The sequence below is a fragment of the Calothrix sp. CCY 0018 genome (genome assembly GCF_963920925.1).
GTDB lineage: Bacteria > Cyanobacteriota > Cyanobacteriia > Cyanobacteriales > Nostocaceae > Rivularia.
Window position 1 is genome coordinate 1 of the sequence record NZ_CAWUDI010000067.1, and the last position, 41,571, is coordinate 41,571.

Below are 41,571 nucleotides of genomic sequence, written 5' to 3' on the forward strand. Positions count from 1 at the left end.
ATAATCTAAATTCTTAGGCTAGAAGCCCAGTGTCTTTAGACCTGGGTCGTTGACACCGAGGAATTCGATAAAATACACGCTCAGTATTCCCTCGATTGTGCGATGGCTAACTAAGGGGATGGGGATACAAGGAAGGTAGAAATACAATTCCCAACTTTTAACTTATAATAAAAAATTTTTAATCCAAAATCCAAAATCTCACAACTCCTAACTCCTAACTCTTTACTCTCTACTCCATTTAATTGTGTATAAAGTAGGTGTGAATAATCATCATACTTGAGACAGAATTTGTATGACATCTTACCAAGCTGATTCAGAAGGAGACGAAGTTATGAGCGATTTAATGACAGAAACAGAAAGCATCAACCATGTTGAGGTGATTGAAAACGTTATCGATACGCTGGATGAAAACGATAGCGCAATGGTTAATCATCCTTCTGAGGGTGCATATTTATGGAAGTTTAAGTACGGTAGCGTGGAAGTGTTTGTCCAATTGACGGGGACAAGCGATGAAGATACAATCACAATTTGGTCTTCTGTTTTGAAATTACCTGCAAAAGATGAAGCTACGATGATGCGGCAGCTTTTGCAAATGAACTGTTCGGGTACGTTAGAAGCGCGATTTGGTATAGTTGAGAACCAGGTGGTAGTTATATCTACGCGCATTTTAGAAGACTTATCTCCTGCCGAAGCCTCTCGTTTAATTACCATTGTGGCGACTATAGCTGACGACAACGACGAAGATTTACAAGCCAAGTTTGGCAAGTAACAGTTAACAGTTATCAGTTAGCAGTAACCAGTTATCAAAATTGAGGTAGCTGGTTGCTTTTGTAAATATAGCAGCTTCACTCTTATTGGAATACAGACTTAACCTCACCCCTTCCCCTCTCCTTAGTAAGGAGAGGGGTGCCCTTTAGGGCGGGGTGAGGTTTATCGAAGTGTATTGCACTCAACCGAAATCGCTACAATACTACGGATGGGCTTCCTTGCCACCAACTACTATCAACTAACAACTAATAACTATCAACTATCAACATTTTGAAAACTTGGCGATTGATTCCGCTTATAGAAGCGAATGGTAAATTACAAATGGCGATCGATGAATGGTTGTTGAAACAGCATTTGTCGGGACATCCGCCAATTTTACGTTTTTATACTTGGTTGCCTTCCGCAATTTCTCTTGGTTATCATCAACACAAGTATCCAGAAGATTGGCAAAATTTAATTTGGAAGGGTGAGGAAATAGACTTGGTACGTCGTCCGACTGGGGGACGTGCTGTGTTACATAATGGTGATTTAACTTACGCTGTGGTGACATCTGGACTTTCTGGGAGTCGGATTGAAGCGTATAAAAAGATATGCGAATTTTTGATTCAAGGTTGGCGTAATTTAGGTATTGAGTTGAATTATGGTACTGCTGGCAGGGGTTATATTAACAATCCCAACTGTTTTGGTACTGCAACTGGTGCCGATTTGGTAACGGTTGATGGTAGTAAGTTGATTGGTAGCGCTCAGTTGAGACGTGGTAACGTGATTTTGCAACACGGCTCGATGCGGTTGAAACCAGATGCGGAGTTGTTTAAACAGGTTTTTGGTGAAGAATTGTTTGATGGGGTTGCGATTGCGGAAGATTTGACAATTGAAAGAATAATTGCATTTTTAATTGATGCTGCTAAAGATTGTTTTGGGGTGGAGTTTGAGGAAAAAGCCTTGAGTGAGGATGAGTGGGAAGAGATTTTAGCGATGTAGTTAAATTCCCAACCAATCTTTAATTTCTGCAATCAACCATCTTCTTTCAGCATCGGCTAATTTGGGAGAAAAACCACCAAAATCAAATTTGATTGCACCAGCTTCCATAGAAACCATTTTTAACTTTTGATCGTTGACTTTGTAAGAAGTTTTACCAACAGTAATATTATCAATGGCTGAAGTCTTTCCCGTTTTTTGTCGATAAGTGAAACCTAATAACTTCCATTGCATTACAAATTCAACCCGATTAAAATCAACCGAGAAATGTCCAAAGGCAGGAAGAAAAAACATGGTAAAAGGCATTAAACCAAATATCCAAAAAATGATTACTGTTGGATTGAATAAAATCGCGAAGCTGGTAGGAATAAACCAAAAAATACAAAACAATATTAAAAAGATGCTTTCAACTGTAATTCCTCTTCTGGGTACTTCAATTTCTAAGTGATTGTAAGATTTATCTAATTTAATTCGGCTACCGTATGGTTTAGAAATTTCACCAGAAGAATTAACGGCAAGACGATTATTTAAAGCTTCTAAAGCTTGAGGTGCAGAACTAAATCTTTGCTCAATATCTGGTTCGGTTAATTTTTCAATCCAGCGCATAAAATTATTACTAAGATTAACTCGATCTTGAAACTGAATTCGCATTTGTTTTTGCGGTAAATCTGCGGGTATTATCCCCGTTGCAAGATGAATTAATGTTGCTCCTAAAGCATACAAATCGGAAGCAGGAACGGTTCTACCACCGAATTGTTCTAAGGGTGCATAACCGTAAGTTCCAACTACTGTAAACGTAGCTCCTTTTGCTGCTGCGTTATCCTGTACTGCTCCAAAATCAATTAAATAAACTTGTTTATCCCCACCTAACATTAAGTTACTCGGTTTAATATCGCGGTGAATAACTTGGGGATTGAGTGTATGTAAATAACAAAGGATTTCTAATACTTCGGCGGCAATTTTTCGTAATTCTTCTTCGGTAAATCTCTGTTTTTTCTCAATTAATTGTTTGAGCGATTCGCCGGGAATGTATTCTTGAACTAAAGCAAACCAGTTATTTTTATCCTCAACAGAAAAATAATCGCGGTATTTAGGAATTTTGGGATGAGAAAGCTGTTTAAGAATATCGGCTTCTCGTTCAAATAATTTTAAATCTTGCCATTGAAATTGTTCGCCAAATGATAAAAATTTGAGAATTACTGTTTCTGCTGGCTGAATTGATATATCTTCCGCTAACCAAGTCTGACGACCTGCATTTTGTGCTAGTTTTTGTTTTAAGATATACCTATTTTGCAATATTGTTTTTTCCTCTAGCATAGTAAATTAATTCAAATATATTTAGGTTATTCTTATAAATAGCTCAAAACAATTAATTAGTCTTGAGTAATTTCCCTATGTGGTTAAATATTTTTAAATAGAATAAATATGTCATCTAAAAATAAAAGATTTATTTCGCAAAGTACGCTGATTCCGATATTATTCCTTAGTTTCGCAAGCTTTTTCCTCACATCTTGGATTATACTTCCCGCACCAACTTTATTTTTATTACAATTTGGAGTAGTCGCACCAGAAATTTCTCCTTGGTTATTCCTTCTAAATATAATTACTTTATTTCTATCTTTAATCTTTATTCGTCAACTGCAAATTCAACAGACAGTTTGTATTTTAAGTTTGCTCGGATTGATGGTTTGTAGTTTGCAATTAGCAAGCATTACACCAACTGAAATCCAGTTTAATAAGTCTATGGCTCAAGTATTAGGAAGCAATTATCAACAAAAAGTTCCAGTTGAAGTCAAAGCCAAAATGCGGAAGCAGCCTTTTATTCTAACCGATATCTTTCGAGGAATTAACTTAGATAAAACTCGTCATATAACTAATATTAATTTTGCGACTCCCGCAGGAGTAGCTTTAAAAATGGAAGTTTATCAACCGGAAAAAGTTGGTAAATATCCAGCAATTGTATTTATTTATGGTGGGGCTTGGCAAAATGGTAATCCATCCGTAAAACCTGAGTTTAACAGATACATGGCGGCTCGTGGATATACTGTATTTGCGATCGATTACCGTCATGCGCCAGAATACAAGTTTCCCGCTCAATTCGATGATGTAAATACTGCTTTAAAATTTATTCGCGATCGCGCTGATGAATACGAAGCCGATGTTGACAAAATGGTATTATTAGGGCGCTCTGCTGGCGCTCATTTAGCGATGCTGGCAGCTTACCAACCGGATGCACCAAAAATCCGCGCTGTAGTTAATTACTACGGCCCGGTAAACTTAACTCAAGGATATAATGAACCCCCCTATCCCGATCCAATTAATGCTCGTGCTGTTTTAAAAGCATTTTTAGGAGGTTCCCCTCAGCAGTTACCGACGCTGTATGAAACTGCTTCACCAATTAATTATGTGGTGCCCAATTTACCCCCAACTTTGCTAATTTACGGCAGTCGAGATCATGTTGTAGAAGCCAGATTTGGCAGACAAATGTATAATAAATTGCGAGATAAAAATACGGCTGTTTATTTAGAAATTCCTTGGGCTGAACATTCTTTTGATAGTATTTTTAACGGTGTTAGCAATCAATTAGCTTTGTATTATACCGAGAGATTTATTGCTTGGGCAGTTAACAGTTAGCAATCTTACGATACTTTTATTTTGACTTCTTAAAATAAAAAAGGAAAATCCACTTATAAATACATTTCTCAAACTCATAGGAAAATTGCATTATAATTTACATTTTTTAGCTGTAATTAGTTAAGTCTTCATTCTCGCCTTTAAATTGATTTCAGGGCTGCATATACAAAGTACGCTAAAACTTACATCTTGCACCATTAGCAACAATCGCCTTGGAATAAATTCCCAGGCTAATACACCAAGTCGTCTAAAGACGATTAGACAAGTCTTTTAGTGCGTTTTAAGGCACTTTGTATATTAGCCGCATCAATTGATTTCTCTGCGAGAAAGCCTCCGGCTTACGAGGCGGAAATTTGGGCTTAACGATAATGGTGCAACAAGTAACTTAAAACGCACTAAAAATTTTCCCCAGTCTGATTTATCAGACTTTGTATATAAGCCTTGGAATAAATTCCAAGGCGGTTTACGAGGCTTACTGAGATTACTATTTAAAAGCTTACAAAATAAGAAATAAATCCCTCACTACAAACTAAGCCTCTTTCAAATACCCTTTCTTCGGGTGCATATTCCGCTAAAATCATTGTCATCATTGCTAAATGCCAAGAATGTTCGCCGCTGTTTTCTCGACGGGAACCATCTATTAATAATGTTTGACGTAATACATTTTTTAATTGATCAATTTCGATGATGAATTGTAATTGTTGATGGAGTCGATTTACTTGCATTTTTTGTAATAAATACTGTATATATCGGTTACAAAATATTACTATGCCACGTTGCCCCTCACAACACACCCTACTTATATAAGATTTACGCAAAGCCCTGCTTTTTAAGGGGGGTTGGGGGGATCTTAGAGTTGGGAATGCTTACTTTGTGGTTGCGGTTGCGTAAGTCTTGTTATATATAAAATCTAAAACAAAAACATCCGTTGTAAAAATCTAAAATAAATTATGGCTGATATGTTAGTTAAACTCTATACCTTGCCATCCGCAGAAGTAGAGATTGCCGCGCAAGAAAAGCAGGGTATAGTTATTAGACGTGCGATCGCGCCGGAAAAAAGCAGTATTCTGGCTTGGGTTGAGGAGCAATTTAATACACGCTGGATGAGTGAATGTGACGTTTCTTTTAAAAATTCACCTCCTAGCTGTTGGATTGCTGTAGAAAACCAGCAAATTCTCGGCTTTGCTTGTTATGAATGCACTTGTAAGAATTTTTTTGGCCCTATAGGTATCGGTGAAACTGCAAGAGGAAAAAAAGTTGGTAAAGCATTGTTATTAGCTTGCTTGCACGATATGCGGGTGCAAGGATATGGTTATGCAGTTATCGGTGGTGCAAGCGACGGTGTAGCGGATTTTTATCGCAAAACTGTGGGTGCAACAATTATCGAAGATTCGTCACCAGGAATTTATCAAGGGATGTTACGAGGATAATTGGTAATTGGTAATTGATTCTAACTCCCTACTCCCTACCTACTCCCTGTTCCCTATTAACATAAATGGAATCAATATTAACTAAAATTAGGAATTGGATTAATACAGTTTGGGAATTTTTAGAAACTGAAAATTTTATTCGTCCGCTTTTAGTTATTCTTGTAATTGTTGTAATTAGTTCGTTAAGTTTATCTCTTGTAGAACCGAATCTGTCTTTATTTGATAGTTTGTGGTGGGCTGTTGTCACCTTAACAACAGTTGGTTATGGTGACGTTACTCCAAAAACTATTCCCGGACGTTTTATTGCTTTTCTTGATATGCTTGTCGGGATTGGAGTTTTGACTCTTCTTACCGCTACAGTTGCCAGTATTTTAGTAGAAAAGAAAATAAGTAAGGATTTAGGAATGCATTCTTATAGTTTTGAAAATCACATTATTTTATGTGAATGGAATTATCGGGCTGAGATAATTCTTAAAGAGTTGCGTTTGGAATCGGAAACAGAAAAAACTCCTATAGTTTTAATTTCCGATATCGATAGAAAACCAGTTAAAGATAAATATTTATTCTTTGTCAAAGGTGACGTTTGTGATGAAACTTTGCATCAAGCGAATTTACTAAAAGCCAAAACCGTAATTATTTTAGGTGATGATAGTTTAGATTATAAACAACGCGATGCAAAGGTTATATTATCGACTTTGACGGTAGAAAGTATTAATAAAAATGCTTATACCATTGCCGAACTTATAAATGAAAAAAATATCGAAACTTGCAAGCGAGCTTATGCTGATGAAATAGTTGTCAGTAGTAAATTATCTAGCAATTTGATTTCAAGTGCTGCTATCAATCACGGTATTAGTAAAGTTATTTCCGATATTGTAACTTATGAATATGGCTCTCAAATATTTAAGATTCCTGTTCCAGAATCTGAAGTTGGACATCTTTTTATAGATATTTTTATAAAAATGAAAAAGGATTCTCAAAGTACTGTTATTGCTATACAGCAAGGTAATGAGGGAGAAACTATTTCTAACCCGTTACCTGATTATCAACTTGAGAAAGATGACTATTTAATTTTTATTGGTAGTCATGGTAAGTCTTACTCTTCTAAAGAGATATTCAAAACTCCTAACTCTTAACTCTTTTGACTTAAAATTGGCTTGGTATAACTATCAACGAAAAATAAGGTACAGTTTCCGCTTCAACTTCATCGATAGATAATATCTGCTGATTTTCTAAAGTTGCATTTTCAATATACTTTGCTCTTTCTACCAACCCCAATTCTTGCAAAACCTGCTTTACTTTACTAAAATTCTTCCCCAATTTGATAATTACCGCAGCATCGGCAACTCTCAATTTCTCTTTTAAAACTTCTTTTGAAAGTATCCCCGAAAGCACCATGAAAACATCATTACGGTAAGTTAACGGTATTCCCATCATCGCTGCACTAGCCATTACCGAAGATATTCCCGGAATTATTTCTGTGGTAAATTTAGGTGATAGTCTGTTAAAAATATACATGAAACTCCCGTAAAAAAACGGGTCGCCTTCGCAGAGTACGGCAACATCTCGTCCATTACTTAACTGTTCGGCTAATTGCTCGGCGGCTTTGTCATAAAAGGGTTGAGCGGATTTTTCTAGTTTAAAAGGTAATATTATGGGAATCTCTATTTGATTATCTTGCAAAAATTCAGCAACAATCGAACGAGCAAAACTGTTACCTTGTTCCGAAGCAGGATAAGCGATTACAGGTACAGACTGTAAAATCCGTAACGCCTTCAAAGTAATTAACTCCGGGTTTCCCGTACCTACTCCTACACCATAAAGACAACTCAAGTTACTGCTCCTCCTGACATAGAGCATTCACCGCAGCCGATGCGATCGCGCTTCCTCCTCTTCTCCCATGCAAAGTGACAAATGGCACTCCTCGACTATTCGCAGCCAAAGCCGCTTTCGATTCTGCTGCACCCACAAAACCGACGGGAAAACCTAAAATAACCGCAGGTTTGGGAAATCCAGCATCAAATAATTCTAAAAGATGAAATAAACCTGTAGGAGCATTACCGATTGCCACAATTGCCCCTTCGATCTCAGATTCCCATAACTCTATTGCAGCCGCAGAGCGAGTATTACCCATTTTCCACGCTAATTCCGGTACCTCTGGATAATTCAGCGTACAAATTACGGGATTATTCGCTCTTAAACGCCGTTGAATGATACCTTTTGCTACCATTTCGGCATCGCATAAAATTGATTCGCCTGCTGCAAGCGCTCTTTTGGCAACAGTTATAGCTTGTGGCGATGCTTCTAAATCGGTAACAATATCAGTCATGCCGCAACTATGAATTATACGCACTGCCAAGGGTATCAAATCGGCGGGTAAGTTTTCTAGATTCGCTTCTTCACGAATGATAGAAAAAGAACGATTGTAGATTTCTTTAGGATTGCGGATGTAGTCCATTGAGGAATAGTGAGGAGTTAGGAGTTAGGAGTTAGGAATTAAGTTTTAATTTCAAAGCTTAGAATACCACGAACACAAGTCGTAATAGGTATTCCCAACCTTAAGATCCCCCCAACCCCCCGATTAATTGGGGGGCTTTGCGTAAGTCATAATATTTCTATAAGTAGGTAAACGTAATTAGATATAAGACAAAACCTCACCCTTAATAAGGAGAGGGAAGCCGTAGGCAGGGTGAGGTTTTATATTTAATTTTACCTAGTTACTTATTCCCCGTTCCTTATTACCAATTACCAATTCCCCACCCAAAATATAATAATGTAATCAAAACAAACAAACGAACGTTGATGCACAAATGGTTATCTGTGGTGGGTATTGGTGAGGATGGTTTACCTGGATTGAGTCAGGTAGCTTGTTCTGTTGTGGAAAAAGCAGAAATTTTGGTAGGAGGTAAGCGGCATTTATCGATGCTTCCAGAAGATGATAATAGGGAAAAGTTGATTTGGAGTTCTCCCATTGCCACTTCTGTAGAAGATATTATCCAGCGTCGCGGAAAATCTGTTTGCATTTTAGCAAGTGGCGATCCGATGTGTTTTGGGATTGGCGTTACTCTCACCCGTCGCATACCCATTTGTGAAATAACTATTATTCCCGCACCTTCATCATTCAGTTTGGCTTGTTCCCGTTTGGGATGGGCTTTACAAGAAGTGGAAACCTTAACTTTAGCAGCTCGTCCGATATCGCTTTTGCATCCGGTAATTTATCCTGGTGCGCGGTTACTTATTCTTAGCGAAGGTAAAAATACCCCGGCTATTGTGGCGCAAACCCTTGTAGATAGAGGTTTCGGCAATAGTAAAATTACAGTTTTGGAATACATGGGAGGAGAGCGCGAGCGTATAGTTGAAGGTATTGCCGCTGAATGGGAAACCACCAAAATCGCCAGCTTAAATACAATTGCAGTCGAATGTATCGCCGATGCAGATATATTGCAGCTTCCCAGAATCGCCGGTTTACCAGACATAGCTTATCACCACGACGGACAACTTACCAAACGCGAAGTTAGAGCAATAACATTAGCCGCACTCGCACCCATCCCCGGACAAATGTTGTGGGATATCGGCGCTGGTTGCGGTTCCATCAGCATAGAATGGATGCGAACTCACCCCCGATGTTGGGCGATCGCCATCGAACAAAATGACTCCAGGCTTAATTACATTGCCGACAACGCAGCAAGTTTAGGCACTACAAATCTGCGTATAATCCACGGAGAAGCACCCACTGCATTACAAGGCTTAGAACCTCCCGACGCTATTTTCATCGGCGGTGGTATTACCTCAGAAGGAATATTTGATACCTGCTGGCAAGCACTTCGCACTGGAGGACGTTTTGTAGCGAATGCAGTAACTGTAGAAAGCGAGCAGAAACTACTCGAATGGCACAGTCAAGTTGGTGGAAATTTAACAAGGATAGCCATCCAAAGAGCGCAACCCATAGGTAAATTTTTGGGATGGAAAGCGATGGTACCCGTGACGCAGTGGGTTGTGGTGAAAGAGTGACGGGGAGATGGGGTAGAGGGGGTAGAGGGGGTAGAGGGGGGAGAGGGGGGAGATAATTTCTAAACTCCCAATGCCCCATGCCCAATGCCCCATGCCCAATTACCAATTACCAATTACCAATCCTCACAAATATTACAATTAAATTAACTGCCGCTAATTAATGTTATGGTACTCCAGTTCAACCAGCAACTGACTCTCGAAGAGTTCTTAAATCTTCCTCCCGGAGAAGGAGATATTACCTACGAACTCGTTGACGGAAAAGCAATTCCTAAAATGTCACCAAAAAAATTTCATTCCAAACTTACCCGCGCTCTTCTTAATTTAATCGAAAAATGCTGTGAAGATAAAGGTGAAGTATGTCCGGAATTGGCGATCGCGTTAACTCGTCACGGGCGTAATTGGGTACCTACACCAGATTTACTATATATTTCTAACGAACGTTTACCGGATGACTGGGATGAAGAGGGGGCTTGTTCGGTTCCACCAGATTTAGCAATTGAAATTATCTCACCAGGGCAAACTTTTGGACAAATGGCTCTGAAAGCGCAAGATTATTTGAATGCTGGAGTATTGCGGGTTTGGGTGGTGGATAGCAAAGCCAGAAGCATCACGGTTTTTTATCCAGATGCAGCACCCCATACTTATGTAGGAGATGAAATTATTACAGATTCGTTGTTTGAAGGTTTGCAATTTAGTGTTGAAGCGGTGTTTAAACTTGCGAAAATTCCCGCAAAAAATGGTTAGCGATCGCAACCTCTAAAATAAACGGCAATATAAAAATAAGTATCCGGCGGCTAGAAGTCGCGACTACACAAACGAAACCCGCCTACGCGGGTTAAGAATTTATTAGTCCACGGAGGTGGACTTTACCTGTGTAGCCGCGACTTCCAGTCGCCAGGTAAATTCAACAAGCTTGTTCCAAACGGTTTACAACTTCAGACGCATTAGGAATCAAAGCGCGATAAGCCTCTAATGCTGCTTGTTTGGTTTCTTCCGCTACGATGGGGAAAGTTGACAAAATGTATCCAAATTCACCTTCCGTTAAACCGTAGAGATGAGCGATAATTCCATCAAGTTCGGCTCGCAGTTGAGCGCGTTGTGTTTCCTCGGTAACGCCGTTTTTGTGGGAACCCAAACCCACATCCCGCGCTAATTCATCAAATTCCGGTGTTGTGCAGATCAGTTTTGCAGCACGTTGTACGATTTCGGTGAAGTATTTGTCGTTTTTGGTTAAGCGGGGGATTGGTAGTTGGTAGATGTAGAACATATTGCAATGCGCCGTAACTTTCTGGCGAATTACAAAATCGCAAACAAAACTGTTGAGTAAACAAACAGTAAATAACCAAACGCAATTTTGCTATTTCCGTCGCTTCCTCCATGATGTCTACACCATAAAGATTGTCGGTAACAATCCGCTTTTTAATATAGTAGGATAGCGATTTATGCTTTTGCTCTATCTCCTGCAACCATTTTTTATTTCTGGCATCACCCTGTAATTTTATTGTTCCGATCGCAGCACTGTAAACAGAAATTAAAGTCTTTAAAGCAGCGACCAGAAAAGCCCCCGAACCGCAAGCTGGGTCAAGGATTGAGAGATTCGGAATAATCTCCTCTACTAATAAACGACAGACATTTCCATCTAAGTTAATTAGTAAATCGTTGATATCTTCAAATACTCTATTATCATTAGATACTTGACCCCTCTCCAAACCTCTCCCCGAAGCGGAGAGAGGCTTTAAAACCCCACTTCCCTTGTAGGGAAGGGGGGAAGGGGGGTTAGGTTTGAGTGTAAATTCGTGATGTCTATCTGATAAAGCCGTATTTACTCTGTCTACAATTAATTTATGAATAGTTCTGTCACAGAGATATTCGGTGATCTGCGGACGTGTATAGTAGGCTCCGAAAGCCTTTTGGTTAATGTACTTCTCGAAAATATATCCTAAAACGTCGGGGTTAATTTCATCATCTTTACCCCCTGGAGTATCATCCAAATTCCAAGAATAACGTGCAAATAAATCTAGAACCTTCTTAAAAGCCTCATCAGCAATCGAAATATCATAATCTTGCTCGATGCGGTGTTTGAGGAACAATCCCCCGTTGAGATATTTAATTTTTCCAACCAAAGACTCTATCGATTTATCTCTATCAATTTCCGGTTTAGCAAAACTTTCAAAAAACAAGGCTTGAAGAAACTCTTGATAAAAAAGATTCTCTCCTCGTTGCTGACTATTTTCTAATTTATTATGTAGATAATTAGTATCTTTATTATCAATAAAACCCTTGCGCTGAAGGAAATAAACGAACATCAAGCGGTTAAGAATTACCGAAGTGTACCACCGCTTATCCGTTTGATTATCAATCCCTTTAACGTATCCCAAAAATTCCTGATGTTGCTCTTGAAATTCCTTGTAAAACTTCTTCGTAACTTTTTCAACATCGAAAGCAGCTTGCAACCGATGCGCTATTTCCACCACCGATAAATTATCATCTTCTAATTCTGTGATATCGATCGCAATAGAACCCAGTTTGCTTAAAAACAAGTCTCCCGGTTGTCCCTTAACATACAAATGCTCGCGAGTATAACTTTTATTTTCTTCGCGTTTTACCCAATACCAAAGGCTGCGAGTACGTTTTTCATCAACAAAAATCAGTAAATTCTCGGCAACTAAACCGCTAATTTCCTTGTGAATTGCAGCACGAACTTTGCCGGAAGGAATCTCTCCGTTTGCTGCTTTGACTTCAAATACAGCAACCCCAGAACATTCTGCGATAGACGTTATGTATAACGTCTCTACATTTTCATTTTGCAGCACAAATGGTTTTTGTGTAGGTTGATCCCAACCCAACTGTTGTATAAATAAATCCTCGAATTCAAAATTATAGAGTAAATCCCGCGTCCGCTGGAAATTGAGTGACATAATATACTACCCTGTCGGAAAAAAATAGAATTTTGTATAGGAATTAACGAGCATAAAAAATCTGCCCAAAGACTAAAATCTTGGAGCCATAACCCTTGATAAACAAAAGCTTTAACAATAGATATGCAATAATACTGTTACTGTAATAACTCTTGCGACAACAGAAACGGTTCAGTGCTTTTATTTACGCTTATATACGCTTGTATTGAACTATATACTGATACTGATAGTAAACTTCCGGTTAAATTTTGGTAGTATAAAAATGTTTTTTTGGTTAAATGTGAGTGCAGAGTACGAATAAATGCTCAAATGCTTGACTAGCAAGACTTGAGGTCAGTTTGGGTAATTACTTAGGTAAATCGCGCTATGCTGAAAAATAGCTTACGTGCTGTTTGAATAAAAGATTAAATTATTACAATTTATTTGGTTTAATTTAGGGATAATTACTAAATCGCGATCGCTATAAGGTTTTTACGCGACTTCCTTTTTTCGGCTAATTAAGAAAGGTAAGAGGCGATCGCCATTCTCGAAACCCTCAAGCATTATCTTCCTGTTTTGCTGCTGTTAAAAGTTCGGATAAAGTTTGAGCAGCTTCATGTGCTTCATAAGGGGACCAAACAACTGCTTGTGTAGATGCTAACTGCTCCAAAAGCAACTTTTCTGATTCTTGCTCTAATTCAGCTAATAAACGGGATGCTATCTCATTTTGCTTGTCTTGTGGCAGTTTTTCAATTTCTGCGATCGCTTTGCGAAGTAATTCGGTCATCTGAAAAGATAATGTGTATTACACGGGTGCTTTTATTGTACTGGTTTCTGGCAGCGTCTTAATGCTCCCGTGTTGCCCTCAAGATGTGATGCATAAAGGCATATCGCGTATTTAGCCGCAAATTAACCTAGAATATTAGTAGGAATATTTGGTATTACTAATTGGTAGGAATATGAACGTTGAAAAATTATCTGTTTCTTTGCCAGTCTACTTGGTGCAATTTATCGAGAATTACAAGCTTGACAAAAAATGCAAATCTCGTTCTCAAGTAATTGAAGAAGCATTGGAATTGCTACGAAACCAAGAATTAGAAGAAGCTTACCGACAAGCTTCTGCTGAAAATGACAATGCTTGGGATGTAACACTAGCAGACGGTTTAGCAGATGAAACGTGGTGATATTTATTACGCAGACCTTCATCCTGCGGTTGGTTCAGAAATGGATAAACGTCGTCCAGTGTTGATAGTAAGCAATAATATAAATAATAAGGCTGCTAATACGCTGACGATTTTACCAATTACTTCTAACGTTAGCCGTGTTTATCCCTTTGAAGTTTTGCTTAATCCAGAAGTTAGCGGTTTAACAAAACCTTCTAAAGCTCAAGCTCAACAAATACGAACAATCTCCAAACAACGAATTAGTGGTGAAGCAATAGGTAGCTTAAATGAAGAAATAATGCTATTAATTGATGCAGCATTAAGATTGCATTAGGACTAAATTTCTGTGCTAATTCTGTAGGATTTTTATTTTGTCCAGTTACACCTGCAACATTATTAATTATTGCTTGTAAATTTTCAGTTAAATACCCGACTGTATCGGCAAATTGAGTAAAGATTAATACTTTTTCTTGAGGATGAGTTTGAGTAAGTAATTGAATTAAAGCTGTTAATTTTTCATCCTGTTTGGGTTTCCATGCTCCAAATTCTTGCAGCAAGTTAATTAAAATTGTGGCATCTGCTAGTAAATCGCGTTTTAGTTTTTTACTATCGAATAAATTAGCATTTAACCATTTAAAGCGTTTTGAATATTTATCTGTATATTCTTGATAAATAGATTCAGCTTTGATGCGGAAAGTTTTTTCGGTGATTTTTTCGATTTCTATATTATCTTGACTCACAGAATCTGTAAAACCTCTCTCCAAACCTCTCTCCTGCAAGGAGAGAGGCTTTGAATTCTCCCCATTCCCTCGTAGGGAAGGGGGTTGGGGGGTTAGGTTTTTCGTTGAATTTTCTGCATAACTTGAAATGACATCATCTTCAGTTTCTAGATCAAATATTGCCGTTACCGAATCAGCATCCTCATCATTATTACTAGTATCTAATAAAGTTGCATCTTGAGTTCCTATCGGAATATCAAGTTGTTTTTCTAAAGCATACAAATAAATAAAGTTTCGTAAAATGTGGCGTTCAATAGATTGAATAAAAGCAATTCCGCTACTTTCCAAACGTTTAAATAAGTTAGTCCGAGAAAATCCCATCAACCGTTTACCACCGCGAAATAAACCATTCAAATAACGTTGTTCTGCTTCTGGAAGAGAATTTTTAGATTTTTTTGCTACATATTCTCCCAATCCATAACGCGGTAAATTAAGTTGGTTAATAACTTCAACTACCGACTGAGAATAAAGACTTGAGTAAGAATTATTTCCTGCATCATCTATATTAAACTTAATAGTTTTAGGAATCCGTTCGGGGAAATAAGAGCGAGTTCCATCCGCAAACTCTAAATACTTTCTAATTTTTCCTCCTGCCTTTACAAGGGGGGATTGAGGGGGGTCTGATTTAGCATAATTATCTTTAATAAAAGAACGAGTTCGTCGCACCATGTAATGTTTCATTAATTCCCGCCAATCGTCGGGGTGTTCGCTTTTTTCAAAAGCAGCTAACGAACTTACAAGACATTGATATCTTCTACTAAACTCGATTTTTCCTAATTCATTCATTAAAGCTTCCGGACGAAATCCTAAATCTTCGTCTTCCGGTACAAATAATCTCAATTGTGCAGAAAGGTCGAGATAAGTTTTATTATAAGGAGTAGCAGAAAGTAAAATACATTTGCTTTCATTCGCGGTAATATATTCAAAAATTGCTCGATATCTTTTACCTTCCCGATTGCGTAAATTATGACTTTCATCTATTAACACAACTCGGTAACGGCGTAATTCTGGTAACTTAGTTTGAACTTGACTTATAGACAAAACTTTTGCATAAAGGCGATAATTATCTACATATTCCTGCCACATATTCGTTAAATTTTTGGGGCAGATAATCAACGTTTCTAAAAAACAATCTTCCTGTAAAATCTTAGCTAAAGCGGTTCCTACCAAAGTTTTTCCCAAACCCACCACATCCCCGACAATTACACCACCGCGTCTAGTTACATGACGCGCTGCTAACTGAACTGCGGCTTTTTGAAATTCAAACAAATTATTAAATTCACGGGGAATTCTGAACTCAGAAAGTCCGGCGATCGCTTCATGGGATAAATGGTAAGCAATCTTCAAGTAAATGTGATGCGGCGGTATTAATTCTTCCCGTGCCCAACTATTATCAATTATTGCCGCTAATTCTTGAGAAATATCTATACAGCCGTATTCTTCCCAACGCTCGTTAAACCATTTTTGTAATTTATTACAAGCATCATGATCTAAAATATCAACATTCAATTCACCTTGTTTTGCTAAACCCGAAAAAGTTAAATTACTGCTACCTAAAAAACCAACAGTTGGTGTATTTGGATCGTGACGATGCACTAAATATAACTTGGCGTGTAGAGAATGTTTTAAAAATAGTTTAATGATTAATTTCTGACTTTTTAATTGACTGCTCAAACGTCTCAATCCAGCTTCATCTCGATTATTAGGCGCACCCATAATCAGCTGATGACGAAACTCAGCCGCCATCTTCTTTTTTAACCGAATTATAGTGCTATTATCAAGCCTTCCTGCACCACCACCAAGAGATAAAACATTACGAAGTTCATCGCTTGGTAAACTTTGCATCCCAATCAGCAGACGACAACAACCAATCTCTCCACCAGGGTACTTTTCAATCAAATCATCAATTTTCTGCCATCCTCTGAGGTTAAAGTAACCCACGCAAAAATCTGCCCTGCAAGAAAGATTAAGAGTTTCTCGTAAAATCGGCAGCATCTGCAAATTAATGTTGTCAAAAATGCGCGGCATTCTTCTATACCTAAATTATTTTAATTGGCATTACCATGTTATATTTATTTCTTATTGATACCAATTAAAACCGTATTAATGCTTAAAATTAATTTTCATCTACATTCAACCCTAACTCTCAAATCCCTTCACCCAGAGCAAAGCACTTTCAACATCTTCCACCCTATCACCTTGCGGAAGAATCGGACGTTTTACCATCACTACTTTTACACCCAACTCCCGCGCAGCAATAATTTTTGCATAAGTTGCATTACCACCACTATTTTTACTAACTACAGTATCAATATTATGCTTCTGCAATAATTGTTTTTCTGAATCTTTATCAAAAGGTCCCCGCTCTAATAAAAGTAACCCTTTTGGTAATACAATATCTGAAGAAGGTTTTTCAATCGTTCGCATCAAAAACCAAATATTTTCAAGTTGTGAAAAAGCAGTTACTTCTTGCCTACCAATTGTTAAAAATACTCGCTTTGCAAAATCCGGTAAAATTTCTACTACTGTTTCTATATTTTCAACTTCTATCCATTTATCATCTATAACAGATTTCCATTCAGCACGAATCAACATCAATCGCGGTAATCCTAAATTATCTGCTGCTGTAGCTGCATTTTCAGATATTTTCGCCGCAAAAGGGTGTGTAGCGTCGATAAGTAAATCAATTTTTTCTGATTTTAAATATTCAATTAATCCTGTAACACCACCAAAACCACCGATACGCAAATTGTTGGATGCTACAGCTTGACTAGTGCGACCTGCAAGAGATACTTTTACCCGTATATTTGTTAGACTAGCAGCTTTTTTTGCTAATTCCGAAGCTTCGTAAGTTCCACCGAGAATTAATATTTTTACCAAATTCTATCCTATCGCATCGAAGTATCCTTGCATATAACAATAACCATATACTTCATTTGTATTTACAACTGTTTTTTGTAAATAATTTTTAGCAATATAGTATCCTTTTAGATAACCATTATATCCAATGCCATTTTGACAATCTTTTCTCGTAAAATTATTAGCATTGTCTTGACAAGATATAATCAAGCAAGAAAAAGTAAGAAAACTTAAGCAGATGAGATACTTCTTAAACATATTTTGGGAAAATTATTAATGGTTTAAAGCTTAATTTCATCTCAAAGAATACTTTAAATGAGAAATATCTTAACTATAGCAATTATAAGTTAAATCTTAAATTTAAATATTTAAACATATTACAAAAATATTACAGAATAAAAAAAGCCCAGTTGCTTTTACACAACCGGGCTGATTCATTCAACTATCCAAACCACTTTGTTACCACGCTTACATTATGCGTCGGTTTGCTCAAGATTAACTTTCACTACTTTATTCTTTTCTTCTTGAGCTTTAGGTAAATGCAAATTCAAAATACCGTCTTTATAATCAGCTTTCACATCGGTATTTTGGATACGTGCTGGTAAAGGAATTACGCGCTCAAACTTACCGTAACGGAACTCACTTCTTTTAGTACCGTTTTCTTCGGTGGTAGTTTCTTCTTTGCGCTCTCCTCTGATAGAAACCGCATTTTCAGTAACTTGAATATCCAAGTCTTTTGCATTCATACCTGGAACTTCTAACTTCAAGTTAACAGCGTTATCGGTTTCCGATAATTCAGCCGCAGGTACTTTTGAAATATTACCAAAATCGGAATTATCTGGAGCAATCATATCGTCAAATAAACGATTGAAGCTTCTTTGTAAAGCGTTTACTTCATGCCAGGGATTGTAACGAATTAAAGCCATGTTAACTAACCTCTAAAAACTAAATTAATTTCGAGTTGTGTGTCTTACTTGCGTCCTTTGATTACTATATTAATGAAAGTAAAAGGTAGTGTAAATTCGGTTTATATGGCAAATTAAATGTAGAAAACCGACCAATTAAAACTAGATAATATTATGTTCGGTTAACAGTATAAATTTCAGTACGGTTAACCATAAACAATGTAGAGACATTGCATTGCAACGTCTCTACAAGAATCTACAAATATTCTTAACGGTGTAATAAATCAATTAAATACCATCTTTTAAACCGACGATACTGGCGTTTTAGCAGCTAACTCAGCATCAGCTTTTTCAAGTTCCGGCTCAGTTGCTGTGATATGATCTTCCAAAATTGCTAAATTACGAATATTGGATTTATAAAAAGCATCAAATACATCACCTAATAAAGGCACTGCACCGACAACAGTTTCCAAACCAACATTAAAAATCATCTTCTTGAGGTTATCATTCGATACACCGACACGAGTAGCCAGATAAATAATGTAACCAGAAACTATCGTACTAATGATATCTCCAGCACCGGGAATTAAACCAAGAATTGGATCTAATCCGATGCGGAATTTAGTACCGGGAATGCCGATGGCAGTATCCATCAGCCGACTGAATTTACGAATTCGGTTAAGAGTAGCTAGTTTTTTTGCAGTATCCATAATTAATATATTTGCATTAATGACTAATCTATGTCTTATATCGCGAGAAAGAATATGTAAGTTGAGCAACTATATAAAAAGATATGATTTTGGGTATTGTTGATTTGTAGTGGAAGGAGTATATAAACCGTGAGAAAATTTAGAACACTCGATGAATTTGAACAAGAGTATTTCCGTAAGCATCCTGAAGAAATTGATGATTATTTGACCGAAATCTTTCAAGAATATGCCCTAAATAATGATTCTGGCGCATTACTGGCATCCTTGCGTATTATTGCTCGCTTACAAGGAATTAGTGAGACAGCCGAGCAAGTCGGTATGACACGACGAGGATTACAAAAAGCTTTATCTAGTGATGGCAACCCACGTCTTGAAAATATGTGGTTAATTTAGCCCACGCAGGTGGGCTTTGTTTGTGTAGCCCCAGACTTCCAGTCTGAGGGCGTTTTAATCTTTATATATTTTATTATTATATTTCTCTTACTTAACAAACCTTCATATCTACCAAATACTACTCAAATCCAACACAAAACCAGATAAAACATCTTCCCCACTTAATGTTGAAGGATTATCTAATTCCTCAACCGCAATATCTGGACAATAAATATAAACTTTCCGTTCTTTTCTATCAATTAACCATCCTAGTTTCGCACCATTATTAATGTATTCAAGCATCTTGTCTTGTAAAACTTTCAAACTATCGCTTTCCGAACGCAATTCAACCACAAATTCCGGACAAATCGGAGCGAACTTTTTACGTTTATCTTGAGGTATTGCTTCCCAATCTATTTTTTTAATCCAAGCAGCATCGGGGGAGCGTACAGCACCGGATGGTAACGTAAAACCACCACTCGAACCAAAACCTACACCCGTACCATCTTGCTTAACCCATATACCTAACTGAACTATCAAATCAAAGTTACGCTCTTCTGTTTCCGAACCTGTAGGGGACATAAGTATAATTTCTCCATTAGCTTTTCGTTCGATGCGGAAATCCTTATTTAGCTGACAAAAATCAAATAATTGCTCATCCGTCATGCTAATAACGGGATGAAATTTCAACACCATTGGGATAACTTCTGTTGCGATTGGTAATTGTGCAGTCATCTTAAATCTCACCAATTAACTTCTTGCTTTTATTTTAGAATTGCTTCCGACAAATAACTTCGCCCTTCCTGTCAAATAACACCACCCCAACTTTCATTTCCACATCCGCATATTTTTTCACATAACTTTCCGCTTTCCGACTTATCTTTTCTGCCAAATGACCAAAAACCGCTTCAGCCAAACCCAATTCAATTAACTTTTTATGCGCTTCATCCGCCGTCTTAACCTGCAAAACAGCCCGCACAGTTTCAATATCTCCCCCAACTTCCACCACAGCAGCAGCAATAATTTCTAACTTTGCATCAGCAATGTGACTTGAAGTATTGAAAATTCCACCTGCTAACTTAATTAATTTTCCTTGATATCCCAGCAACAATACTGACTCGGCTTTATACAATCCCGCTTCCACCAGTAAAGCTCCCAACCAATTACCAGTAGGAACTATTGCCGATTCTGGAATAGATAAACGCTCTGCTACAGAGTACCCATTAGCACCAATACAAAATACTAAATTAGGATTACTTTTAACCTTCTCCCGCAAAACACCGCGAAATTCTTCCAAATGCTCCGCAGCGGAAAGAGGTTGAGAAATACCGCTAGTTCCCAACAAAGCCAAACCTTCTAAAATCCCAAAGGCTTCATTAGAAGTACGTTTTGCTAATTCCCTACCTTGAGGAAGAATTATTTTTACAGTTGCGGTTTTATCTTGAGGAATTAAAGGTAATAAATTCTTTTCAAATAAACGACGCGCAAAATTGTAAATAGCTGCTTCCCCCGTCGCGGTTTTCCCCAAACCTTCCCCAGCTTCCAGGTTCAATATTTGTTCTTTTATTTCTTCTTCTATTTCTCCTTGTCGCGGCGATAATTTTACCAATGCCCAAATAGGAGTATTTCTAGTTAAATCCAAATTATCACCAGGATTACTCAGGGCGATCGCCAAAGCAGTATTACTATCTAAAACAGCAACCTGCTCTATCGGAATTTCTGCACTTTCATCAAGTAAATCCAAAGAAACCGACGATAATTTTTCTGCAATATTATCTAAATTAATCAAAGCAGCCTTCGCAGCAGCCACCGCGAAGACGGGTAAAGTGTAACCGGGAAGGGGAGGATGGGGAGACAAGGGGATGGGGAGATGAGGGGGAAGAGGTGGGTAGAAATAGTTTACAAATGTTAACTGCTAACTGCTAACTGCTCACTGGCTCGGAATTCTTGCTAAAACGCCTTTTTTCAATGCTTGCGGACGTTCAGACCAAGGCATTTGACCGTCTGGTTTTTGATAATATAGACTTGCACATTCTAAGACTGCGGTTGATGTTTCCGAAAGTGCTTCTGAATCGCGATCTAAATCGCCAAATAAATATGTCATTTTACCCGGTGCAGTAAAAGCTACGGCGCAAGAACGATTGCAAGCGCTCATGCATTCTACAGATTTGACTGTAAATTCTTCTGATAGCGTCCAATCTTGGTGTTTTTCTTCGAGTTCTTTTAATAGTTTTTCACCACCGCTGGTACCTATACGCTTTCCGTCTTGCCAAGTACTCGCACAGCTAGAGCAAACTAAAATTGTATGCTGATTGTTCATTTTTATTATGTTTATAAAGTTAAATAAAAGCGTTTCTCTGCCGTAGCATCATAGATTACCATGATTTGTGTCAGCTAGATGATTTTATAATTTTAGATATTCGATTGAAAATTTTTATTAATTATTTGTTGAAATAAGGGAACAGGGAACAGGGAAGTTAAGAAACCCGATATCTCAAAGATACCGGGTTTCTAAGTTTTACGATTATTGGCAATACTGCTAAAACACAAAATTGGTGCGTGACTAGGGTGTTGACTTTGGAGGGATTTCTATGCTTAAAGTTCATACAACTTTTATGTCGGTAACAACCATAATCTTTCTCTCTCACCCCGCCCTAACGGGCACCCCTCTCCAGGAGAAGGGCAGAGGGGAAGGGGGAGAGGGCAATATATAAGGGGCAAACACGTTTTTTGCATGATTTTTTATCCCTTAAAAAAACACAAAATCAACAGCCAAGTCACACACCTTGCAATTACCTCTAACCTTCAACCTCTAAAGTCGATTTCGCGATCGTTCCTAATTGCAATCCAGGTGGATAGCTGCCTTCTTCTTTAACCCTTTTAATATCAGCATCAGCAATGCGTAAATTTAATTTTTGCCCTAATGAACGTAAAATATCTCCTCTATCAATTAAACCCGCGATTGCTCCTGCTGGTGAAAGTACGGTAAGCCGCTGCAATTTTTCTTTCTCTAATTTGGTAATAACTTCAACTAAACTTGTCGATTCTTTCACGGTGGGAATTTCATGCAAAGGACGTACTATACTTTGCACGGTTTGAGTTTCCCACAAACTTCTTTCTATAACTCGCAAATCATCTACACAAACCATTCCTTGATAACGCCCATCTCTATCGGCAAAGAATACTTGCGAACGATCGCTAGCAAATAAATATTCATCTGCAAAGGAACGTAAACTTTTATCTGCATCAACGACACGAAATTCTCTAGTCATCGCATCGCTAGCAACCATTTTTAACAAGGTTTCCTGTAGCTGAGTGACGCGCAGATAAGTAGTAGCGTTGCGGATGGCAAACCAACCCAACAAAGCAATCCACAAACCCGTTATTAACTCACCCGTTATGTAATCTACTACCAAACCCAAAGCGATCGCAGCATAACCTAAAATTTGTCCGGCTCTTGCTGCTAAACGTACTGCCTTATAACGGTTTCCTGTCGCTTTCCAAAGTCCAGCTTTTAAAACTTGTCCGCCATCAAGAGGTAAGCCGGGAATCAAATTAAATAAGGCTAAAACTAAATTAATTCTTGCTAAATCCCCTAACATCATATGTAGGGCAATTGTATCCGGTATAGCCGCAGATGCTAAACGTAGTAAAACAAACAATCCAATACTTACCAACGGACCGGCGATCGCCACTTGAAATGCTTGTCCGGGTGTCTTCGATTCTTCTTCTATAGCAGCGATTCCGCCAAACAAAAATAAAGTAATTGAATTAACTTTAATTCCTTGTTTTTGTGCTACCAAACTATGACCCAATTCATGTAAAATCACCGAACCAAACAGCAGCAGTGCCATTACGATCCCAGCACTCCAAGCTTGAACGGTTCCCAACTCCTGATAAGATGCTCCAAAATTCAGCGTAGCTAAACCCAGAATTAAAAACCATAAAGGGTCTAAATATAGTGGAATTCCGAATAAAGAGCCTATTCGCCAATTTGAACTAGTTTGCATAAAATTTTTCCTAAGCAGATTTTCTTAAATTCAGTTCAAAATGCAATAAAATTTAATCTTTTGTTTAAAACATAAACAATCAAATAATGCTTTCTGAACCGCTCTATCTTTTAGGATAAACAATTAATGCAATACAATATTGGATTTCTTATTCGGTAAACTTCACTTTCATGGTTCGGTTTCAAGAGTAGGGAATAGGGAATTGGGCATGGGGCATGGAATGTAGAGACGTAGCACTGCTACGTCTGTTAGGAGTTAGGAGTTAGGAGTTGGAAATTTTTTTCTACCCCATCTCCCCATCCCCCGCTCCCCATCTCCCCATCCCCCGCACGCTTCTACAAACGACCGATATTAGTCAATCCCAATACAATACCTATACCGAGGACGTGACCAAAACACATAGCACCAACAAATGCTGGTGCGCTTAGAGGCAGTGGCCCTGGGAATTTAGGCCCTACTTGGGGATAGCGAATAATCTTGGGAGCTAATAAAACCATTACTAAACAGCAAACGCTAATAATGATTCCTACAGTAGGATTCCAAAAAGGTGTAGGGGGGACTGTTTGTTGAACAGCAAGTAATATTGATGAAATCAAAATTTTTTTCTCCTGAATGAAGAGACAAATAGTCTGAACCATCAAAATTATAAAAATTGCTGAGTAAATAACTTAAATATGTCTTAATAATTTACAATTTTTTGAAGTTTCGCTACAAATATTTATAATATTCATCATTATTATTCATAATTCTATGCGAGTAAAAATCTGCGGAATCACTCAACCTATTCAGGGTAAAACCATTGTTTCTCTTGGTGCGACAGCATTAGGATTTATTTGCGTGCCTTCATCACCAAGGTACGTGACTTCAGAGCAAATTAAAGCGGTAATCGAACAGTTGCCGCAAGAAACCGATAAAATTGGCGTTTTTGCCAACTCCAGTAAAGAAGAAATTGCTCAAACCGTTGCAGAAACTGGATTAACAGGCGTACAACTCCACGGAGACGAATCGCTTGAATTTTGTCAACAGTTGCGTCAATTTTTACCAAATGTAGAAATTATCAAAGCCTTACGAATCAAGGATGCTGATGATTTTGATAAAGCAAAAACCTATACAAAATATGTAGATACCTTATTACTTGATGCTTATCATCCCCAACAATTGGGAGGTACGGGTAAAACATTAAATTGGGATACTTTGCAGCAATTCAGTCCCGATTGCCCTTGGTTTTTAGCCGGAGGATTAACCCCTCAAAACATTTTAGAAGCCCTAAACAAAGTCAACCCCAACGGCATTGATTTATCAAGCGGAGTTGAAACAGCCCCTGGGGATAAGGATTTGAGTAAGGTAGGTGAGTTGTTTGAGAAACTGAGTAAGTAAGGGATGGGGAGATAGGGAGATAGGGAGATAAGGGGATGGGGAGACAAGGAGAAGAATAAACAACTCCTAACTCCTAACTCTTAACTACTCCCCACTCCCTACTCTTTAAAAGAAGGCTGGTTGGTGACGAATTAAACTAAAAAATTCTTCGCGGGTTTTCTGTTCTTGCTCGAATACTCCTATCATGGCGCTAGTTACAGTCCAAGAACCGGGTTTTTGTACTCCCCGCATTGTCATGCACGTATGTGTAGCTTCCATGACAACGGCAACGCCTTGTGGATCGAGAATTTCCTGAATAGCTTCGGCAATTTGACGGTTTAATCTTTCTTGTACTTGCAAGCGACGAGAGTACATTTCGACAATTCGAGCTAGTTTGCTTAATCCTACAACTTTCTGATTGGGAATATAAGCAACGTGGGCTTTACCCATGAATGGCAACATATGATGTTCGCACAAACTAAAAAAGTTGATATCGCGGACTAATACCATCTCGTTATGACCTTCGTCAAATATGGCACCGTTAACTAAATCTTCCAATGATTGGCTGTAGCCGCTAGTCAGAAACCGCATTGATTCTGCTACCCGCTTGGGTGTTTTGAGCAATCCTTCTCTTTCAGGATCTTCTCCAACACCTAAAAGCATTGTTTTTACAGCATCCTTCATTTCCTCCATCTGTTCCTCTGAGGGAGGATAAAAACTGGGCTGGAAACCATCTTTAGTATTTCTGTCTGGTCTGGGATTTACGGCATCTTCTAAGTTAGGAATCAGAGGAGATTGAGAACGCTCGGAACCGTTAGAACTAGCAATAGTCATGATTTCAGTCTGAATGATAATTCAACAAATGAGTGATTTTTGAATGTAGTTAACAGTTAGCAATTACCAGTTACCCAACAATTTGTAATATGTGTATCTACATTGTGTTTAGCTATGTAATTGGTTTTTATCTCGAATCTAGAAGAAGATTTATTGAGTCATAATAGCGGTTCATCTCGATAAGCTATCGAATGAATACAAGATTGTAATTACAAGTTATGAGTGCAAGTAATTATTGAACGATCTATCGTCTCGTTAACAGCTGATAACTGATAACTAATTCACAAAAGTCCCGCGCTGGGCATCAAAGTTAATTCATCTACAACTGCTTGTTTTGGCAACAATGCGGTGTAAAGAATCGACTGGGCTACAATTTCTGGTGTAAGCATATTTGAACGGTCAAAGTCCGCATTTACGGTTTCTGTATCCCAAAGTTCTGTATTTACCGCACCGGGACAAAAAGCAGTTACGCGAATTCCGTTGGCGCGTTCTTCTTGAGCAAGGGCTTGAGAAAGAGCAATTAAGCCTGCTTTGCTAACGCTGTAAGCACCCCAGTTCGCGAATGCCTGTTTACCCGCAATGGAAGCTACGTTAATAATTGTGCCTCTATTTTGTCCGCGCATTGAGGGTAAAATCCCCTTAATACATTCAAATACGCTCGTAAGGTTCAAATCTATTACTTGCTGCCAGTCAAGCAAAGGTGTTTCGCTCAATGTGCCGGTATAACCCATACCAGCGTTGTTAACAAGAATATCTATGTTACCATCGAGGACTATCTGACGGATGTTTTCTTTTACCTCAGATACCTTTGCCAAATCTAAGACATAAGTTTTAGCCTTAACTCCAGTTTTCGTAACAGCATTTTCTACTGCTGCTAATTTTTCGGCAGAACGGCCTACTAGCGCCACATCTATTCCTGAAGATGCGAATGCTAAAGCTGTTTCTCTGCCGATACCGCTACTTGCACCTGTAATTAAAGCGCGTTTTTTAAGTTCGGTCATACGGTTTTATCAAACAAAATAGATGGCTTAAACTTCTCCAGCCTAAAACATCTTGAGAATAGAAAACAAATTAAAAAATGCAAGAAAAATTTGCACAATAGTTTACTTTCAAAATTGAGTTTTTGCTAATTTTTACTCAATACTCTCTCAGCAATTTTTTTCTAAACAGCAAAGTGGATTTAGTACCTCGATTCAAGCACTAAATGCAAAAAATTTATTAACTAGCCACAAATTAACTACAAAAGGTTTAAATGCATTTTTAAAAATTAGTTATTAGTTAAGATTTACAGCTACCTATGGCAAAAATAATAATTTCTATAAACAAATATTAAGAACTATTAAGTGCCATAGGTAATTATAACATTACCGAGCGACTATAACATTTTGGAACGAAAGCTATTAGTGGGCAGCTTCGGTAAAAACTCCCATTTTACGGAATCTTTGATAGCGCAGTTCTTTTCTTTCTTGGGCTGTCAAATTGTTCAGTACTTGCAAATTTTCTAATAGCGCAACTTTTAGGCTGTTCGCGGCTTGTAGGGGGTCGGAATGAGCGCCACCAACTGGTTCTGTCAATATTTGGTCGATAATACCTAACTTCTTCAAATCGTGAGAAATAATTTTTAAAGCCGATGTTGCTTGGGGAGCTTTAGCTGCATCTTTCCATAAAATCGCCGCACAGGCTTCGGGAGTTGCAACGGTGTATACGGAGTGTTCAAACATCATGACGCGATCGCCAATTCCGATTCCAAGTGCGCCGCCCGAACCTCCTTCACCAATTACGGTGCAGATGATAGGAACATCATAGGAAAACATTTCCCTTAAGTTGTAAGCGATCGCTTCACCTTGCCCTTGTTGTTCGGCTATTACAGTTGGTAAAGCGCCGGGAGTATCGATAAAAGTGACGATGGGCATTCCAAACTTGTTAGCGTGTTCCATCAGTCGCAAAGCTTTGCGATATCCACCAGGGGAAGCCATACCAAAGTTACGGGCAATATTATCTTTGGTGTCCCGTCCTTTTTGATGACCTAAAATGACTACGGGTTGATTTCCCAAACGGGCTACTCCACCAACTAAAGCCGGATCGTCCGAACCACATCGATCTCCATGTAGTTCAATCCATTCATCTGTAATTGCTTGAATGTAGTCTAAAGTGCTGGGGCGGCGTGGATGACGGGCAACTTGCAGCCGCTGAGTAGGGGATAAACTGCTGAAAATTTCTTCACGTAATTGCATGGCGCGCGCTTCTAATTGATGTATCTGGTTAGTGACATCAACGCCATTTTCTTCTGCTAATTTACGGATCTGCTCAATTCGATTTGCCAGTTCTGCTAGGGGCTTTTCAAAGTCCAAAAGTAGCGGTTTACGCACTTGTTGTGTAGCCATTGTTTGAATAATGATTGTGAGTTACTAGTTACGAGTGTTATGAGTCATGAGTTGAGAAACCGCCGGTGACAATTCCCTACCCCCTGAACTCATAACAATTAATCGTTAACCGTTAACTACTAAAGAACTGTTTTTTCAAAAATATCCCAAATTCAGGATGTTTTTTGTAAGCCCCTTTGTTAACTGTTAACTGTCACACTAGCAGCGGTCGAAATCCGTGCTTAACGGACACTTGACCAATCTGCTCCATTTTTTCTACGGTAATCTGATTGCGTCCCCAAGAAAAGTTAGTGTGCAACTTTTCAAATTCAAGCAGCATTGATTCAGCAAAACAAGCAAAAAGCTGACGTGCTGGAACATCCATGCGAACAATGTCCATGATTTTCCAGTCAATGTCGAGAGAATGCTCTACAATGCCACCGTTGAGTACGCATACCTCTGGGTGCTGAACGAGCGTTCCTAAATTTTTCGGATAGCCACCGTCAATTAGCAAGCAAGGTTTCTTTAAGGTATTGGGGTCAATTTCCACACCTTTAGGCATACTCGCAACCCAAACAATAATATCTGCTTGGGGCAAGGCTTCCTCTAAACCCATAATTTTTCCACGCCCGAGGTCAGATTGCAAGGATGTAAGGCGTTCTTCGTTACGCGCTATAAGCAACAATTCCTTAACATCCGTCTTTGCATCTAGCCAACGACAGACGGCGCTGCCAATGTCTCCTGTGGCTCCGCATACTGCCACTGTTGATTTTTCAAGCTCTATACCAAGTTTTTTCGAGGCTTGCTCTACTTGCTGACAAATAATGTAAGCAGTATGAGTATTTCCTGTAGTAAAGCGTTCAAACTCCAACTTGATATTGCGGATTTGAGGAATTTGTTCTAACTTAAAAGTCTCGAAAATAATCGACGAAAAGCCACCCAAAGCAGTAATATTTATACCATGCTTTTGGGCGTGAGCCATTGCGTTGAGTATTTTACGAGTAGCAGCCTTCATGCGGCGAGTTGCCAGCATTTCTGGTAAAAAGCAAGATTCTACATACCGACCTTCGATTTTTTGTCCGGTTACACTTGTAACCGTAATATTATCTACTATTTGGGGAGGGGCACTACACCAAAAATCTAGCCCCTGGTCGGCATATTCTGGGTAGCCTAATTCTGAGGCTACTCTTTGCGCGTGTTCTAAACTTGTAAGATGTCCGATTAAACCAAACATGAACTATTAATTTCGGCTTATGCTTTGTGAAAGGGTTAAAGATGTGGAATATAAATAGACACCATAAGAATTGCTCCTCTGCAAAACCGCAAATGGTACCCGATTGTGAGCGGGCGAGGAGCATTCCAATAGCTAATTATTCCTATTGTTAAGCTGCATTACGCAATTAACCTTTATAAGAAAGGCTACTACGATTTAAACGGCTCTAAGTCCGTATGCAGAAAGACGCATGATCTCGCGAGTTGTGAAGCCGATATTACTCAAAGCGTCTCCGTATTGAATCATAAAGTCTTCTACCAAAGCATCTTTAGGCATTGCCATCACTTCAGCGTCTTTTTCTACTTCATTGAGCATTTTCCAGACGATAGGAAGATTTTGAGCGTTTGCTTCTTCTAATTCAGCTTTGGATTCTTCAAAATGTTCTTTTAGCCAAACTTCTCCGAAGTTGAGGTGAGTATATTCATCTTTGACAACACCTTCAGTAATCTTGCGAGAGAAATCATCCGCCACTGGGATAAAAATATGGTAAGCGGCGATCGCAAAACATTCGATAATCAAAGACTGAATCAACAAGCAGGTAACAACCTTATCTTGTGCGGCTGCATCTTGGAAATTTTGATGCAATTGAGAGAAAAACTTGGCAGCAAATTCCATATCCGCCGTCACTTCAAGATTTTTAGCGCAAGCTTGAAAACCTTTCTTATGACGCATCTCCATTTTAGAAAGACGAACTAAATCATCTTTTTTATCTGGTAGCAATTGCCCCAGAGATAAATAATTGTCGTATGCTTCTTGTTCTCCTTCGACCACAATTGCATTAATGCGGCTGAAAGCATCTTTATATGTTTCGCTGCGATAATCAAGTTCTGATGGGGCTATAAGCTCCTGCATCTTGGATTCCCTCCCAATATGAAAGTATTTAATACTCGATGAGTGATGAAAAATGAAATTAGAATGAAGTCGAACTAAATCGATGAAGTCAAAATAAAGCTAAATTTACCACACACATCAAACCTATTACCAGTCTAAAGTCTGGGTGTAAATTACGTATCCTTGTGGAACCAGCATCGAAGAATTTAAGTTTGGTGCTTCATCCCATCACTATCAACAGAATATACGCGGTTTAATTTTACTTAACAACCCACTATGTTATAGATTAGCTGTTGCTGGGGGCGATTGCTCTAGTAACAGGAAAACTAATGCGCTCGATCAAGCTTTATTTATGTTCAAACCAAGCCGGACGCGAAAATACGGTAATTTTTTAACCCTCGGAGTGCTATTATTACTGGCGGTTATTATCCTATTACCCTTAATTGTAGTCTTTTCAACATCATTAGCGCCTCCTGGGACAGTTCAAAGCGTGTTACCGAGAAATGGCCTCACTTTATCTAATTACCGCGATGCATGGGAACGGGGTAAATTTTTATTCGCGTTTGTTAACTCTACCTTGGTAGCTATTTCTGTTACCTCTTTTCAAATTATAACTTCGGCATTGGCAGGTTATGCATTAGCAAGGCTGAAGTTTAAGGGACGCGAATTATTACTTTTGATTGTATTAGCGACGTTAGTAATCCCCTTTCAGTTGCTGGTAATTCCCGTATTTTTAGTACTTAAGTGGGGAAATTTAATCAATACCTATTGGGCGCTGATTTTACCTACTGCTGCTAATGGGTTCGGTATTTTCTTGCTGCGGCAGTATTTTCAAAGTATTCCCGTTGAGTTAGAAGAAGCAGCAGCCATAGATGGAGCAAACAGGCTGCAAATATTATGGCAAGTAATGTTACCCTTAGCCCGTCCGGCATTAGTCACGTTATTTTTATTTACCTTTATTGGCGAATGGAACGATTTATTTAAACCCTTAGTATTTACAACCCGCCCCGAATTAAGAACGGTACAGCTTGCTTTAGCAGAGTTTCAAGAGCAATTTACCAACAATTGGCCTTTATTAATGGCAGCAGTAACAATAGCCTCCGTACCCGTAATATTACTATTCCTAATCGGTCAACGGCAGTTTATTCGCGGTATCGCCACAACCGGAATTAAGAATTAGGGAATTAGGGCATTGGGAATTGGTAATTGCTTTGTACCCCCTCTCCTTGTCCCCTTGTCTCCCCATCTCCCCCTCTCCCATCCCTTCTAAAGCTATGCCACTACATGAAGTGTCACATATGCGTAATAACTCGGTGTGAGGACAAATGCACTTAAAAGTAATGATTTTTGGACAATGAAATAAAGTGTCATCGGTTCCGAGCGCAAAGCAAAGGCTTTTGGCTTAAGCTTTAATTTGAAATATTTGAAATAAGAGCATCTATTGCAACATGAATTCATTGGATGATAAGAAACTACCTACTGTATTAATGGCATCAAGTTCAAGCGAACTACTTCAACGTTATGCATTAGGAGAAAGAGATTTTCCTGGCAGCAGACTCAATGATGTTAATCTGACTCGCGCCGATCTTAGCGGTGCGGATTTGAGTCGAATTCATCTGCAATATGCTTACTTAGCAGGTGCCAAACTTAAAGGTACCAATCTCAGCCAAGCCTTGCTTAACGGCGTTCAATTAGTAGGTGCCGATTTACGAGATGCCAACTTGAGCATTTCAAATTTGAGTGAAGCTGAATTATCGGGTGCTGATTTTCGCGATGCAGTGATGAAAACAGCCGATTTACGCGGTGCTGACATTAGTAATGCCAATCTTGCCTGTGTTAATTTATGCGGTGCTGACTTACGCTACGCTAATCTAGTTAATTCTAATTTCAGCTATACAAATTTCACAAATGCATTTTTAGCAGCAGCAAACTTGAGTAACGCTTATTTGGTTGGTGCCAATTTAAGCCATGCCGATCTTAATGGTGCAAATGTAGAGAATGCTTTACTTGGATACAACAAAGGACTTTCCAAGTCTGTAAAGCTTGACTTACAACTGCGCGGAGCAATATTTATAATTGAGAGCGAACTTTAATCACTGATTACTCGCTTTCTTGGATTTGCAAGCGTACCGTGCGTTCGGTTGTACCGCTTATTTGTAATTCCATGACTTCTCCACCGAGGGGTTCTAAACAATCAAGTAATGACCTTAAATGTGGTGTGGAAGCACCTGTATCTACGTAAAGTCTATCTGATAAGTTGGCGATGCGTTTCCAAGTCATGTATAGCTTGGCTATGGTTTGTTCTATCTGGGATGCTTGATTAACTAAATCGGCGGCTATGTTCATGCATCCGACTCTTTGGGCTTCTTCTAAAGCTGTTTCAATATCGACTTCTTCGTTGGCAAGAGCCTGTACCTGTACTGCTGCTTTCAAATATTTTGCTAGATAGCGGGCTTCGGAAGTAGCATTTTTAAGGGTATCAACGTCTGGATTAGCGGTAATTTCATCTTGAATTACTGCTTGATGGGGTTGTGGTAATTTCTCCATCTCCTTGACTAACGGTGCAAGATAACGAGGAGGAAGAGTATTATCTGCTACTTTCTGCTTGACTGGTTCGGGTACTAAATCTGAGGACATTGCCGTCCACTCTTCTGAGAGTTGTTTTACTTCTCTTCTGGTAATCTTATCGCCATTTTGTGCGGCTTCACTTACCATTATCTGGACTTCTGGTGAGGCTTTGGCGGTTTCTACAAATGCCCGTTTACTAAAGTTGTTGATAGATTTTACTTCAAGCTTGCCGGATTGTAGCAAGGTATCGGCGCTGTTTGCTAACTCAATCAAAGCATAAGCATTACTTTTACTAATTTCCCGTTCCTTGAGCCATTTCAAAAACCCTGTACCGCGTCCATCCCCTCCTTTTTTTTCGCGATCGCGAACTGCGCGTAAAATTCTTCCTCGCCAAATATCAGTTTGTAAATCGAATTTATCGCATACCTGCCAAGCTACATCTAGCTGTTCGAGAAACTCTATTTCAGGAATCGCTTCATCTTCGGGATCTGGTAGCTCGAAGCTTAAATCTGCTGGCTGTTGTAAGGCTTCAACCAGTTCGTTCATATTATCGGTTGACTGCACGGTGATAATGGTTCCTTAACGGAAAATGAAAGGCTTGGTTATTATCACACAATGTGGGTACCGCAGTTGAGCGGTAAATTCTTTTAAATTATTTTTTCGTAGGGTTACAATTAAATTTATTTTGGTTAATTCAGTATATTAACCATCTTTTAGAGTAATTAATGCAACTAATCAAATGACTGTAGATAATGAAAATGTTGGGTTACGGTTAAAATATAAATTAGAAGGCTCTTAACTATATTTTTTTAGTGAACCTAACCCAACCTACAAACTACAAACTAACAACTAACAACTAACCACTAACTTTTATTTTTCCTTATACGTCCAAACCCCATCATCCCAGTCATCATGAGTATGGGGATTATCTAGCCAATAGTGACAGCGCTTGAGATGCGATATCGCGCCTTTGTCATCTGCTTGGATTTCCAAGACTTTGGCGAATTGGTTTTTGGCTGAGGTAAATTGACGGTTGACGTAGTATTCGCGTCCTTTGTGATAATGTTCGATCGCAGTCAGTTTATCGCCGCTGATCTCGTCACCACGCAAACCAATTAATTCGTATATTGATACTGGCTCGTTACGCCCTTTGACGCGAATGAAATCTAATTCTCTTGCCCATACCAAGTGTTTGCAAGGTTCGTGAGTGTTATCGCTGATAATAATGTCGCAGCCGTACTGTTTGCTGACGCTTTCCAAACGAGAGCCAAGGTTCACGCCGTCGCCGATTGCGGTAAATTCCATCCGCTTGCTAGAACCAATGTTTCCACTGATTACAACGTCTGAGTTGATACCGATACCGATTTTAATTTCTGGTTTATTATCTGCATGACGGCGAGTATTAAAGTCTTCCAAACGACGGCGCATTTCTAAGGATGTTTGTACTGCCATCCAAGCATGATTTTGTAACGGTAACGGCGAACCATATACCGCCATGATGGCATCACCAATGTATTTATCTAAGGTGCCTTTATGCTTAAATACCGCTTCAACCATTGACTCAAAATATTCGTTGAGCATACCCACAACTTCTTCGGCTTCCAAGTTTTCCGTTAAAGTTGTGTAGCCGCGAATATCGGAAAATAGAATCGAAACTTCTTTGCGATCGCCTCCTAATTTGGCATCATCTAATTTGAGCAATTCTTCGGCTAATTCCTGAGTCATGTAGCGATACATGGTACTCTTGAGCCGCTTTTCGTCACTGATATCATCCATAACTATCAGCGCACCGCGAACTTGTCGATCGTCGCTAGCGTCGGCAATGGTGTTAATTGATAAGTTGATGCTGTTTTCTAAGGATTGATGGGTAAGAAGGGTACGATCTGGATAATATTGTTCGTGTAATTTATTGTCGGCAGCATTTAAGGCATCTTGACACCATTTATCAAAGTCGTTTTCTTTGATATTAATAATGTCGTTGATTAATTTGCCTTCTAAACGTTCTTCTGCTTCTAATCCCAACAAACGCAAAGCGCTTTCGTTGGCTGCAACAATGTGACCTTTACTGTCAGTAGAAATAACACCATTGGAAAGACTGCGAAGAATATCGCGCTGCATTTGTTCTTGTTGCTTGATGGTGGCAAACAATTGAGCGTTTTGCAGCGCTACACCTGCCTGAATGTTAAAAGCTTCCATAAACTGTTCGTCATTACGATCGAAACTCGCTTGGAAGCATTCGGGGGCTTCGGGCCAATCTTCAGGATTATAAGGAGGACATTGGTTTTTGTTCTTCTTATTTACCAGTTGAGTTACACCAATTAATTCCTTGTCACCGTTGAATACTGGCATACAGAGCAAACTACAGGTACGATAACCGTTTGAACTGTCTATTTGCTTTGCTGTATCGGAGTCGGGATTGTCGTACAAATCGAAGGGGATATTTAAAATTTTGCCAGTTGATGCGACTTGCCCCACAAAACCTTTACCCATAGGCACTCGCAACTCTTTAGTCGAACCATCAGCAATGGTAATTTTTGTCCACAATTCTTGGCGATCGCGATCGATTAACCATAAAGTAGAACGATCGGCGTTCATTAGCTGTTTAGCTTCATCCATCACTCGCTTCAGCGTCTCTTCTAAATCGAGACTGCTTTGTGAAAGCGATTTTATAGCTTTCATCAACGCTTCAGCCGCTCGTTGCTTTTGAGTTGCTATGTAAAAGGAACGCGATGATTCTAAAATTAATCGGATAGAAGGCGCAAATTCTTGAAATAATTGCTCGTCAGCATCAGTAAAACCTTTAATATCAATGCTTTCTGATAAAGGAGTTTCGCTATTGCTAACTGGTTTTAATTTGTTTAATAATTGCACTACCGCCACCAATTTACCTTGTTCGTTGAGCAAAGGTAAAGCCAACATGGTGTAGGTACGGTAATCAGTTCTTTTTTCATGCTGCCGCGCAAAAGAAGAGCGAGTATCGTTGTAAAAATCAAAGGGAATATTAACAACTTTTTTATGAGTCGCAACTTCACCAGCGATACCTTTATTTGCCGGAATGCGAATTTCTAAAGAGCGCTTTCCTTCTCCTTCAGCAACAATTGTATATAGTTCTTGCTTTTCTTCATCTAACAAAAATATTGTTGTTCTATCTGCACCTAATAGCTCCCCAGTTTTTAAAGTGATAGATTGCAACATTTCTTGCAAAATTGCTTCAAACCCTTTAGAATCCAACATTGATAGGGTTTGATTAACAATCTCTAACTTATGCTCTACATCTTTAACAACTTGTTTAAAAGTATCTTTAGTCAAAGGAGCAAGGAAAGTGGAAATAGTTCCTTCCTCTTGATGACTAAGAGCATCTAATCGAGCAGAATTCTGAATAAAGTCGCGCTCACCCTGACTGTTTCCACTAATAATTAAATCGGTGGTTTCACTGCGACTACGTTGGTAGACTGACATAGCTGCCTTCTGATATAAGATTTGTTTTATTAATTGATTCTTTATGGGCGATAAATCTGCCGATCGCTCTCAATTAATTTTGCCTTCGATACGCAATTTGAATCAAATATTTTGCATAAATCGACTCAATTAAAAGAAATAAACAGATGCATTTCGGCCATATTGCCCTTTTCCTTTAACCTTTAACCAAGAAAGAAAAAAATATTTTTACATATCTTGTCTTATCGAATAAGAGAATTATCCACAGTTTAATCTTTCACTAAAGAAAATGTCACCGACAAAGATACGTAGACAATAAAACAATAAAAAACAAATTCGTTTGATGAACGACAAGTACTCGAATATAAATCTAAACGTACTTGCTCGAAATCAAAATATTGTATGACTGCCAATTTCATTTTTAATTAACTATGAAAAACAACACATTAATTTTAACGCTACAAAATCAACGTGAATATACTTATAAACAGCAGATTACATCGCTACTTAATTGTTTTTTTTATTTTTACCCACTAAGCCTTGTAAAAAAATATCATTTCCACTATTTCTGTCATTTACAATTGCTTGCTGCTACAAAATCGGCAACATAGGCTATTGAATAGTAGAATTGTATTTTCTACATGACTATATTGATATTATTCCCAAATTTTTTCCAAAATTAACAGGTGCAAGGTAATACATTGCACTAATGACGGTTAATAAATAACTTTTCTAAAAGAATTTTTCTAAATTTAAGTATTTAATCCCATTCAGCTTCTTATTCTGATTAACTTTTGCAACTCAAATATAGTTCTAATGAACTAATTTTATCCCGAACTTGAAAAGCGACATAAAAGCATCGATCAGATTATCTCAAATAAACGTTAATAATTTATTGTCCTATTCAGCGTTTGCGTTTTATTACTGAGTATCTAATTAGCACTGTAATAATACTAAGTGTTAGCTTAATATAAAAGCTTTCAGCTTTATTTTTAGCAGCTATATGTATAAAATATTGCTATATGTATTAGTGCTAATTCTGATAAAATAACCGTAATTACGATAAATATGAAGTTACTTTGTATAAAAATAGGCATTTTTCAGGATGCTATTCATTAATTGATTGAGTTACAAAATGATTTATCTATAACAATAATAGTTCAGTGATATTACTGAGAAAGATTAATGTCTTTAAGTCAGCAACAAAAACCAAAAGCGATCGGCTTGTTTACTGCAACCTGTATTGTTGTAGCTAATATGATTGGTACGGGAGTATTTACTAGCTTGGGCTTTCAAGTAGTAGATATCAAATCTGGTTTCACTCTACTATTTCTATGGATGGTAGGTGGAGTTTTCGCTTTATGCGGTGCTTTAAGTTATGGCGAATTGGGCGCGGCGATGCCTTATTCGGGTGGTGAATACTATTATTTATCTCGTATATATCATCCAGTAATAGGCTTCTTATCTGGATGGGTATCGGTGACAGTGGGTTTTGCTGCACCAATTGCAGCCGCAGCTATGGCTTTGGGAGCATATTTTAAGAGCGTGTTTCCGCTAATTTCTTCACCAATCATTGCTTTAGCTGTAGTTATCGGTGTTTCTATAATTCATAGTAAAAGTAAAACATTTGGTAGCTACTTTCAACAGATATTTACAATTTTAAAAGTTCTACTAATTGTAGTTTTAATTGTTTGCGGTTTGTTTTTAGCTGAACCTCAACAGTTAGGATTTTTGCCTTTAACAGGAGATGTTAATTTAATTTTTAGTTCTCCTTTTGCGATTTCTTTAGTTTATGTAACCTATTCTTATTCAGGGTGGAATGCAGCCGTTTATTTAGCTAGTGAAATAGAAGAGCCGGAAAAAAATCTACCTCGTTCTTTAATTGGCGGAACTTTGGTTGTAATGGGGTTATATCTACTATTAAACTTTATCTTTTTATACACTACGCCAATCGATCAACTAGCAGGAAAATTAGAGGTTGGATCTATAGCTGCCAATCAAATTTTTGGTGCTTTCGGAGCAAAAATAATGGGTATTTTAATTTCTTTTGGGCTAATTTCTTCAATCAGTTCAATGGTTTTAGCTGGCCCAAGAGTGACTCAAGCAATTGGCGAAGATATCCCATTATTTAAAATGCTGGCGAGAAAAAATAGCCAAGGCATTCCATATCTGGCAATTCTTGTACAGCTATTTATCGTTACTGTTTTAATCTTGACATCTAGTTTTGAAGCAGTACTAACTTATTTGGGATTCACCCTGACATTATCTTCATTTATGACAGTTTTAGGGGTTTTTGTTTCCCGTTTTCGATATCCCGAAGCTCATCGCCCTTATCAAACTTGGGGTTATCCTTTTACACCACTTATTTTCTTGGCAATCAGTTTATGGATGTTGGTGTACCTTTTGATTGATAAACCAGCGGAATCTTTAACAGGAATGGGAACGCTATTAATTGGTTTAATTGTCTATTTTGTCGCGTCAAAAAACAAGTTGGGATGGACTTCGGTTGAGGAAGGAACAGACTATATTTCTGCCTATAAAACCGAACAAAAATAAACCTGGTTAAGATACAAGTTGGTTTTCTGAATAACTTTGAAAGATTTCCCTACAATCATGAAAAACAATAAATTATTTACTGCTATTTTTGGTACAGGTATTGGTGCATTATTATTACTACAAGGCTGTGGTAGCGACAACATTAATAGCAATATTACCAGTAACGCGATTAACAAAGCTGAAACAGCTAAACAATTAGATCCTTTAGCGAAGTTTGACAAAGCAAAATCTGCTAAATTAACTGATACAGCAAAATTGCTCGCGGGGATGGAAGTTGATAGTAAAAGTTCTTTAGCTAAAGTACAGCAAGTTAGTGGTTGGAATTCCCATCAGAATTACTATAAAAATGCCTGGTCAAAATTAGAAAATCAGCAGTTAGCAAAGGTCAGAAAATGGAAAGATAAGGAATTACAAGCCATTAATGCAAAAACTCCAACTGTTTTTTATCCTTTCAGCGGCCCAGATTTTCTCTACTCTTTCTCTTTATTTCCTAAAGCTAAAGAATTAATTTTAGTTGGTTTAGAACCAGTGGGTAGCGTTCCAGATTTTGCTAAACTTTCTGCTAATGAAAGTAATAGAGCATTAGGTAAAGCCAGAAGTTCTTTATCAGAGATTTTGCAATTTAGCTTCTTCCGCACCAACGATATGAGAGTTGATTTGCAAAAGCAAGGAGTTTTACCAATTTTGTACGTATTTATGGCACGTACAAATAACCGCATCCTCGATTTACAATATATTGGCTTAGATAAAAATGCTAAAGTCAAACAATTTGAAAAAGGAATGGTTCCAGGAGTCAAAATTGCTTTTGTTCCTCAAGGAGAATCAGAACCTCGTACTTTGTATTATTTCTCCACAGATTTATCGAATTCAGGTTTGAAAAAGCATCCCGAATTTACACAGTTTGTAAGTCAACTTAATCAACCTGTAACTTATTTAAAAGCTGCTTCTTACTTAATGTATAACAGTAGCTTTTCAGGTATTAGAGATACTATTTTGAATACCAGCAGTCATTTATTGCAAGATGATTCTGGAATGCCTTTAAAATCTTTTGATAATGAGAAATGGGACTTAACATTTTATGGTAACTATACTCGTCCCATTGGTTTATTCAAAAATAGCTATCAATCCGATTTGAGACGAGTTTATACAAGTAATAAAGATATTCAACCCTTAGATTTTGGAATTGGCTATAAATTTGGGGTGAATCAGTCGAATTTGATGTTGGCTAAGACTAAATAATCTTAGTGTAGAGACGTAGCAGTGCTACGTCTCTCTGTATTGTGGTTAGTGTCGATAATTATGGTGCAATATCAACCCTAATTTGTGGAGACGTAGCACTGCTACGTCTCTCTGTATTGTGGTTAGTGTCGATAATTATGGTGCAATATCAACCCTAATTTGTGGAGACGTAGCACTGCTACGTCTCTACATTAGTTATTTGTTTTTAACAAATTAATAATCAATCATCCAGTATTTGAATGCCGGATGTTGTCCACCGATTGCTCCATCAACAATTTTTTCGCAGATTTTTAAACCATTCTGACTGTTAGTTAAAATTACAATTCCCGTTTTTAAATCTCTAGAAGCTACAATAAAACTTTTAAAAGTAACTAAATCTCCCCAATGCCAAAAGAAGTTACCTTTGTTAGTTTTTTCTAATCCCCAACCCAAACCCCAATCGAGAGAATCACTAAGCTTAATTTGCGGAGTTAGCATCTGCTGTAAACTTGCTTCTGTCAAATTATTACTATCAATCGTTCCCGGTTTCATCATGGCAATAGGAAATTGAGCATATTCAGCAGCAGTAGTACGTAAACTACCCGCTGAACTCGCAGCTTTCGGTTGACTCATTGCTCTGGGTTCACCTTGACGATTGTGTCCGTAACTAGCAGTTTCTGCATATTCGGGTTGCCAAATCAAACTACTACTTTTCATTCCCCAAGGCTTTAAAATTTGCTGTTGTAAATATGCTGCTAAAGGTTGCTGGGTAATTTTTTCAACTACACTTTGTAAATATAAAAATCCTTCCCCCGAATAACCAAATTTAGTGCCCGGATTATTATTGAACCACACTGGTTTGCTACCGCTCCAATTAGGAAAACCAGTAGTGTGAGATAAGACTCTTCGAGCAGTTACTTGGTTAATTCTTGAGTCAGATATTAAAGGTTTATCGGTATATTTTGTTAAAGGTGCATCTAAATCAATTTCTCCTCTTTCCGCCATTTTTAACACTGCATAACTAAACAATGGTTTAGTCAAAGATGCAGCAGCAAAGATAGTTTCGTTATTAACCGATGTTTTTCTATATTTATGTTTAATTCCAAAGCTTTTATTCCAAAACAATTCCCCATCCCGAATTACAGCTAAAGAAATTCCGGGAATTCCAGAATTTTGCATTAACTGGGGAATTTGCGTTTCTAAATTACCAGTTACAGTTTCTGCTGCTGAAACAGAATCGGCGAGTAATTTAAGTAAGCTGATAGAAGAAAGACTTATAAAAGTGGTTGTACCTTGTTTTAATAATTTTCTGCGGGATATTTCGGACATTGTAGAGATTTTTTTATGGTGTTATTTAATTAGAATTTAGATAAAGGGGAAAAGTTTCAAGAAAAGGGAATAGGGAACGGGGAAATAAGTACTATTAAATTAAATAAATCAGTTATAGCACTCTTGAATTATTTATAATAATTAAGAAACCTCTCCTTGTTAAGGCTATGGTGTACACACAAATCTTCTAAATTTGCTCCATAAGGTTTTGATCCCCCCCTAGCCCCCCTTAAGAAGGCAGGGCTGTTTCATTCTCCAGAGAAAAATGGTTCAATTACAAATAGGATAA

At 38.1% G+C, this 41,571-nt stretch carries 38 protein-coding genes and 1 pseudogene; 15 read left to right on the top strand and 24 right to left on the bottom strand.

All coding sequences use genetic code 11. The annotated features are described in order from the left end of the window. Positions 1-292: 292 nt before the first annotated feature. Both ACM03V_RS31500 and ACM03V_RS31505 read left to right on the top strand, forming a co-directional pair. On the top strand, positions 293-769 hold the full coding sequence (locus tag ACM03V_RS31500) for a YbjN domain-containing protein (protein WP_414624751.1): 477 nt from the start codon (positions 293-295) through the stop codon (positions 767-769). A gap of 320 nt (positions 770-1,089) precedes the next feature. Beyond that, complete coding sequence (locus ACM03V_RS31505; protein ID WP_414624788.1) at positions 1,090-1,749, top strand: biotin/lipoate A/B protein ligase family protein; 660 nt, start codon at positions 1,090-1,092, stop codon at positions 1,747-1,749. Here the strand turns inward: ACM03V_RS31505 and ACM03V_RS31510 are convergent, their stop codons facing one another. Further along, positions 1,750-3,063 carry a serine/threonine protein kinase gene (locus ACM03V_RS31510; protein ID WP_414624752.1) on the bottom strand — a complete coding sequence of 438 codons (1,314 nt, stop codon included), beginning with the start codon at positions 3,061-3,063 and terminating at the stop codon, positions 1,750-1,752. A gap of 108 nt (positions 3,064-3,171) precedes the next feature. Here ACM03V_RS31510 and ACM03V_RS31515 point away from each other — a divergent pair, with 108 nt between their 5' ends. Continuing rightward, positions 3,172-4,380, top strand: a complete 1,209-nt coding sequence (locus tag ACM03V_RS31515) for an alpha/beta hydrolase (RefSeq protein ID WP_414624753.1) — start codon at positions 3,172-3,174, stop codon at positions 4,378-4,380. A gap of 488 nt (positions 4,381-4,868) precedes the next feature. On the opposite strand, the gene ACM03V_RS31520 is transcribed toward ACM03V_RS31515, so the two are convergent. Further along, positions 4,869-5,105: an HD domain-containing protein gene (locus ACM03V_RS31520; RefSeq protein WP_414624754.1), complete on the bottom strand. Its 237-nt coding sequence runs from the start codon at positions 5,103-5,105 to the stop codon at positions 4,869-4,871. 225 nt (positions 5,106-5,330) lie between these two features. On the opposite strand from ACM03V_RS31520, the gene ACM03V_RS31525 reads away from it, so the two are divergent. After that, positions 5,331-5,810 carry a GNAT family N-acetyltransferase gene (locus ACM03V_RS31525; protein ID WP_414624755.1) on the top strand — a complete coding sequence of 160 codons (480 nt, stop codon included), beginning with the start codon at positions 5,331-5,333 and terminating at the stop codon, positions 5,808-5,810. 65 nt (positions 5,811-5,875) lie between these two features. Continuing rightward, complete coding sequence (locus ACM03V_RS31530) at positions 5,876-6,946, top strand: potassium channel family protein (RefSeq protein WP_414624756.1); 1,071 nt, start codon at positions 5,876-5,878, stop codon at positions 6,944-6,946. Positions 6,947-6,956: 10 nt separating this feature from the next. On the opposite strand, the gene ACM03V_RS31535 is transcribed toward ACM03V_RS31530, so the two are convergent. Together ACM03V_RS31535 and ACM03V_RS31540 are read right to left on the bottom strand one after the other, a co-directional pair. Beyond that, entirely contained in the window at positions 6,957-7,643 is a 687-nt protein-coding gene (locus ACM03V_RS31535; RefSeq protein ID WP_414624757.1) for a precorrin-2 C(20)-methyltransferase, read from the bottom strand. Between the two features lies 1 nt (position 7,644). Continuing rightward, on the bottom strand, positions 7,645-8,268 hold the full coding sequence (locus tag ACM03V_RS31540) for a precorrin-8X methylmutase (protein ID WP_414624758.1): 624 nt from the start codon (positions 8,266-8,268) through the stop codon (positions 7,645-7,647). 344 nt (positions 8,269-8,612) lie between these two features. Between ACM03V_RS31540 and cbiE the strand changes: the two genes are divergently transcribed. Continuing rightward, positions 8,613-9,821, top strand: coding sequence for a precorrin-6y C5,15-methyltransferase (decarboxylating) subunit CbiE (cbiE, locus tag ACM03V_RS31545; protein WP_414624759.1), 1,209 nt, complete (start codon positions 8,613-8,615; stop codon positions 9,819-9,821). A 165-nt stretch (positions 9,822-9,986) separates the two neighbouring features. Next, on the top strand, positions 9,987-10,565 hold the full coding sequence (locus ACM03V_RS31550) for a Uma2 family endonuclease (protein ID WP_414624760.1): 579 nt from the start codon (positions 9,987-9,989) through the stop codon (positions 10,563-10,565). Positions 10,566-10,725: 160 nt separating this feature from the next. Here ACM03V_RS31550 and ACM03V_RS31555 read toward each other — a convergent pair whose 3' ends face one another. The 3 genes from ACM03V_RS31555 to ACM03V_RS31565 all read right to left on the bottom strand — a co-directional run bounded on the left by ACM03V_RS31555 (position 10,726) and on the right by ACM03V_RS31565 (position 13,505). After that, entirely contained in the window at positions 10,726-10,956 is a 231-nt protein-coding gene (locus tag ACM03V_RS31555; protein WP_414624761.1) for a hypothetical protein, read from the bottom strand. A 22-nt stretch (positions 10,957-10,978) separates the two neighbouring features. Continuing rightward, positions 10,979-12,739, bottom strand: coding sequence for a DNA methyltransferase (locus tag ACM03V_RS31560; RefSeq protein ID WP_414624762.1), 1,761 nt, complete (start codon positions 12,737-12,739; stop codon positions 10,979-10,981). A gap of 535 nt (positions 12,740-13,274) precedes the next feature. Then, positions 13,275-13,505, bottom strand: a complete 231-nt coding sequence (locus tag ACM03V_RS31565; RefSeq protein WP_414624763.1) for a hypothetical protein — start codon at positions 13,503-13,505, stop codon at positions 13,275-13,277. Positions 13,506-13,677: 172 nt separating this feature from the next. Here ACM03V_RS31565 and ACM03V_RS31570 point away from each other — a divergent pair, with 172 nt between their 5' ends. Together ACM03V_RS31570 and ACM03V_RS31575 are read left to right on the top strand one after the other, a co-directional pair. Beyond that, positions 13,678-13,902 carry a ribbon-helix-helix domain-containing protein gene (locus tag ACM03V_RS31570; RefSeq protein WP_414624764.1) on the top strand — a complete coding sequence of 75 codons (225 nt, stop codon included), beginning with the start codon at positions 13,678-13,680 and terminating at the stop codon, positions 13,900-13,902. Continuing rightward, on the top strand, positions 13,889-14,215 hold the full coding sequence (locus ACM03V_RS31575) for a type II toxin-antitoxin system PemK/MazF family toxin (RefSeq protein WP_414624765.1): 327 nt from the start codon (positions 13,889-13,891) through the stop codon (positions 14,213-14,215). The genes ACM03V_RS31570 and ACM03V_RS31575 overlap by 14 nt, the downstream gene beginning before the upstream one ends. Before the next feature lie 1,948 nt (positions 14,216-16,163). Here the strand turns inward: ACM03V_RS31575 and ACM03V_RS31580 are convergent. From ACM03V_RS31580 to ACM03V_RS31595, 4 genes and pseudogenes are all read right to left on the bottom strand, one after another. Further along, a pseudogene (locus ACM03V_RS31580) lies at positions 16,164-16,688 on the bottom strand (NgoFVII family restriction endonuclease); the annotation flags it as partial. Positions 16,689-16,799: 111 nt separating this feature from the next. Then, positions 16,800-17,540 carry a cobalt-precorrin-6A reductase gene (locus ACM03V_RS31585; protein WP_414624766.1) on the bottom strand — a complete coding sequence of 247 codons (741 nt, stop codon included), beginning with the start codon at positions 17,538-17,540 and terminating at the stop codon, positions 16,800-16,802. Positions 17,541-17,992: 452 nt separating this feature from the next. After that, complete coding sequence (locus ACM03V_RS31590) at positions 17,993-18,445, bottom strand: Hsp20/alpha crystallin family protein (protein ID WP_414624767.1); 453 nt, start codon at positions 18,443-18,445, stop codon at positions 17,993-17,995. A gap of 281 nt (positions 18,446-18,726) precedes the next feature. Further along, positions 18,727-19,134, bottom strand: coding sequence for a DUF4112 domain-containing protein (locus ACM03V_RS31595; RefSeq protein ID WP_414624768.1), 408 nt, complete (start codon positions 19,132-19,134; stop codon positions 18,727-18,729). Positions 19,135-19,263: 129 nt separating this feature from the next. On the opposite strand from ACM03V_RS31595, the gene ACM03V_RS31600 reads away from it, so the two are divergent. Beyond that, a complete protein-coding gene (locus tag ACM03V_RS31600; protein WP_414624769.1) occupies positions 19,264-19,527 on the top strand; it encodes a DNA-binding protein in 264 nt (87 codons plus the stop codon). A gap of 108 nt (positions 19,528-19,635) precedes the next feature. On the opposite strand, the gene ACM03V_RS31605 is transcribed toward ACM03V_RS31600, so the two are convergent. The 5 genes from ACM03V_RS31605 to psaK all read right to left on the bottom strand — a co-directional run bounded on the left by ACM03V_RS31605 (position 19,636) and on the right by psaK (position 24,112). After that, the gene (locus ACM03V_RS31605; protein ID WP_414624770.1) at positions 19,636-20,241 is read right to left on the bottom strand and encodes a Uma2 family endonuclease; all 606 of its coding nucleotides are present in this window, start codon (positions 20,239-20,241) and stop codon (positions 19,636-19,638) included. 34 nt (positions 20,242-20,275) lie between these two features. Then, entirely contained in the window at positions 20,276-21,364 is a 1,089-nt protein-coding gene (gene cbiD / locus ACM03V_RS31610) for a cobalt-precorrin-5B (C(1))-methyltransferase CbiD (RefSeq protein ID WP_414624771.1), read from the bottom strand. A gap of 72 nt (positions 21,365-21,436) precedes the next feature. After that, positions 21,437-21,826 carry a DUF1636 domain-containing protein gene (locus tag ACM03V_RS31615; RefSeq protein ID WP_414624772.1) on the bottom strand — a complete coding sequence of 130 codons (390 nt, stop codon included), beginning with the start codon at positions 21,824-21,826 and terminating at the stop codon, positions 21,437-21,439. 478 nt (positions 21,827-22,304) lie between these two features. After that, on the bottom strand, positions 22,305-23,516 hold the full coding sequence (locus ACM03V_RS31620) for a site-2 protease family protein (protein ID WP_414624773.1): 1,212 nt from the start codon (positions 23,514-23,516) through the stop codon (positions 22,305-22,307). 335 nt (positions 23,517-23,851) lie between these two features. Next, the gene (gene psaK, locus ACM03V_RS31625) at positions 23,852-24,112 is read right to left on the bottom strand and encodes a photosystem I reaction center subunit PsaK (RefSeq protein ID WP_414624774.1); all 261 of its coding nucleotides are present in this window, start codon (positions 24,110-24,112) and stop codon (positions 23,852-23,854) included. Between the two features lie 154 nt (positions 24,113-24,266). Between psaK and ACM03V_RS31630 the strand changes: the two genes are divergently transcribed. After that, a complete protein-coding gene (locus tag ACM03V_RS31630; protein WP_414624775.1) occupies positions 24,267-24,893 on the top strand; it encodes a phosphoribosylanthranilate isomerase in 627 nt (208 codons plus the stop codon). Between the two features lie 105 nt (positions 24,894-24,998). On the opposite strand, the gene folE is transcribed toward ACM03V_RS31630, so the two are convergent. From folE to ACM03V_RS31655, 5 genes are all read right to left on the bottom strand, one after another. After that, entirely contained in the window at positions 24,999-25,706 is a 708-nt protein-coding gene (gene folE / locus ACM03V_RS31635; RefSeq protein ID WP_414624776.1) for a GTP cyclohydrolase I FolE, read from the bottom strand. A 281-nt stretch (positions 25,707-25,987) separates the two neighbouring features. Next, on the bottom strand, positions 25,988-26,707 hold the full coding sequence (locus ACM03V_RS31640; RefSeq protein WP_414624777.1) for an SDR family oxidoreductase: 720 nt from the start codon (positions 26,705-26,707) through the stop codon (positions 25,988-25,990). Positions 26,708-27,106: 399 nt separating this feature from the next. Then, positions 27,107-28,090 carry an acetyl-CoA carboxylase carboxyltransferase subunit alpha gene (locus ACM03V_RS31645; protein WP_414624778.1) on the bottom strand — a complete coding sequence of 328 codons (984 nt, stop codon included), beginning with the start codon at positions 28,088-28,090 and terminating at the stop codon, positions 27,107-27,109. Positions 28,091-28,283: 193 nt separating this feature from the next. Next, positions 28,284-29,303 carry a long-chain acyl-[acyl-carrier-protein] reductase gene (locus tag ACM03V_RS31650; protein ID WP_414624779.1) on the bottom strand — a complete coding sequence of 340 codons (1,020 nt, stop codon included), beginning with the start codon at positions 29,301-29,303 and terminating at the stop codon, positions 28,284-28,286. A 195-nt stretch (positions 29,304-29,498) separates the two neighbouring features. After that, positions 29,499-30,194 (bottom strand): aldehyde oxygenase (deformylating), encoded by a 696-nt coding sequence (locus ACM03V_RS31655; RefSeq protein ID WP_414624780.1) that lies wholly within the window; start codon positions 30,192-30,194, stop codon positions 29,499-29,501. A 331-nt stretch (positions 30,195-30,525) separates the two neighbouring features. Here ACM03V_RS31655 and ACM03V_RS31660 point away from each other — a divergent pair, with 331 nt between their 5' ends. Next, complete coding sequence (locus tag ACM03V_RS31660) at positions 30,526-31,353, top strand: carbohydrate ABC transporter permease (protein WP_414624781.1); 828 nt, start codon at positions 30,526-30,528, stop codon at positions 31,351-31,353. 268 nt (positions 31,354-31,621) lie between these two features. Continuing rightward, the gene (locus ACM03V_RS31665; RefSeq protein WP_414624782.1) at positions 31,622-32,266 is read left to right on the top strand and encodes a pentapeptide repeat-containing protein; all 645 of its coding nucleotides are present in this window, start codon (positions 31,622-31,624) and stop codon (positions 32,264-32,266) included. 7 nt (positions 32,267-32,273) lie between these two features. Here ACM03V_RS31665 and ACM03V_RS31670 read toward each other — a convergent pair whose 3' ends face one another. Continuing rightward, positions 32,274-33,305: a hypothetical protein gene (locus ACM03V_RS31670; protein ID WP_414624783.1), complete on the bottom strand. Its 1,032-nt coding sequence runs from the start codon at positions 33,303-33,305 to the stop codon at positions 32,274-32,276. A 306-nt stretch (positions 33,306-33,611) separates the two neighbouring features. After that, entirely contained in the window at positions 33,612-36,200 is a 2,589-nt protein-coding gene (locus ACM03V_RS31675; protein ID WP_414624784.1) for a GAF domain-containing protein, read from the bottom strand. A gap of 1,164 nt (positions 36,201-37,364) precedes the next feature. On the opposite strand from ACM03V_RS31675, the gene ACM03V_RS31680 reads away from it, so the two are divergent. Both ACM03V_RS31680 and ACM03V_RS31685 read left to right on the top strand, forming a co-directional pair. Continuing rightward, positions 37,365-38,735 (top strand): APC family permease, encoded by a 1,371-nt coding sequence (locus ACM03V_RS31680; RefSeq protein WP_414624785.1) that lies wholly within the window; start codon positions 37,365-37,367, stop codon positions 38,733-38,735. A 57-nt stretch (positions 38,736-38,792) separates the two neighbouring features. Further along, a complete protein-coding gene (locus ACM03V_RS31685) occupies positions 38,793-39,974 on the top strand; it encodes a hypothetical protein (protein WP_414624786.1) in 1,182 nt (393 codons plus the stop codon). A gap of 213 nt (positions 39,975-40,187) precedes the next feature. On the opposite strand, the gene ACM03V_RS31690 is transcribed toward ACM03V_RS31685, so the two are convergent. Continuing rightward, complete coding sequence (locus tag ACM03V_RS31690; protein ID WP_414624787.1) at positions 40,188-41,282, bottom strand: serine hydrolase domain-containing protein; 1,095 nt, start codon at positions 41,280-41,282, stop codon at positions 40,188-40,190. Between the last annotated feature and the right edge of the window lie 289 nt (positions 41,283-41,571).

What these genes read in the sequence shown, in the direction of transcription:
- ACM03V_RS31550 (WP_414624760.1), top strand. Translation starts at nt 9,987, where the DNA reads ATGGTACTCCAGTTCAACCAGCAACTGACTCTCGAAGAGTTCTTAAAT.
- ACM03V_RS31570 (WP_414624764.1), top strand. Translation starts at nt 13,678, where the DNA reads ATGAACGTTGAAAAATTATCTGTTTCTTTGCCAGTCTACTTGGTGCAA.
- ACM03V_RS31565 (WP_414624763.1), bottom strand. Translation starts at nt 13,505, where the DNA reads ATGACCGAATTACTTCGCAAAGCGATCGCAGAAATTGAAAAACTGCCA.
- ACM03V_RS31540 (WP_414624758.1), bottom strand. Translation starts at nt 8,268, where the DNA reads ATGGACTACATCCGCAATCCTAAAGAAATCTACAATCGTTCTTTTTCT.
- ACM03V_RS31645 (WP_414624778.1), bottom strand. Translation starts at nt 28,090, where the DNA reads ATGGCTACACAACAAGTGCGTAAACCGCTACTTTTGGACTTTGAAAAG.
- ACM03V_RS31630 (WP_414624775.1), top strand. Translation starts at nt 24,267, where the DNA reads ATGCGAGTAAAAATCTGCGGAATCACTCAACCTATTCAGGGTAAAACC.
- ACM03V_RS31605 (WP_414624770.1), bottom strand. Translation starts at nt 20,241, where the DNA reads ATGACTGCACAATTACCAATCGCAACAGAAGTTATCCCAATGGTGTTG.
- ACM03V_RS31620 (WP_414624773.1), bottom strand. Translation starts at nt 23,516, where the DNA reads ATGCAAACTAGTTCAAATTGGCGAATAGGCTCTTTATTCGGAATTCCA.
- ACM03V_RS31640 (WP_414624777.1), bottom strand. Translation starts at nt 26,707, where the DNA reads ATGACCGAACTTAAAAAACGCGCTTTAATTACAGGTGCAAGTAGCGGT.
- ACM03V_RS31655 (WP_414624780.1), bottom strand. Translation starts at nt 30,194, where the DNA reads ATGCAGGAGCTTATAGCCCCATCAGAACTTGATTATCGCAGCGAAACA.
- cbiE (WP_414624759.1), top strand. Translation starts at nt 8,613, where the DNA reads ATGCACAAATGGTTATCTGTGGTGGGTATTGGTGAGGATGGTTTACCT.
- ACM03V_RS31660 (WP_414624781.1), top strand. Translation starts at nt 30,526, where the DNA reads ATGTTCAAACCAAGCCGGACGCGAAAATACGGTAATTTTTTAACCCTC.
- ACM03V_RS31520 (WP_414624754.1), bottom strand. Translation starts at nt 5,105, where the DNA reads ATGCAAGTAAATCGACTCCATCAACAATTACAATTCATCATCGAAATT.
- ACM03V_RS31510 (WP_414624752.1), bottom strand. Translation starts at nt 3,063, where the DNA reads ATGCTAGAGGAAAAAACAATATTGCAAAATAGGTATATCTTAAAACAA.
- ACM03V_RS31650 (WP_414624779.1), bottom strand. Translation starts at nt 29,303, where the DNA reads ATGTTTGGTTTAATCGGACATCTTACAAGTTTAGAACACGCGCAAAGA.
- folE (WP_414624776.1), bottom strand. Translation starts at nt 25,706, where the DNA reads ATGACTATTGCTAGTTCTAACGGTTCCGAGCGTTCTCAATCTCCTCTG.
- ACM03V_RS31615 (WP_414624772.1), bottom strand. Translation starts at nt 21,826, where the DNA reads ATGAACAATCAGCATACAATTTTAGTTTGCTCTAGCTGTGCGAGTACT.
- ACM03V_RS31500 (WP_414624751.1), top strand. Translation starts at nt 293, where the DNA reads ATGACATCTTACCAAGCTGATTCAGAAGGAGACGAAGTTATGAGCGAT.
- ACM03V_RS31560 (WP_414624762.1), bottom strand. Translation starts at nt 12,739, where the DNA reads ATGTCACTCAATTTCCAGCGGACGCGGGATTTACTCTATAATTTTGAA.
- ACM03V_RS31525 (WP_414624755.1), top strand. Translation starts at nt 5,331, where the DNA reads ATGGCTGATATGTTAGTTAAACTCTATACCTTGCCATCCGCAGAAGTA.
- ACM03V_RS31590 (WP_414624767.1), bottom strand. Translation starts at nt 18,445, where the DNA reads ATGGCTTTAATTCGTTACAATCCCTGGCATGAAGTAAACGCTTTACAA.
- ACM03V_RS31680 (WP_414624785.1), top strand. Translation starts at nt 37,365, where the DNA reads ATGTCTTTAAGTCAGCAACAAAAACCAAAAGCGATCGGCTTGTTTACT.
- ACM03V_RS31530 (WP_414624756.1), top strand. Translation starts at nt 5,876, where the DNA reads ATGGAATCAATATTAACTAAAATTAGGAATTGGATTAATACAGTTTGG.
- ACM03V_RS31505 (WP_414624788.1), top strand. Translation starts at nt 1,090, where the DNA reads ATGGCGATCGATGAATGGTTGTTGAAACAGCATTTGTCGGGACATCCG.
- ACM03V_RS31665 (WP_414624782.1), top strand. Translation starts at nt 31,622, where the DNA reads ATGAATTCATTGGATGATAAGAAACTACCTACTGTATTAATGGCATCA.
- ACM03V_RS31675 (WP_414624784.1), bottom strand. Translation starts at nt 36,200, where the DNA reads ATGTCAGTCTACCAACGTAGTCGCAGTGAAACCACCGATTTAATTATT.
- ACM03V_RS31685 (WP_414624786.1), top strand. Translation starts at nt 38,793, where the DNA reads ATGAAAAACAATAAATTATTTACTGCTATTTTTGGTACAGGTATTGGT.
- ACM03V_RS31595 (WP_414624768.1), bottom strand. Translation starts at nt 19,134, where the DNA reads ATGGATACTGCAAAAAAACTAGCTACTCTTAACCGAATTCGTAAATTC.
- ACM03V_RS31515 (WP_414624753.1), top strand. Translation starts at nt 3,172, where the DNA reads ATGTCATCTAAAAATAAAAGATTTATTTCGCAAAGTACGCTGATTCCG.
- ACM03V_RS31690 (WP_414624787.1), bottom strand. Translation starts at nt 41,282, where the DNA reads ATGTCCGAAATATCCCGCAGAAAATTATTAAAACAAGGTACAACCACT.
- ACM03V_RS31575 (WP_414624765.1), top strand. Translation starts at nt 13,889, where the DNA reads ATGAAACGTGGTGATATTTATTACGCAGACCTTCATCCTGCGGTTGGT.